At 70.5% G+C, this 50,744-nt stretch carries 55 protein-coding genes and 1 riboswitch; of the genes, 35 read left to right on the forward strand and 20 right to left on the reverse strand.

The features are described 5' to 3' along the window. The 6 genes from MZTS_RS20025 to MZTS_RS20050 form a co-directional block, all read left to right on the forward strand. A partial coding sequence (locus tag MZTS_RS20025; RefSeq protein ID WP_192285154.1) for a glycosyltransferase family 2 protein occupies positions 1–964 on the forward strand: 964 nt, incomplete at its 5' end. Between the two features lie 31 nt (positions 965–995). Beyond that, positions 996–1,763 (forward strand): glucose-1-phosphate cytidylyltransferase, encoded by a 768-nt coding sequence (gene rfbF / locus MZTS_RS20030; protein ID WP_192285155.1) that lies wholly within the window; start codon positions 996–998, stop codon positions 1,761–1,763. Further along, positions 1,763–2,872 (forward strand): CDP-glucose 4,6-dehydratase, encoded by a 1,110-nt coding sequence (gene rfbG, locus MZTS_RS20035; RefSeq protein WP_192285156.1) that lies wholly within the window; start codon positions 1,763–1,765, stop codon positions 2,870–2,872. The genes rfbF and rfbG overlap by 1 nt, the downstream gene beginning before the upstream one ends. Next, positions 2,869–4,098, forward strand: a complete 1,230-nt coding sequence (locus tag MZTS_RS20040; protein ID WP_192285157.1) for a methyltransferase domain-containing protein — start codon at positions 2,869–2,871, stop codon at positions 4,096–4,098. Before rfbG ends, MZTS_RS20040 begins: the two co-directional genes overlap by 4 nt. A 148-nt stretch (positions 4,099–4,246) precedes the next feature. Next, positions 4,247–4,780 carry a dTDP-4-dehydrorhamnose 3,5-epimerase family protein gene (locus MZTS_RS20045; protein WP_192285158.1) on the forward strand — a complete coding sequence of 178 codons (534 nt, stop codon included), beginning with the start codon at positions 4,247–4,249 and terminating at the stop codon, positions 4,778–4,780. Next, a complete protein-coding gene (locus tag MZTS_RS20050; RefSeq protein ID WP_192285159.1) occupies positions 4,777–5,721 on the forward strand; it encodes an NAD-dependent epimerase/dehydratase family protein in 945 nt (314 codons plus the stop codon). Before MZTS_RS20045 ends, MZTS_RS20050 begins: the two co-directional genes overlap by 4 nt. On the opposite strand, the gene MZTS_RS20055 is transcribed toward MZTS_RS20050, so the two are convergent. The 6 genes from MZTS_RS20055 to MZTS_RS20080 all read right to left on the reverse strand — a co-directional run bounded on the left by MZTS_RS20055 (position 5,696) and on the right by MZTS_RS20080 (position 12,684). After that, entirely contained in the window at positions 5,696–6,094 is a 399-nt protein-coding gene (locus tag MZTS_RS20055) for a response regulator (RefSeq protein WP_192285160.1), read from the reverse strand. The genes MZTS_RS20050 and MZTS_RS20055 overlap by 26 nt on opposite strands. A 139-nt stretch (positions 6,095–6,233) precedes the next feature. After that, positions 6,234–7,490 carry an adenosylmethionine--8-amino-7-oxononanoate transaminase gene (locus MZTS_RS20060; RefSeq protein ID WP_192285161.1) on the reverse strand — a complete coding sequence of 419 codons (1,257 nt, stop codon included), beginning with the start codon at positions 7,488–7,490 and terminating at the stop codon, positions 6,234–6,236. A 55-nt stretch (positions 7,491–7,545) separates the two neighbouring features. Next, positions 7,546–10,392 (reverse strand): aminomethyl-transferring glycine dehydrogenase, encoded by a 2,847-nt coding sequence (gcvP, locus tag MZTS_RS20065; protein ID WP_192285162.1) that lies wholly within the window; start codon positions 10,390–10,392, stop codon positions 7,546–7,548. Between the two features lie 188 nt (positions 10,393–10,580). After that, a complete protein-coding gene (gene gcvH, locus MZTS_RS20070; protein WP_192285163.1) occupies positions 10,581–10,943 on the reverse strand; it encodes a glycine cleavage system protein GcvH in 363 nt (120 codons plus the stop codon). A gap of 26 nt (positions 10,944–10,969) precedes the next feature. Then, positions 10,970–12,145 carry a glycine cleavage system aminomethyltransferase GcvT gene (gene gcvT / locus MZTS_RS20075; RefSeq protein ID WP_192285164.1) on the reverse strand — a complete coding sequence of 392 codons (1,176 nt, stop codon included), beginning with the start codon at positions 12,143–12,145 and terminating at the stop codon, positions 10,970–10,972. A gap of 47 nt (positions 12,146–12,192) precedes the next feature. Continuing rightward, a riboswitch (glycine riboswitch) is annotated at positions 12,193–12,298 on the reverse strand. Between the two features lie 155 nt (positions 12,299–12,453). After that, complete coding sequence (locus MZTS_RS20080) at positions 12,454–12,684, reverse strand: hypothetical protein (protein WP_192285165.1); 231 nt, start codon at positions 12,682–12,684, stop codon at positions 12,454–12,456. 103 nt (positions 12,685–12,787) lie between these two features. Here MZTS_RS20080 and MZTS_RS20085 point away from each other — a divergent pair, with 103 nt between their 5' ends. Beyond that, positions 12,788–13,957, forward strand: a complete 1,170-nt coding sequence (locus tag MZTS_RS20085; RefSeq protein WP_192285166.1) for an aminotransferase class I/II-fold pyridoxal phosphate-dependent enzyme — start codon at positions 12,788–12,790, stop codon at positions 13,955–13,957. On the opposite strand, the gene MZTS_RS20090 is transcribed toward MZTS_RS20085, so the two are convergent. Beyond that, the gene (locus MZTS_RS20090; RefSeq protein ID WP_192285167.1) at positions 13,923–14,780 is read right to left on the reverse strand and encodes a C40 family peptidase; all 858 of its coding nucleotides are present in this window, start codon (positions 14,778–14,780) and stop codon (positions 13,923–13,925) included. The genes MZTS_RS20085 and MZTS_RS20090 overlap by 35 nt on opposite strands. A 310-nt stretch (positions 14,781–15,090) precedes the next feature. On the opposite strand from MZTS_RS20090, the gene MZTS_RS20095 reads away from it, so the two are divergent. Beyond that, positions 15,091–15,462, forward strand: coding sequence for a hypothetical protein (locus tag MZTS_RS20095; RefSeq protein WP_192285168.1), 372 nt, complete (start codon positions 15,091–15,093; stop codon positions 15,460–15,462). A 7-nt stretch (positions 15,463–15,469) separates the two neighbouring features. Here MZTS_RS20095 and MZTS_RS20100 read toward each other — a convergent pair whose 3' ends face one another. Together MZTS_RS20100 and MZTS_RS20105 are read right to left on the reverse strand one after the other, a co-directional pair. Beyond that, complete coding sequence (locus MZTS_RS20100) at positions 15,470–16,156, reverse strand: SDR family oxidoreductase (protein WP_009866586.1); 687 nt, start codon at positions 16,154–16,156, stop codon at positions 15,470–15,472. Positions 16,157–16,226: 70 nt separating this feature from the next. Next, positions 16,227–16,943: an MgtC/SapB family protein gene (locus MZTS_RS20105; RefSeq protein WP_009866587.1), complete on the reverse strand. Its 717-nt coding sequence runs from the start codon at positions 16,941–16,943 to the stop codon at positions 16,227–16,229. Positions 16,944–17,225: 282 nt separating this feature from the next. On the opposite strand from MZTS_RS20105, the gene MZTS_RS20110 reads away from it, so the two are divergent. The 12 genes from MZTS_RS20110 to MZTS_RS20165 all read left to right on the forward strand — a co-directional run bounded on the left by MZTS_RS20110 (position 17,226) and on the right by MZTS_RS20165 (position 28,916). After that, the gene (locus MZTS_RS20110) at positions 17,226–18,227 is read left to right on the forward strand and encodes an AAA family ATPase (protein ID WP_192285169.1); all 1,002 of its coding nucleotides are present in this window, start codon (positions 17,226–17,228) and stop codon (positions 18,225–18,227) included. A gap of 4 nt (positions 18,228–18,231) precedes the next feature. After that, positions 18,232–19,164, forward strand: a complete 933-nt coding sequence (locus tag MZTS_RS20115) for a DUF58 domain-containing protein (protein ID WP_192285170.1) — start codon at positions 18,232–18,234, stop codon at positions 19,162–19,164. Positions 19,165–19,170: 6 nt separating this feature from the next. Beyond that, on the forward strand, positions 19,171–19,626 hold the full coding sequence (locus MZTS_RS20120; protein WP_192285171.1) for a DUF4381 family protein: 456 nt from the start codon (positions 19,171–19,173) through the stop codon (positions 19,624–19,626). Positions 19,627–19,635: 9 nt separating this feature from the next. Further along, a complete protein-coding gene (locus MZTS_RS20125; protein ID WP_192285172.1) occupies positions 19,636–20,655 on the forward strand; it encodes a VWA domain-containing protein in 1,020 nt (339 codons plus the stop codon). Continuing rightward, positions 20,652–21,575, forward strand: a complete 924-nt coding sequence (locus tag MZTS_RS20130) for a VWA domain-containing protein (protein WP_192285173.1) — start codon at positions 20,652–20,654, stop codon at positions 21,573–21,575. The genes MZTS_RS20125 and MZTS_RS20130 overlap by 4 nt, the downstream gene beginning before the upstream one ends. Continuing rightward, complete coding sequence (locus MZTS_RS20135) at positions 21,575–22,513, forward strand: tetratricopeptide repeat protein (RefSeq protein ID WP_192285174.1); 939 nt, start codon at positions 21,575–21,577, stop codon at positions 22,511–22,513. The genes MZTS_RS20130 and MZTS_RS20135 overlap by 1 nt, the downstream gene beginning before the upstream one ends. 59 nt (positions 22,514–22,572) lie before the next feature. Then, positions 22,573–23,829, forward strand: a complete 1,257-nt coding sequence (locus MZTS_RS20140; protein ID WP_192285175.1) for a BatD family protein — start codon at positions 22,573–22,575, stop codon at positions 23,827–23,829. 91 nt (positions 23,830–23,920) lie between these two features. After that, positions 23,921–25,012, forward strand: a complete 1,092-nt coding sequence (locus MZTS_RS20145; RefSeq protein WP_192285176.1) for a catalase family protein — start codon at positions 23,921–23,923, stop codon at positions 25,010–25,012. 376 nt (positions 25,013–25,388) lie between these two features. Beyond that, on the forward strand, positions 25,389–26,549 hold the full coding sequence (locus MZTS_RS20150) for a YihY/virulence factor BrkB family protein (RefSeq protein WP_192285177.1): 1,161 nt from the start codon (positions 25,389–25,391) through the stop codon (positions 26,547–26,549). 180 nt (positions 26,550–26,729) lie between these two features. Beyond that, positions 26,730–27,146 (forward strand): peptide-methionine (R)-S-oxide reductase MsrB, encoded by a 417-nt coding sequence (gene msrB, locus MZTS_RS20155; RefSeq protein WP_192285178.1) that lies wholly within the window; start codon positions 26,730–26,732, stop codon positions 27,144–27,146. Positions 27,147–27,392: 246 nt separating this feature from the next. Further along, entirely contained in the window at positions 27,393–28,433 is a 1,041-nt protein-coding gene (locus MZTS_RS20160) for a CYTH domain-containing protein (RefSeq protein WP_192285179.1), read from the forward strand. Positions 28,434–28,643: 210 nt separating this feature from the next. Further along, positions 28,644–28,916 (forward strand): hypothetical protein, encoded by a 273-nt coding sequence (locus MZTS_RS20165; RefSeq protein ID WP_009865864.1) that lies wholly within the window; start codon positions 28,644–28,646, stop codon positions 28,914–28,916. A gap of 105 nt (positions 28,917–29,021) precedes the next feature. Here the strand turns inward: MZTS_RS20165 and MZTS_RS20170 are convergent, their stop codons facing one another. The 4 genes from MZTS_RS20170 to MZTS_RS20185 form a co-directional block, all read right to left on the reverse strand. Then, positions 29,022–29,909 carry a DMT family transporter gene (locus MZTS_RS20170; protein ID WP_009865863.1) on the reverse strand — a complete coding sequence of 296 codons (888 nt, stop codon included), beginning with the start codon at positions 29,907–29,909 and terminating at the stop codon, positions 29,022–29,024. Between the two features lie 606 nt (positions 29,910–30,515). Beyond that, complete coding sequence (locus MZTS_RS20175) at positions 30,516–31,982, reverse strand: HWE histidine kinase domain-containing protein (protein ID WP_192285181.1); 1,467 nt, start codon at positions 31,980–31,982, stop codon at positions 30,516–30,518. Between the two features lie 276 nt (positions 31,983–32,258). Continuing rightward, on the reverse strand, positions 32,259–33,791 hold the full coding sequence (locus MZTS_RS20180; protein WP_192285182.1) for a malonate--CoA ligase: 1,533 nt from the start codon (positions 33,789–33,791) through the stop codon (positions 32,259–32,261). Between the two features lie 118 nt (positions 33,792–33,909). Next, positions 33,910–34,350 (reverse strand): hypothetical protein, encoded by a 441-nt coding sequence (locus MZTS_RS20185; RefSeq protein WP_009865303.1) that lies wholly within the window; start codon positions 34,348–34,350, stop codon positions 33,910–33,912. Positions 34,351–34,684: 334 nt separating this feature from the next. On the opposite strand from MZTS_RS20185, the gene MZTS_RS20190 reads away from it, so the two are divergent. Next, positions 34,685–35,497 carry a collagen-like protein gene (locus MZTS_RS20190; protein WP_246482206.1) on the forward strand — a complete coding sequence of 271 codons (813 nt, stop codon included), beginning with the start codon at positions 34,685–34,687 and terminating at the stop codon, positions 35,495–35,497. A 24-nt stretch (positions 35,498–35,521) separates the two neighbouring features. Here MZTS_RS20190 and MZTS_RS20195 read toward each other — a convergent pair whose 3' ends face one another. Then, positions 35,522–36,745, reverse strand: a complete 1,224-nt coding sequence (locus MZTS_RS20195; RefSeq protein WP_192285184.1) for a TIGR03862 family flavoprotein — start codon at positions 36,743–36,745, stop codon at positions 35,522–35,524. Between the two features lie 348 nt (positions 36,746–37,093). Between MZTS_RS20195 and MZTS_RS20200 the strand changes: the two genes are divergently transcribed. Together MZTS_RS20200 and MZTS_RS20205 are read left to right on the forward strand one after the other, a co-directional pair. Further along, the gene (locus MZTS_RS20200) at positions 37,094–38,140 is read left to right on the forward strand and encodes a TerC family protein (protein ID WP_192285197.1); all 1,047 of its coding nucleotides are present in this window, start codon (positions 37,094–37,096) and stop codon (positions 38,138–38,140) included. 143 nt (positions 38,141–38,283) lie between these two features. After that, entirely contained in the window at positions 38,284–38,601 is a 318-nt protein-coding gene (locus tag MZTS_RS20205; RefSeq protein WP_009866423.1) for a hypothetical protein, read from the forward strand. A 64-nt stretch (positions 38,602–38,665) separates the two neighbouring features. On the opposite strand, the gene MZTS_RS20210 is transcribed toward MZTS_RS20205, so the two are convergent. Next, positions 38,666–39,244 carry a type 1 glutamine amidotransferase domain-containing protein gene (locus tag MZTS_RS20210; protein WP_009866424.1) on the reverse strand — a complete coding sequence of 193 codons (579 nt, stop codon included), beginning with the start codon at positions 39,242–39,244 and terminating at the stop codon, positions 38,666–38,668. A gap of 175 nt (positions 39,245–39,419) precedes the next feature. Between MZTS_RS20210 and MZTS_RS20215 the strand changes: the two genes are divergently transcribed. Beyond that, positions 39,420–39,641 (forward strand): hypothetical protein, encoded by a 222-nt coding sequence (locus tag MZTS_RS20215; protein WP_192285185.1) that lies wholly within the window; start codon positions 39,420–39,422, stop codon positions 39,639–39,641. Between the two features lie 292 nt (positions 39,642–39,933). Then, positions 39,934–40,368, forward strand: a complete 435-nt coding sequence (locus MZTS_RS20220) for a translation initiation factor 2 (RefSeq protein WP_192285186.1) — start codon at positions 39,934–39,936, stop codon at positions 40,366–40,368. Positions 40,369–40,449: 81 nt separating this feature from the next. On the opposite strand, the gene MZTS_RS20225 is transcribed toward MZTS_RS20220, so the two are convergent. Then, positions 40,450–40,839, reverse strand: a complete 390-nt coding sequence (locus tag MZTS_RS20225) for a hypothetical protein (protein ID WP_192285187.1) — start codon at positions 40,837–40,839, stop codon at positions 40,450–40,452. A gap of 333 nt (positions 40,840–41,172) precedes the next feature. On the opposite strand from MZTS_RS20225, the gene MZTS_RS20230 reads away from it, so the two are divergent. Together MZTS_RS20230 and MZTS_RS20235 are read left to right on the forward strand one after the other, a co-directional pair. Beyond that, complete coding sequence (locus MZTS_RS20230; protein ID WP_009866236.1) at positions 41,173–41,382, forward strand: cold-shock protein; 210 nt, start codon at positions 41,173–41,175, stop codon at positions 41,380–41,382. 179 nt (positions 41,383–41,561) lie between these two features. Further along, positions 41,562–41,789: a hypothetical protein gene (locus tag MZTS_RS20235; RefSeq protein ID WP_009866235.1), complete on the forward strand. Its 228-nt coding sequence runs from the start codon at positions 41,562–41,564 to the stop codon at positions 41,787–41,789. Positions 41,790–41,823: 34 nt separating this feature from the next. Here the strand turns inward: MZTS_RS20235 and MZTS_RS20240 are convergent, their stop codons facing one another. After that, on the reverse strand, positions 41,824–42,642 hold the full coding sequence (locus MZTS_RS20240) for an inositol monophosphatase family protein (RefSeq protein ID WP_192285188.1): 819 nt from the start codon (positions 42,640–42,642) through the stop codon (positions 41,824–41,826). A 363-nt stretch (positions 42,643–43,005) separates the two neighbouring features. Here MZTS_RS20240 and MZTS_RS20245 point away from each other — a divergent pair, with 363 nt between their 5' ends. Beyond that, entirely contained in the window at positions 43,006–43,506 is a 501-nt protein-coding gene (locus MZTS_RS20245; protein ID WP_192285189.1) for a DUF6101 family protein, read from the forward strand. A gap of 19 nt (positions 43,507–43,525) precedes the next feature. On the opposite strand, the gene MZTS_RS25360 is transcribed toward MZTS_RS20245, so the two are convergent. The 3 genes from MZTS_RS25360 to MZTS_RS20255 are packed head-to-tail and all read right to left on the reverse strand — an operon-like array spanning position 43,526 to position 45,329. Then, on the reverse strand, positions 43,526–43,726 hold the full coding sequence (locus MZTS_RS25360; RefSeq protein ID WP_246482201.1) for a ribosome modulation factor: 201 nt from the start codon (positions 43,724–43,726) through the stop codon (positions 43,526–43,528). A gap of 43 nt (positions 43,727–43,769) precedes the next feature. Next, entirely contained in the window at positions 43,770–44,717 is a 948-nt protein-coding gene (gene ubiA, locus MZTS_RS20250; protein ID WP_192285190.1) for a 4-hydroxybenzoate octaprenyltransferase, read from the reverse strand. Positions 44,718–44,729: 12 nt separating this feature from the next. After that, positions 44,730–45,329 (reverse strand): hypothetical protein, encoded by a 600-nt coding sequence (locus MZTS_RS20255; RefSeq protein WP_192285191.1) that lies wholly within the window; start codon positions 45,327–45,329, stop codon positions 44,730–44,732. A gap of 309 nt (positions 45,330–45,638) precedes the next feature. Between MZTS_RS20255 and MZTS_RS20260 the strand changes: the two genes are divergently transcribed. The 7 genes from MZTS_RS20260 to MZTS_RS20290 all read left to right on the forward strand — a co-directional run bounded on the left by MZTS_RS20260 (position 45,639) and on the right by MZTS_RS20290 (position 50,707). Beyond that, positions 45,639–46,391 (forward strand): 16S rRNA (uracil(1498)-N(3))-methyltransferase, encoded by a 753-nt coding sequence (locus MZTS_RS20260; protein WP_009865716.1) that lies wholly within the window; start codon positions 45,639–45,641, stop codon positions 46,389–46,391. A gap of 32 nt (positions 46,392–46,423) precedes the next feature. Further along, positions 46,424–47,407: an asparaginase gene (locus tag MZTS_RS20265; protein ID WP_192285192.1), complete on the forward strand. Its 984-nt coding sequence runs from the start codon at positions 46,424–46,426 to the stop codon at positions 47,405–47,407. 182 nt (positions 47,408–47,589) lie between these two features. Further along, a complete protein-coding gene (locus tag MZTS_RS20270) occupies positions 47,590–48,957 on the forward strand; it encodes a glutamate--cysteine ligase (protein WP_192285193.1) in 1,368 nt (455 codons plus the stop codon). Between the two features lie 142 nt (positions 48,958–49,099). After that, positions 49,100–49,501, forward strand: a complete 402-nt coding sequence (locus tag MZTS_RS20275; RefSeq protein WP_192285194.1) for a hypothetical protein — start codon at positions 49,100–49,102, stop codon at positions 49,499–49,501. Between the two features lie 78 nt (positions 49,502–49,579). Then, positions 49,580–49,840 (forward strand): sulfurtransferase TusA family protein, encoded by a 261-nt coding sequence (locus MZTS_RS20280; protein WP_192285195.1) that lies wholly within the window; start codon positions 49,580–49,582, stop codon positions 49,838–49,840. 31 nt (positions 49,841–49,871) lie between these two features. Further along, positions 49,872–50,438, forward strand: coding sequence for an NUDIX domain-containing protein (locus MZTS_RS20285; protein WP_009865636.1), 567 nt, complete (start codon positions 49,872–49,874; stop codon positions 50,436–50,438). A gap of 131 nt (positions 50,439–50,569) precedes the next feature. Continuing rightward, a complete protein-coding gene (locus tag MZTS_RS20290) occupies positions 50,570–50,707 on the forward strand; it encodes a hypothetical protein (protein ID WP_192285196.1) in 138 nt (45 codons plus the stop codon). The last annotated feature ends 37 nt before the right edge of the window (positions 50,708–50,744 follow it).

Below are 50,744 nucleotides of genomic sequence, written 5' to 3' on the forward strand. Positions count from 1 at the left end.
CGCCACCCGCGCCCTCGCCGGCCGCGCCCGTCGCACCGGCGGTCTCGGCTCGATCCGCGTCCTGGCTCCCGGTCACTTCGCCCTGAGACGCGAACCGAGGCAGCGCCCCCTCGTCTCGATCGTGATCCCGACCGCCGGGCGCGACACTGTGATCGGCGGCCGCACCATCGACCTGCTGGCCGCCTGCCTCGCCAGCCTGCGCGAGACGAGCACCTACGCGTCCATCGAGATCGTGGCGGTCGATAACGGCGACCTGCGCCCACAGACCCGCGCCGCCATCGAGCGCCACTCCATCCGCTCCGTCACCTGGGACAAGCCCGTCTTCAACGTCGCCGCCAAGATGAATCTCGGCGCCCGCGCGGCGCGGGGCGAGGTCATCGTCTTCCTCAACGACGACATCGCCGTCGTCACGCCGGATTGGATCGAGGCGATGCTGGCTCTCATCGCCATCCCCGGGGTCGGGGCGGTGGGCCCCAGGCTGCTGTTCGAGGATGGCAGCCTTCAGCATGCCGGCGTGGTGTTCGGCGAGGGGCTGCCGGACCATGTCTGCCGGGGGCGTCCCGGCGACGATCCCGGCTATCACGGCTCGTCGCTGGCCAATCGCAACACCCTCGCCGTGACCGGCGCCTGCGTGATGGTGCGGCGGGCCGATTTCGAGGCCATCGGCGGCTTCGACGAGGGATACGCGATCAATTACAACGACATCGACCTCTGCCTGCGCTTGGGCGAGCGTGGCCTGCGCACGGTCTTCTGCGCCGAGGCCAGCCTGTATCATTACGAGAGCCGCAACCGCGTCCCCACGGTGGACCCGGCCGAGCAGGCGCGCTTCCGCAGGCGCTGGGGCGCGCGCCTCGCCCGCGATCCGTACTATCCCGAGCCCTTCGGCATCCGCCCGCCCGCCTACGAACTCGATGCGGAGCGGTTTCCCGCGGCGGCGCAGCGCATGATAGAGGCGTGGCGATGATGGCGACGACGCAAAAATCCGGAGTCCGGCCGTGAAGGCGGTGATCCTCGCCGGCGGCCTCGGCACGCGGCTCTCAGAAGAGACCGTGGTGCGCCCCAAGCCGATGCTGGAGATCGGCGGACGGCCGATCCTCTGGCACATCATGCAGATCTACGCCGCCCACGGCGTGACCGAGTTCGTGATTTGCCTCGGCTACAAGGGCTACGTCATCAAAGAGTTTTTTCTGAACTACCGGCTCCACTTAAGCGACGTGACGCTCGATCTCGGCCGGGGCGACGTCCAGTTCCACCGCTCGGCGGCCGAGGATTGGAAGGTGTCGCTGATCGAGACCGGCGACGCCACCATGACCGGCGGGCGCCTGAAGCGGGTGCGCGACTATCTCGGCGACGACGATTTCTTCATGACCTACGGCGACGGCGTCGCCGATATCGACCTGACCGCGCTTCGACACTTCCATCAGGCGCATGGGCGGCTGGCCACCCTCACGGCGGTGGTGCCACCGGGCCGCTTCGGCGCGCTCGATCTCGACGGCAGCGCCGTGCGCAGCTTCCGCGAGAAGCCGGCGGGCGATGGGGCGACCATCAATGGCGGCTTCTTCGTGCTGTCGCCGCGTGTGCTCGACTATATCGAGGACGACGCCACCGTGTGGGAGAACGCGCCGCTGGAGCGGCTCGCCCGCGAGGGGCAGCTCCACGCCTATCATCATGCCGGCTTCTGGCAGGCGATGGACACCCTGCGCGACAAGAAGCACCTCGAAGAGCTCTGGGCCAAGGGCAACGCGCCCTGGAAGGTGTGGTGATGGGCGCGCTCAACCCCGATCCCGCTTTCTGGGCGGGCAAACGTGTCCTGCTCACCGGCCATACCGGCTTCAAGGGCGCGTGGCTGAGCCTGTGGCTCGCCCGGCTCGGCGCCCGCGTCACCGGCTTCGCCCTGCCGCCCGAGACCCGGCCGAACCTGTTCGAGGCCATCGGCTTCCCCGCCGAGGCGCACCGGATCGGCGACATCCGCGACCTGGACGCCCTCGCCCGCGCCGTCGCGGCGGCCGAACCGGAGGTCGTGATCCACATGGCGGCCCAGGCCCTGGTGCGGCCCTCCTACGCCGATCCGGTCGGCACCTTCGCCGTCAACACCATGGGCAGTGTCCACCTGCTCGAAGCGGTGCGGGCGGTGCGGAGCGTGCGCGCCGTCGTCGTGGTGACGAGCGACAAGGCCTACGAGAACCGGGAATGGCCCTATGCCTACCGGGAGAACGAGGCGATGGGCGGGCATGACCCCTACAGCGCTTCGAAGGGCTGCGCCGAACTCGTCACCAGCGCCTATCGCGCCTCGTTCTTCGGCGCGGGCGGCCATCCGGCGCGGATCGCCAGCGCGCGGGCGGGCAACGTCATCGGCGGCGGCGATTATTCCCGCGACCGGCTGATCCCCGACATCGTCCGCGCCTTCCAGGCCGGGGAATCGGTGGAGATCCGTGCGCCGCACGCGATCCGTCCCTGGCAGCATGTCTTAGAGCCGCTGGCCGGCTATCTTCGCCTCGCCGAGTGTCTCGCGGGCGAGGACGGCACCGCTTTCGCGGAGGGCTGGAATTTCGGGCCTGCGGACGAGGATTGCCGGCCGGTCTCCCATCTCGTCGAGCGGCTCGCCCGAGGCTGGGGCGGGCAAGCCGGCTGGCACCTGTCGCAGAAGACCCATCCGCACGAGGCGACCTATCTCAAGGTCGATGCCTCCAAGGCTCGCGCCCGGCTCGGCTGGGACCGGCGCCTCACCCTCGACACCGCCCTGGACTGGACCGCCGCATGGTATCGCGCGGCCGGCGGCGGCGCCGATCCCCGCGCTCTGGCCGAGGCCGAGATCGCGCGCTACGAGGCGCTTGGCGAGGTGAATGTCCTGCCGCCAGGAGCACGCGCGTGACCGCACCGACCTGCCGCGCCTGCGGCGCCGCCCTCACCCGGACCTTCTGCGATCTCGGGCTGTCGCCGCTCGCCAATTCCTATGTGACGCCGGAGCGGCGCCATCGCGGCGAGGTCTTCCACCCGCTCCACGCCTATGTCTGCGACGCCTGCTGGCTGGTGCAGCTCGAAGCCTTCGAGAGCCCGGAGGCGATCTTTTCCGATTACGCCTATTTCTCCGGCTTCTCCGCCGGCTGGCTGCGGCACGCGGAACGCTATGTCGACGCGATGATGGCCCGCTTCGGTCTCGGGCCGGACAGCAAGGTCGTGGAGGTCGCGAGCAACGACGGCTACCTGCTGCAATATTTCGTCGCCCGCGGCGTGCCGGTGCTCGGCGTCGAGCCGGCGGCCAATGTCGCCCGCGCGGCCGTGGAGCGCGGCGTACCGACGGACGTCGCCTTCTTCGGCCGCGACACCGCCCGGCGCCTCGCCGCCGAGGGCCACAAGGCGGACCTCACCGCCGCCAACAACGTGCTGGCCCACGTGCCCGATATCCTCGATTTCGTGGCGGGCTTCGCCGAGATCCTGAAGCCGGAGGGCGTGGCGACCTTCGAATTCCCTCACCTGCTGCGGATGATCGAGAGCCGGCAGTTCGACACGATCTACCACGAGCACTTTTCCTACCTCTCCCTCGGGGTGGTGATCGGGATCCTACGCCGGCAGGGCCTGCGGGTGTTCGATGTCGAGGAATGGCCGACCCATGGCGGCTCGCTGCGGGTCTTCGCCTGCCACGACGGCGCCTCCCACGCCCCGACGCCGAACCTGGAACGGGTGGTGCTGAGCGAGTGGGCCGCCAACCTGTTCGACCCGTCGGGCTACGAAGATTTCGGCCGGGCGGTGGCCGACATCAAATGCGCCGCCCTGCGCTTCCTGATCGAGGAGCGTGCGGCGGGCCGCACGGTCTGTGCCTACGGCGCGGCGGCCAAGGGCAACACCTTCCTCAATTATTGCGGCATCGACCCCGAACTGATCCAGGCGGTCGCCGACCGTTCGCCGCACAAGCAGGGCACGTGGCTGCCCGGCAGCCGCATCCCCGTGGTCTCGCCCGACGACCTCCTGGCGATGCGGCCCGACACGGTGCTGATCCTGCCCTGGAACCTCAAGGACGAGATCGCCGGAGAGATGGCGGCGATCCGCGATGGGGGCGGGCGCTTCGCCGTGGCGATCCCTGCGTTGACGGTGTTCTAGCGGTGCCGCCCCACCGAGATCCTTATCCTGAGGTGCCCGCGCCAGCGGGCCTCGAAGGATGTTCCGGGGATCGCGCGGGATCTGGAGGATCCTTCGAGGCCGCTGCGCGGCACCTCAGGATGAGGGGCAGGGTGGGAGCGCGGCCCGCATGATCGTCGAGGAACTCGCACTCCCCGGCCTGTTCCTCGTGCGGCCGGAACCGCATGCGGACGAGCGGGGCTTCTTCGCCCGCACCCATTGCGAGGAGGAATTCGCTGGGCACGGGCTGATCGGGCGGTTCGCGCAATCGAGCGTGTCGTTCAACCACCGCCGCGGCACGGTGCGCGGGATGCACTTTTCCCGCGAGCCCCATGCCGAGACCAAGCTCGTGCGCTGCACCTCCGGCGCGATCCATGACGCCGTGGTGGATCTGCGGCCCGGCTCGCCGACCTATCTGCGGACGGAGCAGGTGACGCTGTCGGCGCGTAACCGCCACGCCCTCTACATCCCGGCCGGCCTCGCCCACGGCTTCCAGACGCTCATGGACGAGACCGAGATCCTCTACATGATCGACCGGCCCTTCGTGGCCGCCGCCGCCGACGGCCTGCGCTGGAACGATCCGGCCTTCGCCCTCTCCTGGCCCGAGCCGGTCACGGTGATCGCGCCCCGCGACCTCGCCTTTCCCGATTGGGCGGGGCGGTGAGGCGGGTTCTCGTCACCGGCGGCGCTGGTTTCGTCGGCCGCCACGCGGTGGCGGCGCTGATCGCCCGCGGCTTCGAGGTCCATGCCGTGGGGCGAACGGCGCCGCCGGGCGTGCACGCCTTCCATCCCGCCGACCTGCTCGATGCGAGCCAACGCCGGGCGGCCGTGCGGGCGGCCGGAGCCAGCCACCTCCTCCACCTCGCCTGGGTGACCGAGCCCGGCCGTTACTGGCACGCACCGGACAATCTCGACTGGACCGCGGCAAGCCTCGAACTCGTGCGGACCTTCCGCGAGACGGGCGGCCGGCGCGCCGTCGTCGCCGGCACCTGCGCGGAATACGATTGGACAGCGCTCGCACCGGTTTCGCAACGGGCCGCCACCTCCGAGCGCCTCGACGAAACCGCTCCCTGCCGTCCGGCAACTCTCTACGGCGCCGCCAAGGATGGCTTGCGCCGCATCCTGGCCTCCTACGCGGTGACCGCCGGTCTTTCCCTGTCCTGGGGGCGCCTGTTCTATCTCTACGGTCCCGGCGAGACACCGGGCCGGCTCGTCGGCGACGCGGTGCGGGCGCTGCTCACGGGCCAGCGCCTCGCCACCAGCGAGGGCCGCCAGCGCCGCGACTTCCTCCACGTCGCCGACGCGGGTGCGGCCTTCGCGGCCCTGCTCACCTCCGGGGTCGAGGGCCCGGTCAATATCGGCTCCGGCCACGCGGTGTCGGTCCGGCAGATCCTCAAGGGAATCGGAGACCTGACCGGCCGCCCGGACCTGATCGATTTCGGCGCCCGCCCGCTCTCTGCGGCGGAACCGGCCTGCATCGAGGCCGATATCCGCCGCCTCACCGACGCGGTCGGCTTCTCGCCGCGCTACGGCCTGGAAACGGGGCTGGCCGAGACCGTCACGGCATGGCGCGCCGCGCTCAGCAATGCAGCATCAGGCCCTTGAGCCGGGCCAGGATGTCCGCGCCGGCACAGGGGCGGGAGATGAACTCGGCCCCGGGCGGCATCCGCTCGGAATCGGGCGCCGCACGGCCGGACACGATCAGGATCGGCAGCTCCGGCCGCGCCTGGGCAACGGAGGTGGCGAGTTCGAACCCGTTGACCCGTCCCGACAATTCCACGTCGGTGACGAGTCCGCAGATGTCCGGGCGCGCCTGAAGGATCGAAAGAGCCCGCTCGGCGGAGGCGCATTGCAGGGTGTCGTAGCCGCCCTCTTCCAGCACGTCGCCGAGATCCATGATGGTCAGCGCCTCGTCCTCGACGATGAGGATGACGGGACGGTCGGCTTCCGGTTTCGTCGTCTCGGTCTCGCTCGCCACCTTGAAGCTCCCGATTGCCACAGCGACCCAAGTCATTCGAGGGCTGAGCCGTTTCCTCTTCTCGGGAAAAGCCGCGCCGCCGATGATGCAACGGGAAACCCCGCTGCGGGTTGCAGGGTTCTTCGGGTCCTCCGTCGGGTCAACCCCCGGCGGTCTCGGTGACGACGGCGGCGACCGCTTCGATGAGACGGTCGAGATCGCCGGAGGCGATGGTGAGCGCGGGCGTGAGGTAGACGATGTCGCCGAACGGGCGCACCCAGACCCCGCGCGCGACGAAGCGGCGCTTGAGATCGGCAAGATCCGGGGTGACCGTAAACTGCACCGCGCCGATGGCCCCGAGCACCCGGACCTCTCTCACGCCGGCCAAGCGCGCGAGCGGCGCCAGACCGTCGCGCAGCCGGGCAGCGATGGCGGCGGCCTGATCGAGCCGGGGCTCGGTCTCGAACAGATCGAGGCTGGCATTGGCCGCCGCGCAGGCGAGCGGGTTGGCCATGAAGGTCGGGCCGTGCATCAGCGCAGCGGAGGGATCGTCGGACCAGAAAGCCGAGAAGATCTCCGTCGTGGCAACCGTGGCGGCGAGCGACATCGTGCCGCCGGTGAGCGCCTTCGACAGGCAGAGGATGTCGGGCACCACGCCGGCCTGCTCGCAGGCGAACAGCGAGCCGGTGCGGGCGAATCCCGTGAAGATCTCGTCGGCGATCAGCGGCAGACCGTGCCTGCGGGCGAGGCGGGCGACCGTCGCCAGCACCTCCGGCGGATGGGTCAGCATCCCGCCCGCGCCCTGCACCAGGGTCTCGACGATCACCGCCGCGAGCTCGTGGCGGTGGCGGGCGAGCAGAGCATCGAGGGCGGCTTCCTGTTCGGGGCCGCGCGGCAGATCCGCGAAGAGCTGGGTCGGCAGATAGGCGCCGAAGCGGCGATGCATCCCCTCCTCGGGATCGCAGGCCGACATCGCCCCCATCGTGTCGCCGTGATAACCGCCGCGGAAGGCGAGCACGCGGGTGCGGCCGGTCTCGCCGCGATTGAGCCAGAGCTGCACCGCCATCTTCAGGGCGACCTCGACGGCGACCGAGCCGGAATCGGTGAAGAAGACGTGGTTCAACTCTCCCGGCAGCAGGGCTGCGAGCCGTTGTCCCAGCCGCTCGGCCGGGGCGTGGGTGAGCCCGCCGAACATCACGTGCGGCATCCGCGCCAGCTGATCGGCCATCGCGGCGGCAATGTGCGGATGATTGTAGCCGTGAACGGCGGTCCACCACGAGGCGATGCCGTCGATCAGCTCACGGCCATCGGCCAGGGTGATGCGCGAGCCCCGCGTCGCCACCGCTTCCAGCGGCGGCGCGGCGGTCTTCATCTGGGTGTAGGGGCGCCAGAGGTTGTGGGTGCCGAGCGCGGTCATCCGCGCGGGATGCGGGGTGGCGGCGGCGGAGTCAAACGCCGGCCGCCCCCTTCCCCTATTCCGCCGCCTCGCCGTAGGCCTCCGGCGGCGGGCAGGAGCAGACGAGATTGCGGTCGCCATAGGCGTTGTCGACGCGGTTCACCGGCGGCCAGTACTTGTCCATCCGGAAGGATCCGGTCGGGAAGCAGGCCGCCTCCCGCGAATAGGGCCGCTCCCAGGCGCCGATCAGGTCCTGCACCGTGTGCGGCGCGTTTTTGAGCGGGTTGTCGGCCTTGTCGATCCGCCCCTCCTCGATGGCGCGGATCTCCTCGCGGATCGCCAGCATGGCGTCGCAGAAGCGGTCGATCTCGGCCTTGGTCTCGGATTCGGTCGGCTCGATCATCAGCGTGCCCGCCACCGGCCAGCTCATGGTCGGCGGATGGAAGCCGCAATCGATCAGGCGCTTGGCGATGTCCTCGACGGTGACGCCCGCGCTCTTCTGGAAGGGGCGGACATCGACGATGCATTCATGCGCCACCCGCCCGTTCCGGCCGGCATAGAGGATGGGATAGGCGCCCTCCAGCCGCTTGGCGATGTAGTTGGCGTTGAGGATCGCCACCCGCGTCGCCTGGGTCAGGCCGCGCCCGCCCATCATCAGGCAGTAGCTCCACGAGATCGGCAGGATCGAGGCCGAACCGAAGGGCGCCGCCGAGACCGCCCCCTCCTCGCCCGTGCGCGGGTCGGAGGGCAGGAACGGGATCAGATGCGCCTTGACGCCGATGGGGCCCATGCCCGGCCCCCCGCCGCCATGCGGGATGCAGAAGGTCTTGTGCAGGTTGAGGTGGCTGACATCGGCGCCGATATCGCCGGGCCGGGCCAGCCCGACCATCGCGTTGAGGTTCGCCCCGTCGAGATAGACCTGCCCGCCATGGGCGTGGACGATGGCGCAGAGTTCGCGCACCCGCGCCTCGAACACGCCGTGGGTCGAGGGATAGGTGATCATGCAGGCGGCGAGCTTGTCCGCATGCAGCGCGGCCTTCTTCGAGAAATCCTCGACGTCGATGTTGCCCTGGGCATCCGCCCCGACGACGACCACGCTCATGCCGCACATCTGCGCCGAGGCCGGGTTGGTGCCGTGGGCCGAGGACGGGATCAGGCAGACATTGCGATGCCCCTCCCCCCGCGACAGGTGATAGGCGCGGATCGCCAGCAGCCCCGCATATTCCCCCTGGGCGCCCGAATTCGGCTGCATCGAGATCGCGTCGTAGCCGGTGATGGCGCAGAGCTTCCGGCTGAGATCGTCGATCAGCTCCCGGTAGCCCGCCGCCTGATCCTCCGGCACGAAGGGATGCAGTTCCGCGAATTCCGGCCAGGAGATCGGCAGCATCTCGGCGGTGGCGTTGAGCTTCATGGTGCAGGAGCCGAGCGGGATCATCGCCCGGTCGAGCGCCAGATCCCGGTCGCTGAGCCGGCGCATGTAGCGCGTCATCTCACTCTCGGCCCGATTCATGTGGAAGATCGGGTGGGTCAGGTACTCGGAGGTCCGCTCCAGCGCCGCCGGCAGGCGTGTCTCGGGATAGGCCTCGTCATAGGCCAGATCGCCCCCGCCGAAGGCGCGCCAGACCGCCTGAAGGATATCGGGCCGCGTGCGCTGGTCGACGCTGATGCCGATGCGGGTCGCGCCGATCCTGCGCAGGTTCACCCCGTTCTCGACGGCACTCTTCAGGATCACCCCCTGGAACGGGCCGACCTCGACGGTGATCGTGTCGAAGAAGCTTTTCGGTTCGACCGCGAAGCCGAGCTTTTCCAGGCCGGCGGCGAGGCGCACCGCGTCGCGGTGGACCCGCAGCGCGATGGCCTTGAGGCCGGCGGGTCCGTGATAGACCGCGAACATCGAGGCGATGACCGCGAGCAACACCTGGCTGGTGCAGATGTTCGAGGTCGCCTTCTCCCGGCGGATATGCTGCTCGCGGGTCTGGAGCGCGAGCCGGTAGGAGCGGTTGCCGCGGGCATCGACCGAGACGCCGACGATCCGTCCCGGCAGCGCCCGTTTATGGGCGTCGCGGGTGGCCATGTAGGCGGCATGCGGGCCGCCATAGCCCATCGGCACGCCGTAGCGCTGCATCGATCCGACGGCGATGTCGGCCCCCATCTCGCCCGGCGGCTTCAGCAGCGTCAGTGCCAGCGGGTCGGCGGCCACCACGGCGAGGGCGCCCGCCCGATGCAACGCGGCGATGGGGCCGGAAAAGTCGTGCACCGCCCCGTTCACGCCCGGATACTGGAACAGGGCGCCGAACACGGCGTCGGGATCGAGATCCGCGAAGGGATCGCCGACCACGATCTCCCACCCGAGGGGCGCGGCGCGGGTCTTCATCACGGCGATGGTCTGGGGCAGGCAGTCGCGGTCGACGAAGAAGGCGGTGCGGTCCGACTTCGCGACCCGCTTGGCCATGCCCATGGCTTCCGCCGCGGCGGTGGCCTCGTCGAGGAGCGAGGCGTTGGCGACGTCGAGCGCCGTCAGGTCGCAGACCAGGGTCTGGAAGTTGAGCAATGCCTCCAACCGGCCCTGGCTGATCTCCGGCTGATAGGGCGAGTAGGCGGTGTACCAGGCCGGGTTCTCGAAGATGTTGCGCTGGATCGCCGGCGGCATGGTCGTGCCGTGGTAGCCCTGGCCGATCAGCGAGACGAGCAGGCGGTTCTTGTTGGCCGTGGCCCGCAGCTTTTCCAGGGAGCGGCGCTCGGTGAGCGAGGTGCCGAAATCGATGTACTCGGCCTGCCGGATATCGGGCGGCAGCGTCTCGTCGATCAGCGCATGGAGCGATTTCGCGCCGACCGTCTCCAGCATCTGGTCGATCTCGGAGAGCTTCGGGCCGATATGGCGGCGGGCGGCGAAATCGAAGGGATCGTGGCGATCGTATTTCATGGGGTGCCTCTCGGGCGCATGGGGTGCCGCCGGGACCACCCTCCCCCTCTGCGGGGAGGGTGCCCTGCGGATGCCGGGCGGGAGAGGGGCCGGCCCCGCCTTGTCCGGAACCGTCGCTCCCCTCACCCGACCCGCTTCGCGGGCCAACCCTCTCCCGCGGGGGGGAGAGGGGGTGTCACCCGCGCGGGCTACTTCGCGAATTCCGCGTAGGCCGCCTCGTCCATGAGGCTGTCCATGGCGGCCACGTCGTCGAGCTTGAGCCGGTAGAGCCAGCCCGCCCCCTGCGGGTCGGCGCCGACCGAGGCCGGATCGGCAACCGCCGCCTCGTTGACCTCTGTGACCTGGCCGGAGAGCGGCGCGTAGACATCGGAGGCCGCCTTGACGGACTCGACCACGGCGGCCGCCTCGCCCTTGGTCAACGTGGCGCCGACCTTCGGCAGCTCGACGAAGACGAGGTCGCCGAGTTGCTCGGCGGCGTGGGTGGTGATGCCGATGGTGGCCACGTCGCCATCGAGGCGCAGCCATTCGTGTTCGTCGGTGAATCGCAGCATGGTTCGGACTCCTGAGACGAAGGGGATCAGCCGCGCTTGAAGCCGGCGGGAACGAAGGGAAGCGGGGTGACGGTGGCGGCGAGGCGCTGGCCGCGAACCTCGGCGAAGACGCGGGTGCCGGGCGGGGTCAGCCCCGTGGGCAGGAACCCCATGGCGACCGGCGCGCCGAGGCTCGGGCCGAAGCCGCCGGAGGTGACGCGGCCGACGACCGCGCCGCCCACCTCTTCGGCGAAGAGCGGTGCCTCTGCCCGCACCGGGGCGCGGCCCTCCGGACGCAGGCCGACGCGCCGCCGCGCCGGCCCCTCCGCCATCTCCGCCAGGATCCTGTCGGCACCGGGAAATCCGCCGGGACGGGCGCCGCCGCGACGGCGGGCCGGCGAGATCGCCCAGGCGAGACCGGCCTCGACCGGGCTGGTGCCGGGGTCGATATCGGCGCCGTGCAGGGGCAGCCCGGCTTCGAGCCGCAGGGAATCCCGGGCGCCGAGACCGACGGGAAGCACCTCGGGCGCGGCGAGGATCGCCTCGGCGACGGCCTCCGCGCGATCCTCCGGCACGGCGATCTCGAAGCCGTCCTCGCCGGTATAGCCGGAGCGGCTGACGAGGCAGGGCGCACCGAGGATCGCCACCTCGCGCACATCCATGAAGCGCATCGCCTCCACCTCCGGGGCGAGGCGCGCCAGCACCTCCGCCGCCTTCGGCCCCTGCAGGGCGATCAGGGCCTGCGGCAGCGGCGTGATCTCGACGGTGTCGGGCAGTTGCGCGCGCAGATGCGCGAGGTCGGCGGCTTTGTTGGCGGCGTTGACGACGACGTGCAGCCGGTCCGCCAGACGCGCGACCATCAGGTCGTCGAGGATGCCGCCGGAGGCATCGGTCAGGAAGCCGTAGCGCTGACGGTCGATACCGAGGCCGAGAATGTCGATCGGGATCGAGGCTTCGAGGGCGCGGGCCGCGTCCTCCACCGTGCCGGAGCGCGGAGCGAGCGCGATCTGGCCCATATGCGACACGTCGAAGAAGCCGGCCGCCGCCCGGGTGTGCAGATGCTCCTTCAGCAGCCCCGCCGGATAGTGGAGCGGCATCGCGTAGCCGGCGAACGGCACCATCCTGGCGCCACGCCGCAGGTGCAGCGCGTGCAGCGGCGTGTGGCTGGGCGAATCGGAGGACGGGGCGGCAGGGCTAAAAGCCCCGGCAGCTTGCGAACTCATCGGGCACTCCACGACAGACGGATCTTGCCCGCCGGCCGGCTGGCAAGTTGCCCCCATCTGTCGCGGTTACCTGAGAGCTTCCCTCACTCAGAGGCTGAGCGAGGTTTCTCCTTCGGTGGGCGCCGGAAGGCGCCTCTCTCCAGATTGTCCAACGATACGGTGATTGTGCCTGAGAGTTTCCGGGGGTGGTTGCTCCGTCGGCGCCATAGCTGACCTTACGCTCAGCTTGGGCTCTCCCGTATCGTCTGTATCGGACCCACAAATGTTCGCACGCGGCGGCGTCTCAGGCAAGACAGGTCCGGTGACGATCAACGCATCATGTTGCGCAGGCGGCAAAACCGACCGAGGCTCTCGTAGCCCGCCGGGCAGCGGCGCACACAGGCACCGGCGGCGTATTTGAGCGGCGGTCGGCAAGCGTTGCGGAAGCGCTTCTCGCCGAACAGGTAGGATTGCGCCGGGCCGGCCGAGGCTGGCAGCGGACTGACGAGCGAACCGGCGGCGGCGAGCAGCAGGAGGACGACGAGGAAACGGCGCGGCATGGGGGGATCCTGACGGGTTTGAGCAACGCACCGCCCGGCGCCGGGTTCGCCGGTCCTCGTTCCCCCGCTTGACATCCCTCGGGGAGCGTCGCCTTGAGGCGCCATGTCCGACGATCCGTCTCGCAGCCTCGATGCCTTCGCCAGCGGGAAGCTGGCCAGCCTGGAGGCCTCCGCCCTGCGCCGCCGGCTGGTCGAGACCGCCCGCGGCCCGCAAGCGTCGGCGGAGCGGGGCGGACGCGGGCTCGTCTCGTTCTCCTGCAACGATTACCTCGGCCTCTCCCACGATCCGCGCGTGGTCGCGGCGGCCTCCGAGGCGCTGGCCCGCTACGGGGCCGGCGCGGGCGCTTCGCGGCTGGTGACGGGCAACGCCCCGCCCCTCGTGGCCCTGGAGGAGCGGCTTGCCCGCCACAAGGGCAAGGAGGCGGCCCTCGTCTTCGGCTCGGGCTATCTCGCCAATCTCGGCATCAGCCCGGCCCTGGTCGGCGCGGACGACCTGATCCTGATCGACGACCTCGGCCATTCCTGCCTGTTCGCCGGGGCGAGGATGTCGGGGGCGCGGACGCTCCGCTTCGCCCATAACGATCTCGACCAGTTGCGCTCTCTGCTCGCTGAGCATCGCGGCGCGGCGCGGCGGGCGCTGATCCTCACCGAGCGGGTGTTCAGCATGGATGGGGACCGAGCGCCGCTCCCCGAAATCCTGGCCCTCGCGGCCGAATACGATGCCTGGACGCTGGTGGACGACGCCCATGGCCTCGGCGTGGTCGAAGCGGGCGCGCGGGCGCCGCTCGAAATGGGCACCCTGTCGAAGACGCTCGGCTCCTATGGCGGCTATCTCTGCGCCTCGCAGGCCGTGATCGACCTGCTGACCAGCCGGGCCCGCAGCTTCGTCTACACCACCGGCCTGCCGCCGGCCTCCGCCGCCGCCGCGCTCGCCGCCCTCGCCATCGTCGAGGCGGAGCCGGAGCGCGCCGCCCGGCCGCTCGCGCTCGCCCGCCGCTTCACCGCGCGGCTCGGCCTGCCCGACGCCGAGAGCCCGATCGTGCCGGTCCTGGTCGGCGAAGCGGAAGCGGCCCTCGCCCTCTCGGCGGCCCTCGAAGCGCGGGGCTTCCTCGTCGTCGCGATCCGGCCGCCGACCGTCGCCCCCGGCACCGCCCGGCTGCGGGTCGCCTTCTCGGCGGCCCACGACGAGACGCAGGTCGATGCTCTCGCCGAGGCCTTGGCCGAATCCCTCGCGGAACTCAGGCCTTCAGGGTCAGCCGGCGGGTCGAGGTGACCGCGCCGTAGCTTTTGGCGGCGATGCGCTCGACCGCTTGACTGAGGGGCTCGACCGCGACCGCCATGTGGTAGCCGTTGGCATGGATGAGCCGCTCGGCGTCGAGCATCAGCCCGACATGGCCCTTCCAGAACACGAGGTCGCCGCGCCTCAGGCCGTCGAGGCCCGGCAAGGCCTCGCCGAGGCCCCGTTCCTGCTGATCGGCATCGCGGGGGCAGGCAAGCCCCGCCGTTTCCAGGCAGAGTTGGACGAGGCCCGAACAATCGAGGCCGAGGCTGGTGCGGCCGCCCCACAGATAGGGCGTGCCGACGAGGCGCTCGGCGGTTCCCGCGAAATCCGGCTCGCGCGCGTCGAGGGGCACCGCATGGCCGGCGAAGACGTAGCCGCCCCCGGCGAGCCGCCAATACTCGCCCTCCCGCGCCTCGGCCGCAAAGGCCGCACCGAGGCTCAGATGGGCGAGATGCGGCCGTTTCAGGTCCGGCGCCGGGTAGACGAAGGTGCGCAAAGCCGCGACCCTGTGGGTCGGGGCCGGGTCGGCAGGCCCGAGCGCGGTTTCCGGCAGGTAGCCGACATAGCCGTCGCGGCCGATCTGGACCCAGGCGAAGCCGTCGCGGATCTCGTAGACCGTGACCGCGTCACCCCTCACCGCTTCCGTATCGAGCCCGGCCTCCGGGCGCGGCGCGCGCCGCAGGGGAGCGGAGGGAGCCATGACCCGCGCCGGCTCGCCGGCAACGTAGCGCTCCGCCGCGACGACGCCTGCGAGGCGGCTATCGGCGAGGTCGGGCCGGGCGGGAGTGAGGCGGGGATCGCGTGTCTCGGACATCGGGGGTTGGATGGCGCAGGATCGAGGCGGCATTCGGGACGATCCGCATACCCCCGGACAAGGGCCGGAGAAGGCAAGAGAGGAATTGGCGCGAAGCGTCTTCGCTGCAGCGCCGCGTCACTATGACCGAGTCTCCCTGCATCGATCGACAGCCCCATTCAACGAATGTGCTGGCGTTTTGGGGCAAACGGCGCGCATCCTGCATGCGAGACGAGCGGGAGTGTCCGTCGGGCAGCCATGCGACCGACGGTCTGTCACGTCCGATTTGGGTGCAGTGCACAAAGCGGACGGACCGTCCTAAGATCGGTGCATGAAGACCGCGAGTCGTGCCGTGAAGAAGACCCCCAAGAGCTTTCAGGATCTGCCGCCGATCCGGGTGCGGCGCGAGCCGCCCACGGTGGCCGAGGCGGTGGCCGCCGCCCAGGATCTCGCCGACGATGTCGAGCAGCAGGTTGAAATCGCTGCCGGCCTGATCGGTCTCAGCCTGGACGAGGTGCGCCCGCACGTGGTCGCCGCCGCCAAGGCCGCGGCCGCGCGCCCGGCCTTCCGCCCGCAGGAGCAGCGCATCCTGGCGCCCGCCAGCCCCAACCGCGCCCCGCCCCGGGCGGTGATCGTCGAGCGGCGCAGCCGGCCGGCCGTGGTGGTCGAGCGGCGCAGCCGTCCCCTCGACCCGCGCCGCTGAGGCCGCCTCACCAGGGCAGGGTTTCGCCCCGGTAATCGAGATAGGCGAGACCCGTGTCGCCGGCACGGGCCTCGATCACGTCCGCAAGTCCGGCCGCGCTCGTCGCCACGTCGAGATCGGCCCCCTCGCCGCCCATATCGGTGCCGACCCAACCGGGATGCAGCAGAAGCAGGCCGAAGGTGCGGTCGGCATGGCGCGCGGCGAAGCTGCGGGCATTGGTGTTGAGCGCCGCCTTGCTCGCCCGGTAGTTCTCCCAGCCGCCCTCCTCGTTGAGGGAGACGCTGCCGAGGACGGAGGACATGAAGGCGAGGATGCCGCCGGGGGCCAGGGTTCCGGCGAAGGTTTCGGCGAACAGGATCGGGCTCACCGCATTGGTGAGGTAGACCTGCGCGGTGACCGCCCGCGATGCCGCATGGAGCGGCCGCTGCGCGTCGATCAGCACCCCGGCGACCACGAAGACGAGATCGAACCTCTCCTGCCCCACCCGCCCGAGCAGGGCGGCGACGGAGGCGTCGTCGTCGATATCCGCCGTCTCGACCCGGACACCCTCCGCCGCGAGCCGCTCGAGCGCGGGGGCAGGCCCCCGCCGTGTCGCCGTGACCCGCCAGCCGCGCCGCAGGAAGGTCTCGGCGAGCCCGAGCCCGAGGCCGCGGGAGGCGCCGACGATGAGGGCGTGCTTGGCTGCGTGGGGCATGACGATCCTTCGAACGGCCGGGGCTTCTTGCCCGTTGTATCGTCAACGCGGTCGGATGATTGCGGCTGCCTCAATCCCCCGTCTGCACCGTCCAGGTCGCGTGCCGGACCTCGGGCCGCTTCTCCAGATCGGCCACCACGGCGTCGAGGTCCTTGGACTGCACCGCCGTCGCGGTGAGGGTGGCGACCACGTCCACCACCTCCTCGCCCCGCTCCTCCACTTCCGTGCCGGCAACCGGATAATCCGCCTCCTCCAGGCGCTCGACCAGCAGATCGCGGGCGAGGCCGGCCACGTCGGCGGAGACGGTGACCTGCACCTCGTAAGTCGCCTCGGTGGCGGCTTCGTCGATCGGGATCCGGTCGATCAGGTTGACGAGGGGGCGCAGCAGCGTGTTGCCGGCGAGCACGGCCACCGTGACGAAGCAGGCTTCCAGGGGCAGGTCGGCGCCGGCGAAGGCCCCCACCGCCGCCGAGCACCAGAGGGTCGCGGCGGTGTTGAGGCCGCGCACATTCATCCCCTCCTTCATGATGACGCCCGCGCCGAGAAAGCCGATACCCGAGATCACGTAGGCCACGGTGCGGGTCGCCCCCTCTCCGCCGGTCAGCCGCATGCCGAGATCGACGAAGGCCGAGGCTCCCACCGCCACCAGCACGGCGGTGCGCAGGCCGGCGGTGCGCTGCCGGTATTGCCGCTCCGCCCCGATCAGGGTGCCGAGGCCGAAGGCGACCAACAGGCTGATGCCGGAATTCAGGGCTTCGGGCGTGGGGATGGAGAACGGGCCGGGCATGGAATCCTGGATCTCGCGGGGAGCTTTCCCCGCTCTCGCACAAGCGTGACAGTTACGTGACCAAGCGTCGCGCGGACAGGCCGTGGGGACGAAGTGCGGTCAATTTGCCCGAGGAAGTGACCGTGGCTCGGGATTGACGGGGCGACCGGGCAACGGGCACACCGGCAAGATTGTGGGAGCGATAAGAAAAACCCACGGCGAGGAGACGCGAATGCGGCAGGATCTTTCCCCTGCGACGATGGCGGCGGCCTGCGCGGTCGGCCCTTCGCGCGGGGCCCTCGCATGAGCGGCGAAGTCCTCGCCCGGCCGGTCGCCAAGGCCGTCGATGCCCCGGTCCGCGACCGCATCCTCCGGCTTCGTGACGGGCTGGCGCACGGCCTGATCGGCGCCGAGGCCCTGGTCGAGCGCCTGCTGATCGGCCTCCTGACCGGCGGCCACCTCCTCATTGAGGGCGCGCCGGGGCTCGCCAAGACCCGCGCGGTCAAGCGCCTGTCGGACGGGCTCGACGGCTCCTTCGCCCGGGTGCAATGCACCCCGGACCTGATGCCCGCCGACCTCACCGGCACCACCGTCTGGCGCCAGGATGCGGGCACCTTCGAGTTCCTGCCCGGTCCGCTGTTCCACTCGCTGATCCTCGTCGACGAGGTGAACCGCGCTCCCCCCAAGGTGCAGTCGGCACTGCTCGAGGCCATGGCCGAGGGGCAGATCACGGTGTCCGGGCACACCCACCGCCTGCCCGACCCGTTCATGGTGGTGGCGACGCAGAACCCGATCGAGCATGCCGGCACCTTCCCGCTGCCGGAGGCGCAGCTCGACCGCTTCCTGCTGCACGTGGTCGTCGAGATGCCCGACGAGGCCGCCGAGCGCCGCATCCTCGACCTCGTCGAGGGCGAATTGAACCACCATGCCGAGGCGATGCCGGTGAAGCTCTCGGTCGCCGAGGTGATCGCCGCCCGCGAGGCCGCGCTCGCCACCTATGTCTCGCCGGCCCTCAAGGATTATCTCGTGCGGCTCGTGGCGGGCACCCGCACCGATGCCGTGGCGCCGGACCTGCGCGCGTCCATCGAGCATCCCGCCTCGCCCCGCGGCACCCTCGCCCTGATGATGGCCGGAAAGGCGCGGGCCTATCTGCACGGCCGCGACCATGTGGTGCCGGAGGACATCTCCGACCTCGCCGCCGACGCGCTGTCGCACCGGATCGGCCTGACCTGGCGCGCGGCCGCCGAGGGACGCACCGCTCGCGGCATCGTCCGCGGGCTGGTCGAGCGGACGCGGGCGCTGTAGCCGCATGACCGCGAGCGCGGCCCCCGCGAGCGATCCGTACGAGGCCCCCGGCATCCATCTCTCCGGTGCCGGCCTGATGAGCCTGCGCCACCTCGCCCGGCGCGGGGTGTCGCCCTCGACCCGCACCATCGCCGGGTTGCCGGGCGGCATCGTCACGCGCAAGCGCGGGCGCGGCTCGGAGCCGGACGACGTGCGCCCCTGGGTGGAGGGCGACGACCGGCGCTTCATCGACCGCAACGCCACCGCCCGCACCGGCGAGCTGCACGTGCGCACGCATCATGACGAGCGCGACCGCGCCGTGGTGCTCCTGGCCGATTTCCGGCCCTCCATGCTGTTCGGCACCCGTCGCGCCCTGCGCTCCGTCGCGGCGGCGGAGGCCCTGACGCTGCTCGGCTGGCGAATCGTCGGCGATGGCGGCCGCGTCGGCCTGATCGTCGCGGGGGCCGGCGAACCCGCCGTGGTGCGCCCGGCCGGCGGCGAGCGGGCGATGACCGCCGTGACCGGCGCGCTGGCCCATGCCCACGCCGCGGCCCTGCGCGACCCGAGCCCGGCGGACCCGCCGCTCACCGAAACCCTGTCCCTGGCCCGCTCCCTGCTGCCCTCGGGCGGACATCTCGTCATGGCGAGCGCCCTCGATACGCCCGGTCCCGATTGGGACAGCCTGCTGACCGCCCTGGCCGAGCGGCTCTCGATCCGCCTGTTGCTGGTCAGCGACGCCTTCGAGCGGGGCCGGCCGGCGGGGTTCTTCCCCTATGCCCTGGCGGATGGGAGCCGCGGCACGGTCCAGGCCCGCCGCGCCACCCAGCCCGACGCGGCGGAGATCGACCCCCGCCTCGCCCGCCTCCATGCCTGTGGCGTCGAGGGCTTGCGCATCGCCGTCGAGGACGGGCCGGAAAGCTACGCCCCGCTGATGGAGCGGCTCGATGCGGTGCTGTGAGCAGCCATGACGCCCCCTGACCTCTCCGCCTTGCGCGGCCTGCATCTTCCCACCGGGGGCGGCGGCGCGGTGCAGCCCGAGATGGTGGCCGCCATCGCCCTCGGCTTCGGCCTCGCCCTGCTCGTCGGTTTGGTCCGCCTCGTCCGGGCGCGGCGCGGCCTGTCCCTGCGCCGGACGCTCCTGCGGGAACTGACCCGCGCCGAGGCCCTGGAGCCGGAGGCTCGGCGCGTCGCCCAGGCCCGGCTGCTGCGGCGGGTGGTGCGGACCCTGAAGGGCGAGGAGGCGGCGGGCGCGCGCGGCTCGGCCTGGGCCGCGACCCTGGACGACACCTTCGCCACGGATTTCTTCCGCAACGGCCCCGGCCGAGTCTTCGCCGACGACCTCTACCGGCGCCCCACGGCGACGGATCCGGGCGCCGTCGATGCCGGCCTCGGCCGCCTGTTCTCGCAGATCCGGGCCTGACACCCGCCGATGCCCGCTTGGATCACCGCCTTCGCCTCGGCCTTCGACTTCGCGGCGCCGCTGGCCCTGCTGCTCCTGCCCCTGCCGTTCGCGGCGCGGCTGCTTCCGCCGGAGCGGGAGGGGCGCAGCGGCGCCTTGCGGGTGCCGTCCTCCCTCGTCGGCGGCGCCGAGCCGGCGGCCGGGCTCGCCGCCCGCGGCCGGCGGCTTTCCTGGCTGATCGGGATCCTCTGGACGGCCCTCGTCGTCGCCCTCGCCGGCCCGCGCCTCGTCCTGCCCGCCACCGCCCTGCCCGCCTCGGGCCGCGAGATCATCCTCGCCCTCGATCTCTCTGGCAGCATGGAGCGCAAGGATTTCTCCCTCGACGGGCAGACGGTGAGCCGGCTCGACGCGGTGAAGCGCGTCGGAGCCGATTTCATCCGGCGCCGGGCCGGTGACCGCATCGGCCTCGTCGAATTCGCCGACCAAGCCTACGTTGCCGCCGCCCCCACCTTCGACACGGCCACCGTCGCCCGCACCCTGGAGGAGGCCACCATCGGCCTGGTCGGGCGCTCCACCGGCATCGGCGACGGGCTCGGTCTCGCGCTCAAGCGCCTCGCACCGGCCCAGATCGCCAACGCCGAGGGCGGCGGCCCGCCGCCCGCGCGCGACAAGGTGGTGGTGCTGCTCTCGGACGGCGCCAACAATGCCGGCCAGACCGCGCCGAAGGACGTCGCGCAGCTCGCCCGCGAACTCGGCGTGCGCCTCTACACCATCGCGCTCGGGCCGATCGACATGGCCGACAACCCGGATAACGAGCAGGATGTGGTCGATGTCGAGACCCTGCGGGCCATGGCCGAGGTGAGCGGCGGAAAGGCCTTCCGCGTGAAGACCACCGACGACCTGGAGAACGTGGCGAACGCCATCGACGAGTTGGAGGGCGGCCGCGCCAAGGCTCCGCCGCTGCCGCTGCGGCGCGACCTCTGGCCCTGGCCGGCGGCGCTCGCCTTCCTCTGCGCCTGCGGATTGCTGGTGACGAGGCGCCGGGCATGATCGAGTCCTTCGCCCTGCTGCGCCCGCTCTGGTTCCTGGCCCTCCCCGTCGTGGCCGTGCTGGCGCTGCGCGCCGCGTGGCGCTCGGCACCGCTCGGCGATTGGGCCAAGGCGGTCGATCCGCATCTGATGGCGCTGCTCGCCCGCCGCGGCGCGGTGCTCGGCGGGCGGCGGCAGGCCAACCTCGCCGCAGCCCTGACCGCCGGCCTCCTGGCGCTGGCGCTCACCGGCCCGGCCGTCGAGCGCCCGGAGGCCTCGACCTTCCGCAACCTCGACGCCACGGTGATCGTGCTCGACCTCTCCCGCTCGGTGACCGAGGGCGGCCACTTCAAGGAGGCGCGGCAGGCGGCGCAGGCCGTGGCGGAGGCGGCCGGCACCCGCTCCGTGGCGCTGATCGTCTATGCCGGCGACGCCTATACCGCCCTCTCGCCGACCGGCGACCGGGAGAGCCTCGGCACCACCCTGTTCGCCCTCGATGCCGACACGGTGCCCGACCGGGGCAGCCACCCCGAGCGCGGGCTGGCGCTCGCCCGCCGCACCCTGGCGGAGGCCAATGTCGTCTCCGGCGACGTGGTGCTGATCTCCGACGGCGACGGCATCGGGCAGGCCGCCGAGCGGGAGGCCGCCGCGATCCGCGACAAGGGCTGGCAGCTCCACACCCTGTTCGTCCCCGCCGCGAAGACCCTGCCGCCCGGAGCGCCGCGCCCCGACCGCGCCGCCCTCGACCGGCTCGCCGCCGCCGGAAATGGCCGAGCCGCCGATATCGACGGCCCGCAGGCGGTGCTCGACCGAGTCGGTGCCTCGACCGCCCAGCACCTCGCCGCCGGCGGCTACGGCGTCCTCGCCTTCGCCGATCTCGGCCGCTGGCTCCTGCTTCTGGCGCTGCTGCCCGCCCTCCTCCTGTTCCGCCGGAGCGCGTGATGACGGCGCCTGTCCCGCTCCGCGCCTTCGCCGGTGCCCGGCCGCTCCGGCACAGCCTGCCGCAGGCCTTCCCGCGCCACTGGCGGCGGCTTGCCCGCATCGCCGGCCTCACGCTTGCCGGCGCCGGCATCCTCGGCCTGCTGCTCGTCTCGGAGCCGCGCACGACCCTCGGTCGCCTGCTGATGGCGGCCGGCTTGCCCGGCGCGGCCCTGACCGTGTTCGACCAGCCCGCCTGGCGCGCCGTCGCCCTCTACGAGGCCGGGCGCCCTGCCGAGGCGATCCCGCTGTTCCGGGCGCAGGGCAAGCGCGGGGCCTATAATCTCGGCAACGCGCTGGCCCGCTCCGGCGATCTCAAGGGCGCCCTCGAGGCTTACGACGAGGCCCTGCTCTACAACCCCCGCGACGCCGACGCGCAGGCCAACCGCTCACTGATCGCCAAGGCGCTGGAGGAGGAGATCGACCGGGGCAAGGGCGGCGGCATCGCCAACGCCTCGGCCCAGTACGGCGCTCGCTACAACAACACCGCCAACCAGGATCAGAACGACGACATCCGCGCCACCTCCAGCGGCGAGGGGCTGGCCGGCAACAAGGAATCGAGCAGCTCCGCCTCCCTGCCCGGATCGAGCCCGGTGGCGCGGCGCGGCAAGGCCGAGCAGCAGGCGGTCGATTCCGGCAAGGGGCAGGCGCGTGGCTCGGCCAGCGACGCGGCGGGACGCGGCCGCCAGGGCAACGGCTCGGCCATGGTCGCCGCGGCGCCGGAACGCGAGGCGCGGCGCGTCACCAAGAGCTTCGAGGCGCACGAGATCCATCCCGACCGGCTCTGGCTCCAAACCCTGCCGGACGAGCCCGGCCGCTATCTCAAGCTGCGCCTCAAGGCCGAGCAGACCCGCCGGGTCGAGGCCGGCACCGCCATCCCGGGAGGCAGCAACCCGTGGTAGTTTTTTCCGGACTCTTTCGATGGGCTGCGCAGGCGCTCCTTCCCGGACGGGAAAAGAGCGTGGCGGCTCTGCTCCTGCTTCTCCTCGCCGCCCCCGCCCACGCCATCGAGCCCGGCGACCTCACCCTCACGGTCACGCCCGATCTCTCCGGCGGCGCGCCGCCCTATGCCCGCGAGATGGTGCTGCTGCGCCTGCGCGGGGTCTACCGCACCCAGGTCCTGCTGGAGGAGGTGCGCCAGCCCGCCCTCGTCAACTTCTCCTGGACCCAGCTCGGCCGCGACCATTGGGGCCGCACCCGTCTGCCGGACGGGCAGATGGCGCTGGAATTCGAGCGCACCATCGCGATCTTCCCGCAGCACACCGGCACCTTCACCATCGACCCGTTCATCCACCGGCTGACCATCAACGACAACGGCGAGCGCAAACAGGTCGACGTGCGTTCCGAGCCGATCCCGTTCCCCGTCGCCGCCTGGACCGGCGAGACCGGCGGCCCCGATGCGCCGGAGCCGTGGTGGCTGCCGGCGCGGGACGTCTCGATCACCGATTCCTGGGATCCCGACCCGGAGACCATCAACCAGGGCGAGACCGCCCGCCGGATCGTGACGCTGGAAGCGCAGGGCATGCTTGCCGAGGGGCTGCCGCCGCGCCCGGTCATGCGCACCCGCGGCATCATCACCTTCGCCGGCCCGGTCAAGCGCGAGACGATCATCACGCCCTCCGGCCCGGTGGCGCGGGCGACCTACCAATGGGACATCAAGAAGGGCGTGGCCGAGGTCATTCCCCTCGATGCGATCAAGATCCCCTGGTTCGACACTCTCTCGCGTACCCTGCGGGAGGCCGAGATCCCCGCCCGCCAGATCGGCGGCGGCCTCGTCGACCGGGAGGAGGATCTGAAGCCCGCCGCCCCGGCCTCCTGGGCAGCCCTCGCCGCGGCCGGCTCGGCCGCCTTCGGCCTCGGGCTCGCCCTGATCAGGTTCCGCACCGGACCGGCGCGCCTGCGCCTCGGGCGCGCACATGCCCGCGCCCTGCGCCGGGCCGCCGCCTCGGGCGATGCGGCGGCGTTCCGCGCGGCCCTCGCCCGGGCCGCCCAGCAGCAGCCGGATCTGGCCGCGCTCTGGCGGGCAGAGCCGGATCTGGCGGCCGACCTAACCAGCCTCGACCGGCAGGTCTTCGGCCAGGGCGCCGCGCTCGGGCAGCCGCTCGATCTCTCCGGCCTCGCGGCGAAGCTCGGCCGGCCCCGGAGAGCCCTCGCGGCAGGCTCGCTTGCACCGGCGCCGGGCCTCGCCCCCCTCGACGGCCCGCTCGCGCAAGCGTGACCGCGCTGCCGTGAACGGCCACGACGCACCTCGTGTTGGAATCCAAGTCGGCCCTCCCCCGGAGGACCGGCCGTTCCGAGAGAGGTTGGACGTGAGCGCCGCGAGCCCGATCCCCTATCACCCTTCGGTCGAGCAGCCGCGCACCGACGAAGACGACATTCACGCGCAGATGCTGGTGACCTTCGCCAAGATCCAGAACACCACCTTCGAGGATTACGGACGGGCGGTCCGGGGCGTCCACGCCAAGGCACATGGCCTGCTCGTCGGCCGCCTTGAGGTTCTGGACGATCTTCCGCCGACCCTGGCCCAAGGCCTGTTCGCGACACCCGGCTCCTACGAGGCCGTGCTGCGCCTCTCCACCAATCCCGGCGACATCCTCGACGACAGCGTCTCGACCCCGCGCGGCCTCGCCCTCAAGATCATCGGCGTCGAGGGCGAGCGGCTGGAGGGCGTGGAGGGGACGACGCAGGATTTCGTGATGGCCAACGCGCCGGCCTTCACGGCGCCGGATGACGCGGCCTTCCTCAAGAGCCTCAAGCTGCTCGCGGCCACCACCGACACGCCGCAGGTGTTCAAGAAGGCCTTCTCGGCGGTGCTGCGCGGCGTCGAGACGGTGCTGGAAAGCCTCGGCACCAAGAGCCCGACGCTGATCTCCCTCGGCGGTCACCCCGAGACCCATATCCTCGGCGAGACCTTCTACAGCCAGGTGCCCCTGCGCTGGGGCGATTACGTCGCCAAGGTCGCCGTGGCGCCGGTCTCGCCGGAGCTGACGGCGCTCACCGGAGCGAGCCTCACCGTCAACGGCAAGCCCGACGGCCTGCGCGAGGCGGTGACCGGCTTCTTCGCCGAGCACGAGGGCGTGTGGGAGTTGCGGGCACAGCTGCGCACCGACGAGGAAACCATGCCGGTCGAGGACGCCTCGAAACCCTGGCCGGAGAAGCAGAGCCCCTACGTCGCCGTGGCCCGCCTGACCGTGCCGCGTCAGGACGCCTGGAGCGAGGACAAGGTGCGCCGGATCGACGACGGCTTCGCCTTCAATCCCTGGCACGCGCTCGCCGCACACCGGCCGCTGGGCTCGATCATGCGGGCGCGCCGGGCCGCCTACCCCGCCTCCGCCGGCTTCCGGGCCGAGCATAGCGGCTGCCCGATCCACGAACCGGGCGGATCGCGGCTTTCGAACTGATCGCCTCGATTGCGGTCGAGCGAGCGCTTTGCACGCAACCGATCTTTTCGAGCATGCCCCCTGCTGCCTTGTGGGAGAGATTCGGCCCGTCGCGCCCTTAAGAACTCTCAGCACGATCTGTCACGTCCTCCCTGACACTCCTGATGTTCAGTGCCCCGGTCAGCGGGTCTCGAAGGATCCTCCAGCTCCCGCGCGGCTTCTGGAAGATCCTTCGACGCCTTCCGCTTTCTCCGGCACGTCAGGATAGGGAATCGGAGCGGAATGACGTTGTTGACGGCCGCGAGGCGTTCTCCTGTGGCGATGTCAGGGAACGGCCAAGCCTGGACGACGTTTCATCGCCGTCTTCCCCGGCGCTCGCGCCCGACCTCGTTCGACGATGCCGTCCTCCCCGCGCTCCCCCTCTCGCTCTCCTGCAGAGGGTACGGCCTCCGTGATCTGGACCCTGATGATGGGTGCGGCCCTGATCGCGCTCGCCGCCGCCCCCCGGCGCCGGCCCGACGACGAGCCGGAACCGCTCGAGCCGTCCGAGACCAAGGAGCGCAACGGCGGGGCCCATTCCCATGAGGGCCGTGCCGCCCGTTGGGTGGCAGCGACCCAGGCCGATCGCGGGCGCGATGCCGACCACCCCGGCGAGATCCCGGCCCCCGGCTGGTGGGACATCGCCATGCGGGTCTACCAGGAGTTCAACAAGGATCGGGTGCTGTCGGTGGCGGCGGGCGTCACCTTCTACACCCTGCTCTCTCTTTTCCCCGCCATCGCCGCGCTGGTGACCTGCTATGGGCTGGTGGCCGATGTGAACACCATCAACGTCCACCTCGCCTCGCTGCACGGCGTCCTGCCCGAGAGCGCCATCGACATCATCGGCGAGCAGGTGAAGCGCATCGCCACCAAGGGCAGCGGCACGCTGGGGCTCACCTTCTTCACCAGCCTCACGCTGTCGCTGTGGAGCGCCAACGCCGCCATGAAGGCGATGTTCGATGCGCTCAACGTCGTCTACGAGGAGGAGGAAAAGCGCAATTTCTTCTGGCTCAACGTCCGCTCGCTGACCTTCACCGCGGGCGCGCTGCTGTTCATCATCCTCGCCCTGACGTCGATCGTCGTGTTGCCGGTGGTGTTCAACTTCCTCGGCCTCGGCGACGGGGCGCGCCTCATCGCCATGGCACGCTGGCCGGTGCTGCTGCTGGTCCTGCTCGGCGGCCTCGCCGTGCTCTACCGCTACGGCCCGAGCCGCGAGCGGGCACGCTGGCGCTGGGTCGGCGCGGGCAGCGTCGTCGCCGGCCTGCTCTGGCTCGTCGCCTCGATCCTGTTCTCTTGGTACGTCGCGAATTTCGGCAATTACAACGAGACCTACGGCTCCCTCGGCGCCGTGATCGGCTTCATGACCTGGATCTGGATCTCGGCGACGATCGTCCTGCTCGGGGGCGAGATCAATGCCGAGATCGAGCACCAGACCGCCCGCGACTCGACCACGAGGCCGCAGGAGCCGATGGGCCGGCGCGGCGCGCGCATGGCCGACACCGTGGGCGCGGCGGCCTGACACGCCGCGCTGCCCGCCTCGGGCCATCATCCCGCCGCTCCGTGCTGAGCCGGGGCGGCGCAACGCCACGGCCACAGCTGCGCCGATGATGTCATCCGTGCTTGCGTGGGCGGGTCGCACTCGCGACAAGCGGAACCGGCACCATTTTTCATACAGAGAAAGAGACCGGAGGAACGCGACATGGCCGGATCCGACGTGGCCGACACGAACCCGGAGATCCGCAGCGATGCCGAGTGGCGCGCGGCGCTGACGCCGGAGCAGTACAGCGTGCTGCGCGAGCACGGCACCGAACGGGCGGGCACGAGTTGCCTCAACGCCGAGAAGCGGGCCGGCACCTTCTTCTGTGCCGGCTGCGGTGCGCCGCTGTTCGAGAGCGGCACCAAGTACGAATCCGGGAGCGGGTGGCCGAGCTTCTTCGCCCCCCTCGAAGGCGCCGTGGAAACGCAAGTCGACCGTAGCCACTGGATGACCCGCACCGAGGTGCATTGCGCCCGCTGCAAGGGGCATCTCGGCCACGTCTTCGAGGACGGCCCGGCGCCGACGGGCCTGCGCTACTGCATGAACGGCGTCGCCCTCGACTTCGAGCCCGAGGGCTGAATTCACACCTTGAACCCGTAATTCCCACGCCTTTTCGGCCTCCAGGCTTGCCGCGTGGTTGTTTCGGGCTCATCACTTCGCCATGAAGGTCCGCGTGAAGAAGAGGTTAACGCCCCGGTCTTCGCGGACCGCCCGCCTCAAGCGGTGGGCAGTCGCCGGTCTCACACGGGGCCGGCCTCGCGTCTCGAAGGCCGTCGCGCCCGGAGCGATTCCGGGCCGGGCATGCCGACCCGCGGAGGGAAGTGAATGAGTGTCGTTCGCCGGTTTCTCGTGGCGCCCTCGCTGGTCCGTCTCCTGCGCAAGGAGCGGGGCGGCGCCCGCGTCACCGAAGGGTATTTCGCGCCTCAGGCCGGGCGGACCTCGTTCGTGCGGGTGCAGGGCTCCAATTGCTACCTCGTGCTGATGACCGGCGCCGAGGGCGCCATGGCCGAGGAGCGCACGGAAGTGCCGCGCGCCCATGGCGAGGCCCTCCTCGATGTCTGCGCCGGCCGGGCGGTCTATGAGCGCACGACCGTGTCCCTCGGCGGCTCCGGCGAGGCGCTGATCGACCGCTACGTGCGCCCATCGGGCCTCGACATTGCCAGCTTGGTCTTTCCCGACGCCGAAGCCGCCCAGGGCTTCACGCCGCCGGTCTGGTTCGGCGCCGAGGTGACGGCGGATAAGGCCTATGACGGCCAGGCCATCGCCCTGACCGGCCTCCCGACTCCCGGCGACATCCCCCTGAGCAATGCCGCCCTGGACGCCGTGCTCGACCTGATCGAGCCGCGCTTCGGCTCCGGCCGCCCGCCGCTCTCCTCGCCGCCGAAGCCGACACCCTCGCGGGAGATCTCGGCTCCGCCGCGTCCGCCCGAGTCGCCGAAGCCGGCCCCGGTCCCGGAGGCGCTCCTGGCCGCCGCCGTGACCGAGCCGACGAGCCCGCCCGAAGCGAAGTCCGAGGAGCAACCTCAGCCGAGCGAAGAGCCTCCCCCGGCCGAGAGCGCACCGGAGCCGGTTGCGGAGGCGAAGCCGGAGGAGTCCGCACCAGCGGAAGCTTCCGCCCCCGAACCGGCTGCTCCGCCGGCCGAGGAGCCGCAGAACCCGGCCGCAGCCGCCGAGGCGCCGCCTCCGGCCGCAGCCGAGTCGTCGGAGAAGCTGCCGCCGGATGCGCGCATCGACGACGTGATCGAGAGCCTGTCCAAAGCCCTCGGCGCGGCGATCCGCAACCCGCAGGAGCCGAGCCGCGACGAGGAGGTGACCGAGGCGTTCGAGCGCTGGCAGGTCCGGCCGCGGCGCACGCAGCAGACCTGACACGGCGTCACCGCCGACCGTTTCGACAGGATGTTTTCAGGCGCCGGTTCTCGCGAGAGGCCGGCGCCTTCGCATGTCCACATCTCTCCGGAGACAGCGAGCCGGCTCACCGGAACCGGAAAGGGCCAAGCTCCGTTGGGACGCATCCGGCCGCGACTCCTGAAGAGGGTTCCGCCGGCAAGTCTCGCTTCCCGAAGAGGAAATGCCGCCATGAAACGTCTCGCTGTCGTCGCCGGCCTGATGCTCTGCCTCCTGCCGTTGGCCGGTGAAGCCCAGGCCCAGGGCGTTCCCGGCGGCATGCGCCGCGGTGCGGCCGAAGGCGACCGCGTCGCCGGCCCGGTCGGCGCGGTGGTGGGCGGTGCCGTCGGCGGCGCGGTCGGCGGCGTCAACGGCGTGCTCGGCATCGATCCGGGTCGGCGCGCCTACCGCACCAACATGCGCTCGCACCGGCATCACCATCACCGCCGCCGCCACTCTCGCTGAGCTTGTACCGGGCGCGGCAGAGTTCAGAGCGCCTCACAAAACTCCCGGATTCGCGCCGCTTGACCTTCGGGCAGGACGGAGCAGCGGGAATTTTGCAAGGGACCCTCAGTCTCGCCGCGTCCGTCTGCGGGCCAGGGCATCCTCGCTGAGCAGGACGAGGCCCGAAGCGACGATCACCCCGGCGCCGAAAAGCGTCCAGACGCTCGGCACGTCGCCGAAGACGAGGTAGCCGAGCAGAACCGACCACAGGATCTGCGTGTAGATGAGGGGCGCCAGCAGGTTGGCCGGCGCCCGGGCATGGGCCAGCACCAGAAGCCAGTGCCCGACCGTGCCGAACAGCCCCACCGCCAGCAGCAGGGCCCAGACCGTGCCGGAGCCCGGCGTCGTCCAGACCCAGGGCAGGAGCGGGCTCATCACGACGAGGCCGCCGAGGCCGGTATAGAACACCGTCGTCGCCGTCGAATCGTAGGCCGCGAGCTTGCGCGTCACCAGCACGTAGAACGCGTAGCAGAGCATGTTGCCGAGGCTGAACAGCATCGCCGGCTTGGCCACGACGGCGTCCGGTCGCACGATGATGAGCACCCCGAGGAAGCCGGCCGCCACCGCCGCCAGCCGCGTGCGCGACGACCATTCCCCCAGCAGCGGCCCCGCCAGCAGCGCCACGGTGAGAGGCGCGGCGAACTGGATCGAGACCGTCTCGGCGAGCTGGAGCGAGCGCAGGGCCAGGAAGTTGCAGGCGGTGGAGCCGAACAGCAGCAGCGAGCGCAGGATCTGCAGGGGCAGGCGGCGGGAATGCGCCACACCGGGCCGCGTCACCGGGTTGAGAAAGGCGGTGACCAGCGCGACGTTGACCGCGTAGCGCATGAAGGTGGTGAGCAGCGGATCGACGCCCGCCCCCGCCAGGACCTTGCCGGTGGTATCGAGGCCGGCGAAGAACACCGGGGCCGCGCACATCAGGGCGATGCCAGCGAGCCGCCGCGGATCGCGGGCCATGCTCCGCCCCGCCTCGGCGGGCTGTTTCGCGGACACGTCGATTCTCCGGGGCTTCGCGGATCGGTTTCGGGCCGAGGCCGTAAACCAAGCCGCAACGGCGCGCATCCGCCGGGATCAAGACGGCTGCCGCACCGCCAGATCATGCCTTGTAGAGCAGGGTCATACCAAATCCGTTTGATCGCTTCGGGAAGGCGGATCTGGGCTTCGCTCAGGCGCCGCGCGGGCTTGCCGACATTTGGAACCGCCTTGATCGAGCGGTTCCCGTATCAGAGCCTGTTTCGAGCCTGCTCTCCTGGGATTTCTCGACACCCTCGTGCCGAGGCGCCGAGCGAAGCTTGAATGTCTCTCACAACACGCCCGCTGCGCCGTCGCCGCCAGAGAGGACACGATGCGGAATCGGGAGTTTTGTGGGGCACGCCAAGCCGCGCCCCCCCGGAACGGTCGATCCTGCGAGATCGGGCGACCGGGACAGGCGGTGCGGTGTGCTTCGAGGTCCCCTGATGCGAGAGGGACTTGCCAGCAGGAGGGACTTGGCGGAAGCCTCGCGACCGCAAGGATCCCGAGCCCCGATGCGGGCTCGCCGATCACGCTTCCTCTGCGAGCGCCTCAGCCGCCCTCGGGCTCCGGCAGGGGCGCTTCCACGGTCAGGACGAGGCCGTAGGGGCGGTAATCGATCTTCGCCTCGCCGCCGAACTCGGCGGCCAGCACCCGCTCGATCATGCGGGTGCCGAAGCCGACGCGCGAGGGCTTCTCGACCGGTGGGCCGTCGACTTCCTCCCAGCGCATCACGAGGCGCTGGGAGGCCGTGCCCTCGACGTCCCAGTTCAGGATCACCCGGCCCGACTCGTTCGAGAGACCGCCATACTTCACGGCATTGGTAGCGAGTTCGTGCAGCGCCATCACCACGGCCAGCGTCAGGCGCGAGGTCAGGCGCACCTCCGGCCCGCCGACGCGGATGCGGTTGCGCGGGGTGACTCGGAACGGCTGCAGCGCGCTCTCCACCGCCTCGGCGAGGGTGGCGCCGGCGGTCGTCTCCGAGGTGAGGATGTCGTGGGCGCAGGCCAGGGAGTTGAGTCGCGCGTCCAGGGTCTTGCGCGCATCCTCCAGCGAGGCGGCGTTGCGTAGGGTCTGGTGGGCGATGGACTGAACGGTGGCGATGGAGTTCTTGACCCGGTGCTTCATCTCGGCGGCGAGCAAGGCACTCTGCTCATCGGCCCGCTTGCGGTCCGTCACGTCGAGGGAGATGCCGGCCATGGAGAGGGGCGACCCGTCCGCCCGGTAAGAGGCCCGGCCGCGCAGCTGAACCCAGCGGACCTCGCCGCCCGGCGCCGCGACGCGGTGCTCCACGTCGTAATCGGTCCGGCCCGCGATGGCCGCCTGCATCGCCGCCTGCATCCGCTCGCGGTCATCCGGCACCACCGCGGCGACGAGATCGTCATAAGTGAAGGGCTCGCCGAGCGGCCGGCCGAAATTGAGCTTGCACAGGTCCGAGGCGACGAGGCGGCGCTCGGTCAGATCGAGGCTCCAGGCCCCGAGCCGGCCGGCGGCGAGCATGAATTCGAGGCGGTGCTCGCTGCGGGTCAGGTCGTCGTTGCGGCGCTCGATCTCCTGCTCCAGGGCGTCGCGGTCGCGCTGGAGCCGCACCAGCCGGTCGCGCTCCAGCGTCACGTCGAACTGCGAGGCGAAGAAATAGGTGAGCTGCCCCTCCTCGTCGAAGACCGGCGAGATCAGGAGGCGGTTCCAGAACACCTCGCCGCACTTCTTGTGGTTGAGCAGATCGATCTCGATCGGCACCCGCCGCTCGATCGCGTCGCGAATCCTGGCGATGTCGGCCTGGTCGGTTTCCGGCCCCTGCAGGAAGCGGCAATTGCGCCCGAGGATCTCCTCGCGGCTGTAGCCGCTGAGCTTGATGAAGGCTTGGTTGACGAAGACGATGGGGTTGTCGGGCCGGTGCGGGTCGGTGATGAGCATCGGCATCCGCGTCGCCTTGACGGCGGCGGCGAACGGATCGGAGCTGTCAGAGACGCGGACCAGTTCGGCGACGATCCGGTCCTGCTCGGCACTGCTGGTCACGGTCGAACACATCTCCCCGGTTCGATGACGGTGTAAAGCCGTCGGCGTGAGCGCCCCCATTTCCGGGACGCATGCCCCGAAGGGCGGGCCCACCGCCTGATCCTCATGCAAAGTCCCGCCGCGCTGCCGCGACGGGGACGGGATTTCAGCGGATCGGGAGTGTCGCGCGGCACTCCTATCACCGCCCGCCGCGAAGCATCACATCACAGACGTGAGAGCAGGGCCCCTCGAAATGAGGCGACGGGTCGCGGTCAAGAACCGGCGCAAGATCATACGCTAGCAGCGGTAGAGCTCGGCATGGGCCTCGCGCAAAAGATTCTTTTGCACCTTGCCCATTGTGTTGCGTGGCAGATCCGGCGCGAACAGCACGCGCTTGGGGCATTTGTACTTGGCGAGCCGGCCTTCGAGGGCGGCGATGATCGAAGCCTCGTCCGGGGCATTGGCGCCCGGCACCACCACCGCCGTGACGCCCTCGCCGAAATCGGCGTGCGGCAGGCCGATCACCGCCGACTCGACCACGCCCGGAAGCGCATCGATCTCGGTCTCGATCTCCTTCGGATAGACATTGTAGCCGCCGGTGATGATGAGATCCTTGCCGCGGCCAACGATATGGACGTAGCCGTCGCGGTCGATCTTGCCGAGATCGCCGGTGATGAAGAAGCCATCGACCTTGAGTTCGGCGGCGGTCTTCTCCGGCATGCGCCAATAGCCCTTGAACACGTTCGGACCCTTGACCTCGATCATCCCGACCTCCTCGGGGCCGAGGGGCGCCCCGGTTTCGGGATCGACGACGCGCAGCGCGACCCCCGGCAGCGGGAAGCCGACCGTGCCGGCCCGCCGCGCGCCCTCATAGGGGTTGGAGGTGTTCATGTTGGTCTCGGTCATGCCGTAGCGTTCGAGGATCGCGTGGCCGGTGCGCTCCGACCATTCCCGATGGGTCTCGGCGAGCAGGGGCGCCGAGCCCGACACGAACAGGCGCATATGGGCCGTCGCCTCCCTCGTCAGGCCCGGCTCCTTGAGCAGGCGGGTGTAGAAGGTCGGCACCCCCATCATCGCGGTGGCCCGCGGCATCAGCTCCAGGATCTTGCCCGCATCGAGCCGGGGCAGGAACAGCATCGTGCCGCCTGTGGCCAGAACGATGTTGGTGGCCACGAACAGGCCGTGGGTGTGGAACACCGGAAGCGCGTGGATCAGCACGTCGTCAGGGCCGAAGTGCCAGTACTGCGCCAGGGTGAGGGCGTTGGAGGCGAGGTTGTCGTGGCTCAGCATGGCGCCCTTGGAGCGCCCGGTCGTGCCCGAGGTGTAGAGGATCGCCGCGAGGTCGTCGGGCCCACGGGGAATGTCGGCGAAGTCGGTGCTGGCCCCGTCCGCGGCCTCGGCCATGCTCCCGCTCCCGCCGGCATCCAGGGTGCGGATCTCAGGGACGCCGGCTCGGCCGGCGACCTCGGACAGCTCGGCCGCGCGGGCCGGATCGCAGACGAACAGGGCGGGCTCGGCATCGCCGAGGAAATAGGCGATCTCCGGCCCGGTATAGGCGGTGTTGAGCGGCAGGAAGACCGCGCCCGCCCGCACCGCGCCGAGATAGAGGAAGATCACCTCGGCGCTCTTCTCGACCTGCACCGCCACCCGGTCGCCGGGCCTCACCCCGAGGCCGGCGAGGGCCCCGGCATAGGCCCCCGAACGGGCGAGCAGGTCGGCATAGCTGAACCGCTTGCCGTCATGCGTCTCGATGAAGGTCTTGCCGCCCGGATCGGCCGGGAGATGGGTGCGCACGAGGTCGAACAGGTGGTTGACGGTCGGGTCGGCCATCTCGCGTTTCCTTCCAGGACCCTTTTCGAGGATCATTGGCCTCCGCATTGGCGCGGGCGCGCGCTTCGTTCAAGCGCGAACGCGTTCCAGGGGCCTCCGATGCCTGCCGGCTGAAGCCTCACTCCGTCGGGATACGCCCGACCGAACAGAGGGTGCGCAGGCTGCCGGCGCTGTCGGTGTAGCAGCTCGCCGACCAGCCGTTCTGCTGGATGAACGACTTGCGGCCCTCGCGCAGGGCCGTCTCGTAGGCTCGGCCCAGGATCGGCTGCACGGTCTGCGCCGGCTCGCCGACCACCAGCTCCGAGGCCTGGGTCAGCTCGCGGAAATACTCGGGCGATGGCGAGGCATCGGACGACGAGGCCTGGACGATGGGCTGGGCGCGGCAGGTCAGGTCGAGCCGCACCCCGCTCGCCGCGCGGATGTCGATGCTCGGGCCGACCCGGCGGCCGACCTTCTTCGCGCCGACGGCCTGGGCGATCCGGGCGGCGAGCCCGTCGCATTCGTCGGCCTGTGCGGCGGTGGAGACGAGGAGCAGGACGGCGAGGAGCGGGCGCAGCATGACGGCAATCGGTCTTCAGGGGCGCTCCCAATCGGCCGCACGGCCATCGCAACGGCCGGGCCCGGAAGCTCAAGCGGCCTTCTTACGGCATCGGCTCGGCGCTGGCTTGCGATTTTCCATATCCCTTCCCCCGAGCGCGCCGGGGACATCTGGGGACAGAGCTGTGGACAGCTATGAAAAAGGCGTCTCGCACGAAATGGATGGCCTGTGGACATCGCCTGTTGTCCGCTGTGGACATCACGGCGGGCTTGACCGTGGGGAGCCCGCGACGGAAACCTTCGCCCCGCCGCGCTTGAGAACGGCGCAGATCATGGGGAGAGCCGGGATGCCAGCGATGCGCGCCGTGAGACCTTTCGCGTGGCCGATCCTGATCGCGATGGGGTTCGCTCTCGCCGCTCCGGCCTCGGCGCAGCAGCCGGCGCAGAACGAGACCGCTCCGCCGCGTCCCGCCCGTAACCGGCCGAAGCCGCCGAGCCAGCCGATCCAGATCTGGGATGCCCGCATCGAGGGCGGCGATCTGCGCATCAGCGGCAGCGTGCGCAAGGCCGGCGCGACCGTGATCCTCGACGACGACATCTCGGTCCTGTCCGACCGGCGCGGACGCTTCGAGTTCCGGCTGCCTTACCGGCCCGCGACCTGCGTCGCGGTCGTCAAGGCCGGAGAGGACGAGCGGGAAGCGGTCATCGCCCATTGTGCTCCGGAGGGGCCGGCCGGCAAGGCGGGCGAAACCGGGCCGCAGGGCAGCGCCGGGCTTCAGGGGCCGCCCGGCGCGGCGGGCCCGAAGGGCGAGCCGGGGCCCAAAGGCGAGCAGGGACCGAAGGGAGACCAGGGACCGAAGGGCGAGGCAGGCCCCGCCGGCCCGCCCGGCCCCAAGGGAGACACCGGTCCCAAAGGAGACACCGGCCCCAAGGGCGATCAGGGAGCTCCCGGCCCGAAGGGCGAAGCCGCCACGGCGGGCGCGGCGCCGTTCCGGGTCGTGCGCGCCCTCTCCTGCCCGGAGACCGGCTGCTCGCTCTCCTGCGAGACCGGTGAGGTGCTGGCCTCTGCCACCTGTCAGAAGGGTGGCCCGGCCAACCTGGACTCGGACGCGCAGGGCACCTGCCCGGCGGGCAGCACCGGCATGATCGGTCTCTGCGCCCGGCCCTGATGTCGTGCCCCCTCCGGCCCTGGCTCAGTTCCTCGTCCTGAGCCAGTCGATCATCCCGTCGGCCGCAGCCCGGCCGACGGCGAAGGCCGCCTGCAACAGATAGCCGCCAGTGGGGGCCTCCCAGTCGAGCATCTCGCCGGCAACGAAGGTGCCGGGCCGGGCCCGCAGCATGAACCGGTCATCCAGACCGGCGAAGGCGACCCCGCCCGCCGTCGAGATCGCCCGCGCGATCGGCGCCGCCGCCCGCAACCGCAGGGGGGCCGCCTTGATCGCCGCCGACAGTGCTCCGGCCTCGGTGGGCAGGGCATTGGCATGGGCCTCCCGCAGCAGGCCGGCGGCAACCGGGCCGAGGCCGGCCGCCTTGCGCAGGCGCGTCGACAGGCTCTCGCCGGGCCGGGTCCGGGCGAGGCGGGCGGCGAGCGCCCCGGCCTCGAGATCCGGGCGCAGGTCGAGAATCAGTTCGGCGGCGCCGTCGCGCTCGATGGCCTCGCGGATCGGACGCGACAGGGCGTAGATCACGCCGCCTTCGAGGCCATCGGCCGTCGCCACGGCCTCGCCGCGGGCAGTCACGGCGCCGATCCGCGCGGCGATGCGCTTGAGCGGTTCCCCAGCGAAGCGCCCGGAGAAATGCGCCGACCACGCGACGGCGAAACCGACATTGGCAGGCTTGAGGGGCGCGACAGCGATGCCCTCCTCCGTCAGGAGCGGCACCCAAGCCCCGTCCGATCCGAGCCGAGGCCAGCTCGCGCCGCCGAGCGCCAGGAGGGCCGCCCGTGGCCGAACGACCAGCGGCCCGTCCGGCGACGCGAAGGACAAGGCCTCCGGCTCCAGCCCGACGAGGCGGTGCCGGGTCTGGATCCTGACGCCGGAGGCGTCGAGCCGGGCAAGCCACGCCCGCAGCAGCGGCGAAGCCTTGAAACTTTTCGGGAAGACCCGCCCGCTCGAGCCGACGAAGGTCGCTTGGCCGAGGCCCTCGCACCAGGCCCGCAGGGCCTGCGGCGGAAAGGCCTCGATGGCGGCGAGCAGGCTCGGATGCGCCGGGTGGTAGCGTGCGAGGAAGTCGGCCAGCGGCTCGGAATGGGTGAGGTTCAGCCCGCCCCGGCCGGCGATGAGCAGCTTGCGGCCGACCGAAGGCATCCGGTCATAGACCGTGACCGGCCATCCCGCCCCGGCCAACACCTCCGCCGCGGCAAGGCCCGCCGGCCCGCCGCCGACGATGGCGATATCCTTGTCCCGATCCGCATCCATGGCCTGCGGGAGGGCCCCGAGATGCCGCCGCTGTCAAGCCGGATGAGATCCGCAGCGTCGGATGCCGTCCCCGATTCTGCCCCGGGGAGCGAGCGGCGGTTCACTTTTCCGGGTGAGCCGCCGGATGAAAATCGCGCTGCCCTTGATTCGACGTGATCGGACCTCTAACTGCGCGGCATCGGCTGCGGGCCCCTCTGGCGGAACGCGAACCGGATCGCTCACGACACTCCCGCGACGCGGGAGCGTTTCTCCCGCCCAACGACGGGACGTTCGTGAGAGATACGGAAGACGCGTCCGCGATGTCGGAGCCGATGCTTTCCTCCACAGAAGCATCCGGTCCGCGCGATGATGATGGATATGTTGACCCAAGGGCTCAGCCAGGGGCTCGGCCACGAATGGCTCGGCAAGCCCGTTTGGATGTGGCTCGGCTTCCATGCCCTGGTGGCCGCCCTGCTCGCCTTCGATCTCGGCCTGCTCCACCGGGACAAGGATCACGAGATCGGCGTGAAGGAGAGCCTGCTCCTCACCGCCTTCTACTTCAGCCTCGGCCTCGTCTTCGGCGGCTGGATCTGGTGGATGCTCGGGCCCGACCCGGCCCAGGAATACGTCACCGGCCTCGTGATCGAGAAGTCGCTGTCGATGGACAACGTCTTCGTGATCGCGGTGATCCTCACCTCCCTCGGCGTGCCGCGGGCGGCCCAGCACCGGGTGCTGGTCTGGGGCATCCTGGCCGCCGTGCTGCTGCGCGGCCTGATGATCGGGCTCGGCTCCGCCCTGGTGAGCCAAGCTCATTGGGTCCTGTCGCTGTTCGCCGTCTTCCTGCTCTATGTCGGCATCAAGATGCTGGTCTCGAAGGACGAGGGCGAGCAGGACATCCAGAACAGCGCCTCCATGCGCCTGCTGAAGAAGTGGGTGCGCGTCACCGACAAGCCGGAGGGCCAACACTTCATCGTCCGCAAGCCCGACCCGAAGACCGGCAAGACGGTGCGCTGGTTGACGCCGTTGGCGGTGGCGCTGGTGCTGGTCAACATCGCGGACGTGATCTTCGCGGTCGATAGCGTGCCGGCGATCTTCGCCATCACCACCGACCCGTTCATCGTCTACACCTCGAACATCTTCGCGATCCTCGGCCTGCGCGCCCTCTATTTCGCGCTCGCCGCGATGGTGGACCGCTTCGCCTACCTGAAGACGGCGCTCGCCTTCATCCTGCTGTTCATCGGCGCCAAGATCGTGGTGGCCGATACGCTGGAACTGGTCCACCTGCCGCCGTGGGTCTCCCTCGTCGTCACGCTGGTGTTGCTGACCCTCGGCATCGTCTACAGCCTGTGGCGCACCCGCGGCGCCACGGAGACCGAGCACGAGAAGGCCCGCGCCGAGGTCGCGCATCGGGTCTGACCCCGGCGGGAACGAGGCAACCGTCCCGTTCCCGATCCGGCACGGCGCATCCGCACGATCGAGAGCGCTTCGTTCACGATCTTGCGCGATCCTGTCGGCAGACCGGGGAACCGGTCGCGTTCCCTGCGTTTTCCGAGCCCGACATGCGTCGTTTCCTGACCAGCGGCATCAAGGCGATCCTGGCCATCGCGGTGCTGTCGACCGCGGCCCATTGGGCGATGCGGGTGCAACGCGAGCCGGCGGCCCCCGCCCTGCCGGTCGCCGCGCTCGCCGAGCCGACCGTCACCGGTTCGCTTGCCCCCCGCAAGCCTGAGCGATCCACTGCGGAAGCGGCCATCGTGCCGGCCAGCCTCGGCGGGGGGCTCGACCAGCAGCATCTCGCCAAGCTGATGGCTGGCGCCTCGACCGAGCGACCGAAGCCGCAGAAGGCCGTCGCCAAGCGCGAAGCATCGGCCCGCTGAAGCCTGATCGCAAAAAGGCCGCCAGCCCTGGGCTGACGGCCTCTTTACGTTTCGCTCGAATGGATCAGGCGGCGAGCTGACGCGGCTCGTGGCGGCCTTCCTTCACCTCCTCGACGATCTTGGCGCAGAAGGCGTCGAGATCGCCGGGATTGCGGCTGGTGACGATGCCGCCATCGGTGACGACGTCCTTGTCCTGCCAGTTACCGCCGGCATTGATCACATCGGTCTTGATCGAGGAGAACGAGGTCAGCGTGCGGCCCTTGACCGCGCCGGCCTCGATCAGCAGCCAGGGCCCGTGGCAGATCGCGGCCACGACCTTGCCGGAGGTGAGGAAGCTGCGGATCACCTCGATCGCCTTGGCTTCGACCCGCAGCTTGTCCGGGTTGATCTGGCCGCCCGGCAGCACCAGGGCATCGTAATCGGCGGGGTTCACACTCTCCAGGTCGAGATCGACGGCGACGTCCTTGCCCCAATCGGTCTTGTCCCAGCCGCGGATCGTGCCCTTGGATTGACGCGATTGCGGGCTCGCGACCGTTACCGTCGCCCCGGCCTCCTTCAGCTTGGCCTGCGGCACGGTGAGTTCGCTCTCCTCGAAACCGTCGGTGGCGAGAATGAGGATCTTGGCTTCGCGAATATCAGGCATGCTGTCGCTCCGTTCCAAACGGGATTTGCCGGGCAACGGGCGGTCCCGGCGCCGGTTCCGCGCCTGGCCATCGGGCCGCACCCGGATCGGGCACCTGAGACGAATGGAGAACGGAACCGGACCGGCGGGGATGTGTTGGTCCGCCATCTCCCCGCAACCAGATTGGAGACGGTCCATGGCCAATCCTGGCGTCCCGACCCCTGAACCCATTCCCGGCGGCCAGATCCCCGGCGACCTCCCCCCGCCGCCGCAGCCGGACGATCAGCCGGATATCGGCCCGACCGGCCCACGCACGCCCTATCCCGTGAACGATCCGGATATCGACGAGCCTAGGGGGCCTGGCTCCGAGCCGGATTATCTCCCCGGCGGACCGACGGATCCCGGCATCCGCCTCTGATGCGGGATCCGCTCGATCAGCGGATCCCGTCTCGGCAAGCCCGCGCGGCGCCTGAGCGAAGCCCGAATCCGCCATCCCGAAAGGATCGGCCGGATTGGGTATGACAGGAGTCCCCATCCCGGCGCGGAAAGACCGGAGATGGGGCTCGACAGAATGTTACATTTGCGAGACACGCTGGCGGAGAGACGGGTTATCACCACAACTCCAGAGGGCGCACGCTTGCGTTGAGACGACAAGGTCTCGACAACCCTGCCCCGGCCGCACGCAGAGGCGGCAGGGGGACATCCCATCCATGTTCAAGCAAAGTCTGACCGCCGCGCTCGTCGCGGTGAGCGTTGCCGCCTGCGGAAGTGTCACGCGGGGCACCTCCGAACTGATCGCCTTCACTTCGGAGCCGCCCGGCGCCGCCGTCGCCACGACGACGCAGCGCTTCTGTGCGACGACCCCGTGCTCGCTCGACATTCCCCGCTCGGAAGAGTTCGACGTCACCTTCACCAAGCCCGGCTTCCGGCCGCAGACAGTGCCGGTGCGGACCAAGTTGGTCGGCAACGGCGCGGCGGGCTTCGCCGGCAACGTTCTGGTCGGCGGTGTCATCGGCATGGGCGTCGATGCCTATACCGGCGCGGCCATGGACCATACGCCGAACCCGGTCGCGGTCACGCTGGTGCCGGAGGCCCTGCCGAGCGCGGAACGCCATCGCCGTCGCCGTGGCAAGCCCGAGGTCTGAGCAGCGCGCGGCGTTCAGAGCCACGACATCCGCCCTCCCGGGGGAACGAGCGGATGTCGTGAGAGGCCGGCCTCAGGTCTTTCAATGTCCGCCGTGGGAGGCGCGCACATCCCGCGGCGCGGCCAGGATCTCGCTGAGGCTGGTGGCAACGTGACGCGCCTCCTCGTCGGTCAGGCGCAATTGGAAGGGCGGTAGGGCCCCGGCCTGAAGCGCCACCACCGCCTGACCCTGCTCGTCGGTGCCGACCTCGATGGCCGACGAGGTCACGTCGAGCATGGCGACCTCCTCGTCGCCGTTATCCTCCGGCAGATCGACCTCCCCGTCGTCATCGATCGCGGTCAGGAGTTGACCGACGGCGCGCACCAGGGCGCGGGCGGCGCGGGCATCCATCACCACCGCCGTCGATTGGTCGTCCTTCTGGAACGAGAGCTGGATGTTCGCGCCTTCGAGGGAAACCGAGATGCCCGCCATGAACTGCCTGACTGCACTGCCTGAGGGCGATGCGTAACCGCCTGGATTGACGTTCATATATGCACCGGCCTCGCGCTTTGTCACAGGGTGGCGAGGCGGCTCACCGCCGCCCCGGGCGGGGCCTGCGGCGGGACGCGCAGGCCCCGCCGCCTGTTCGTGCCTTGTTAAAGCCGCATCCGCGGCCTACATACAGATCTGACGAGCGCGCCAAAGCGATTGGCTGGACAGCCATCCCATATGTCGCTCGCCACCCCGCAACATCGGCGGACGATGCCACGTGCTCGCTTCGAGCAGATGCTTGCGCTTGGCTTTTAGAACGACAAGGAAGTTTTCGTGGATACTGGCACTGTTAAGTGGTTCAACGAGACCAAGGGCTACGGCTTCATCCAGCCCGATAACGGCGGCAAGGACGTGTTCGTCCATATCTCCGCTGTCGAGCGCGCCGGCCTGCGCAATCTCGTCGAGGGCCAGAAGGTTTCCTACGAGGTTCTGACGGACAAGCGCAGCGGCAAGGACGCGGCCGGCAACCTGCAGGCGGTCTAAAGACCGAGGCCGGATCCCGAGATCCGGCCCATCGCTTCACGCGACATCACGCGGTTCCCACCGATCGGGAATGACGGATCGTCATCCCGCGGCGGGCGCCGCTGCCGATACCAAACAACCAGAAACGACACCGGCCACGCCGATTCAAGGCGGGCATCCGGTGAGAAAGTAAAAAAACAATGACGTTCGAGTTCCGGCGCCACGCAAGCGCCATTTCGCCCGTGACCAACACGGCGACCTTTCAGGTGAACAGCTTGGTCGATACCGACACGCGCAGCCTGCGTGCCGACCTCAGCCACCTGATCGACCCTTCCTACGAGTATCATTCCCCCCGCGAACTGCGCTGGCATCTTGCCGAGCGCCTGGGGATCGCTCCCGCCGCCGTGCGGTTGCAGGAAGCGGCCTGACCGACCAGCCCCGCGCCCTCAGGAGCGGGGCTCATCATTTTTCGAGCGCCGTGAGCACAATATCCCGCAGGGCGAGCGGCGCGGCGATCAACTCTCCGTGGCGGGGCTCCGAGCGGTTGTAGAGCGCCGGCTCGCCATCGAGACCGCAGACCGCTCCTCCCGCCTCGCGCAAGATCAAATCCGCGGCGGCGATGTCCCAATCCCGCGAATCCCTGGAGACGAGGCCGAGATCGATCCGGCCTTCGGCGACCCGCGCCAGCCTCAGCGCCAGCGACGGCACGCGCTCGATGACCGTGACCGAAGGCCGCGGGCCCCGCCGCGCCGCACCCGTCAGCAATCGGTCCTGCATCGGCTTCGGGCCGGTAATGCGCGCGCCTTCCAACTGATTCTGAGCCGACACCGCGATGGCCGCGCCGTTGAGCCTGGCGCCCTCCCCCACGACCGCTTCGTAGAAATGCCCGGTGGCCGGCGCGAACACCGCTCCGAGCACCGGCTCGCCGCCACGGAGCAGCGCCACGGCGATCGACCAGTCGGGATGCCCCGACAGGAAGGCGCGGGTGCCGTCGATGGGATCGACGATCCAGACCAGGTCATGGCCGAGCCGAATGGGATCGTCGCTGGTCTCCTCCGAGAGCCAGGCGGCCTGCGGCTCGACCTGCGACAGGCGGATCTTGAGGAAGGTGTCCACGGCGACATCGGCCTCGGTCACCGGCGAGCCGCCGGCCTTCGACCAGACGCGGGCGCTCGTCTCCCCTCCCTCGCGGAAGAACGGCAGCGCGAGGGCGGCGGCCTCCTGCATCACCTCGTGCAAGACTGGCCGCAGCGCCGCCGGGGAAGGGGGTGTCTGAGTCATGAATCCGGTGAGAGCCGCTGCGCGAAGCCGGCCTCGTGCCGCTTGGGCGGCGCCGACACTCCCCTGTTTTAGGGCATCGATTCGAAAAGTGGCCACCGCTTTTCGGATCGCAGCAATGCACATCCTGTCGCTGCCATCGTGGAGGGCGGTTCTGGGGCCGCCAGCCAACTCCCTCCACCGGCGATGGTTACCCGCATTTGCACCAATCGCGGCAAGGATCCGTTGAGCAATCCGCAGACTTGGCCTCGATCTACCAACGCTTAACGCTCACTCTTAAGACGGATTGGGGGAGACGAACGGCACTGTGCTTGTCAGATCAGCGGGTCCGACAGAGACCGCGACCAGGGACAAGGCGTCGAACCGATGATGACCTTCCAGAACATGAATCAGAACTGCCGGCCCGGCCGCGAGAACGAGATCGTTTTGGGCCGGATCGAGACCGTCGCGACCCCGCTGCCGGTGTTCGGCGCGGCTCATGGCTCGACCCCGGTCGGCGTCGCCCTCGCCTTTGCCGACGATGCGGCCGATGCCTGTTGTGAGGAGCGTTTCTCGCTTCTGCTGGTCGATGCCGAGGGCGAGGTGACGATGCAGCTCGGGCCGTTCGCCGAGGAGGATATCGTGGCCCTCTGGCGCGATGTCAGCACCAAGGGCGGCCTCGCCCGGATGCTGATGCGCGAGGACGGCGCCATCGTGCCGGTGGCACAGCAGATCGGCCGGATCGTTCTCGGAAAGAGCCGCCAGCGCCGCCGCCACGCCGCGCTCAGCGGCCGCCGCCCCCGCTTCCTCGTGCGGCGCAAGACCGCCCGCCTCCCGGCCCGGCCCTGCATCCACCGGGGCGAAAGCGAGATCATCGCCCGCCACTGATCCGGCGGCGCGGCTGTCCTCAGCCGTTGGTTAGCGGCTGATCCGGCGCCCGGTCGGCGGGAGAGCCGTCATAGCCCTCGAGCCACGCCGTGCGCTCGGGTGAGTTCTGCGGATAGGGACAGGCGTCACGCGGACGCCCCCGAGCCCGGGCACGGGCCCCTTCCGTGATCGGATCGGCCGAGAGGCCCGCCGGGGGCCGGTGCGGATCTGTCTCTGTCATGGGACCGCATATGGCGCGGGGCCCGGCCCGTCGCCACGGCGCCTCAGCGCAGGCCCTGCCACAGAGCGTCGGCGGCGAGGCCCGCGAACAGGATCAGCCCGGCATTGCGGTTGGAGCGGAACAGCGCCAGGGCGCGCGGGCCGTCGCGCTCGGAAAGGGTCGCGACCTGCCGGGCGAGATGGGCGGCGAACAGCGCCAAACCGAGCCAGCCCAAGGGACCGGCACCGGCGCCGATCAGCGCGGGCACGAACAAGGTGACGGTGGCCGCGTAGCAGAGCCCGACCGCGAGGCGCAGCCGCGCCCCGAACAGCCGCGCCGAGGAATGGATGCCGACGATCTCGTCGTCCTCGATGTCCTGCACCGCGTAGATCGTGTCGTAGCCGACGACCCAGGCGACGGTGCCGGCATAGAGCCACAGGGCCGGCGCATCGACGCGGCCGAACACGGCAACCCAGCCCATCAGGGCGCCCCAGGAGAAGGCGAGGCCGAGCACCGCCTGAGGGATCGGCATCACCCGCTTCATGAACGGATAGACCGCCACCGGCACCAGCGAGAGCATGCCGACGAGGATCGCGGTCGCGTTGAATTGCAGCAGCACCGCAAGGCCGACCAGCGCCTGCACCACCAGGAACAAGGCGGCGGCCTTGGTGCTCACCTGCCCCGAGGGGAGCGGGCGCGAGCGGGTCCGCTCGACCTGGGCGTCGAGCTTGCGGTCGGCGATGTCGTTATAGGTCGATCCGGCGCCGCGCATCGCCACCGCGCCCACCAGGAACAGGGCGAGATGGCCGAGATGCGGGCCGGGCCGCCCGTCAGCCGTCGCCGCGAGCGCCGCCGACCACCAGCACGGCAACAGCAAGAGCCACCAGCCGATGGGACGCTCGATCCGTGCGAGCCGCAGATAGGGGCGTAGCCCGGCCGGCGCGAACCGGTCGGCCCAATGGCCGGCGACTGCGTCGGAGACGCGGCCGGAAGGCTCGGGACGGGGAGGCAAGATGGCGAGGGCTTAGAGCGCGCCCTGCGGCATCCGGAAGCTGCCGGAGAGGCCGGGCCCGCCGAGCAGACCGCCGCCGCCGCCGTTCTGCGCCTGAGAGCGGGCCTGGGCTTCCATCTTCGAGGCCTGGGCGGCGATGCCGCAGACCTTGGTGCGGATCGCCCCGACCTTGTTGTGGTCGGCCTTGAAGCCCTCGGCGAAGGAATCGGGGATCGAGCACCATTCCTTGTTGGCGGTGATCCACTTGATGCCGGTGGCGCCGTTGGCCTGGAGCTGGCCGAACAGGGAGCAGGCCTCCTGCGGCGTCATCTTCTTCTTGGAATTCGAGGCCGCGTTGGCCTTGGCCACGAGGTTCTTGCGCTCGATCAGCGTCTTCTGGATGCCGTTGCAATCGGTGCCCGCCTGCTGCGGCACGGATTGGGCCGGGGCCGCCGGCGCCATCGGAGCCGGGATGCTCATCGGCGCGGCGGCGGAGGGCGCCGGCGCGGGCGTCACGTCCATCGACGGCAGCGGAGCCCCGCTGAGGCCCTGAGCCAGCACCGGGCCGGACAGCAGGACAAGGCCGACGAGAGCGGCGGCGGTCTTCGCTGATGCAGACATCCTGGCAGTCATTCGGCCCGGTCCTTCTCCCCGCATGCCGCGACGGGTGTGCCCCCGATCCCGCAGCGCCCACCCGCCGTGAACCCCGGGCGCGGCGCGCTGCGGGTTTCGGCAAGGGGCTGGTCCCTGTTTCGATGCGGCAGCTTTTTGCGCATGGGATTGTGGCGCCAATGGTGCCACCGGGCCTCAGGCCGCCGCGATGGTGGGAAACAGTGCGAAACAGCGCCGACGTGATATTTCCGCATCACATTTGAGAGGGATGGACCCGATTGACAAAGCCGGAGCGGTCACGCGACGACACCGGCTTCGCTGCGAGAGACCATGGCCGCCTACGATTTCACCGCCCCGCGCCTGTTCGTCGAATCGGATCTGGCGGAGGGGCTGATCCTGCCGCTGGAGCGGGCCCAGGCCAATTACCTCCTCACCGTGCTGCGGCGGAGCGAGACCGATCCCGTCCTGCTGTTCAACGGCCGCGACGGCGAGTGGCGCGCCGAGATCGTGCCGCAGGGCCGCAAGAGCGCGGATCTGCGGGTCGTGACGCGAACCCGCCCGCAGCCGGCGCCGCCCGACCTGCACTACCTGTTCGCTCCGCTGAAGACCGGCCGCCTCGACTACATGGCGCAGAAGGCGGTGGAGATGGGCGCCGGGCTGATCCGGCCGGTCTTCACCCGCTTCACGCAAGGAGAGCGGATCAAGCTCGAGCGCCTGCGCGCCAACGCTGTGGAGGCCGCCGAGCAATGCGGCATCCTCTCGATTCCGGAGATCGCCGAACCGGCCCGCCTGCCCGCCTGCCTCGATGCCCTCGCCCCCGAGCGGCTGCTGGTGTTCTGCGACGAGGACGCCCCCGTTTCCGACCCGGTAGCGGCCCTGCGCGCCGCCGCCGATCCGGCCCATCCGCCGCCGCTGGCGGTGCTGGTCGGCCCCGAGGGTGGCTTTCACGAGGAGGAGCGCGCCCTCATCGCCGCCCGGCCCAACACCGTCGCCCTGTCGCTCGGGCCCCGCATTCTGCGGGCGGATACGGCAGCGGTGGCGGTGCTGACCCTGGTCCAGGCCGTGCTCGGCGACGCGCGCTGAGTTCATCCGGCGCTCAGAGGACATCTTAAGGAATGGCCCAGCCCCGCATCCTCCTCCTGTCCCTCGGCGGGACGATCACCATGACGCACAGCGCGGAAGGGGGGATCGTCCCGACGCTGACGGCGGCCGACCTCGCCGCGACGGTGCCGGGTCTCGACGCGGCGGCGGAGATCGAAACCCTCTCTCCCCTGCGCCGGCCGAGCGCCGGGCTGACCCTCGACGACCTGATCGGTGTCGCCGCCACGCTGAACCGACGCCTCGCGGGCGATCTCGATGGGGCGGTGGTGATCCAGGGCACGGATACCATCGAGGAGACGGCCTTCGTGCTCGACTGCCTCGTCACCGGGGACAAGCCGGTGGTCGTCACCGGCGCGATGCGCGGGCCTGAATCGGCCGGGGCCGACGGGCCGGGCAATCTGCTGGCCGCGACCATCGTCGCGGGCAGCGCGGGCGCGCACGGCCTCGGCGTGCTGACCGTCCTCAACGACGAGATCCATGCGGCACGCCTCGTCCAGAAGGCCCATACCGCCCTCACCTCGGCCTTCCGCTCACCGCTGGCCGGGCCGGTCGGCCTCGTCGCCGAGGGCGAGGCCCGCATCGTCCTGCGTCCGAATCGCGCGCCCGTCCTCACCGGACCGTTGGCACCGGAGGCCGCGCCCGTGGCGCTCCTGCGGATGGGCCTCGGCGACGACGGACGCCTGCTCGCCGCCCTGCCCGATCTCGGCTTCGCCGGATGCGTGATCGAGGGCATGGGTGCGGGCCACGTCCCGGAGCCCCTGGCCGAGATCGTTTCGGCCATCGCCGGGCGGATGCCGGTGGTGCTCGCGTCGCGGGCGCAGACCGGTCCGGTGTTCTGCCGCACATACGGATATCCCGGCGGCGAGATCGATCTGTTGCGGCGGGGCGCCCTCTCGGCCGGTCTTCTGTCGGGGCTGAAGGCACGGCTGCTGCTGCAATTGCTCCTCAGGGCGGGGATCGCGCGGCCGGATTACGCGGCCTTCTTCGCGGATCCGTGATCGTCGCTTCCCATCGACAGAAGCGTGAATCATGCCCGTCATGCGGTAGGCGGGCGCGTTGTTCACCCTTGCAGTGTCCTCTAAGGACACGACATCCGGTGAGGCTGCCACTGGCCCCGTCCCGTGGCGGACGACCGGCGCGCCGCTGACCCCTTCGATCGACGTCACCTCCGAGGCAGCGCATGGCGCGCGACACGTCCGACACAACCCCGCTCACCACGCGGGAGGAGCTGATCGCGTGGTTCTCCGCGGGCGAGAAGCCGCGCGAGCGCTTCGCCATCGGCACCGAGCACGAGAAGATCCCGTTCTACACGGAGGATCACGCGCCCGTTCCCTACGAGGGCGAGTGCGGCATCCGCGCGCTGTTGGAGAATCTCGGCCGCGAGACCGGCTGGGAGCCGATTCTGGATGCCGGCAACATCATCGGGCTGGCGGGGCAGGAGGGCGGCGCGATCTCGATCGAGCCGGGCGGACAGTTCGAACTGTCCGGCGCGCCCCTGCCCGACGTCCACGCGACCGTGGCCGAACTCGACGCGCACTTGGCGGCGGTGAAGCGCGCGGCTGAGCCCCTCGGCATCGGCTTCCTCGATCTCGGCATGAGTCCGAAATGGACTCGTGAAGCCACGCCGCTGATGCCGAAGAGCCGCTACCGCATCATGCGCAACTACATGCCGAAGGTCGGCAAGCTCGGCCTCGACATGATGCTGCGCACCGCCACGGTGCAGGTGAACGTCGATTTCGCCTCGGAAGCCGACATGGTGCGCAAGATGCGCGTCAGCCTCGCCCTCCAACCCGTCGCCACCGCGCTGTTCGCCAACTCCCCCTTCACCGACGGGCGGCCCAACGGCTTCCTGTCGCGGCGTTCCGAGATCTGGCGCGACACCGATGCCGACCGCACCGGCATGCTCGCCTTCGCCTTCGACGAGGGCTTCGGCTACGAAGCTTACGTCGATTGGCTGCTCGACGTGCCGATGTACTTCGTCAAGCGCGGCGAGACCTACCACGATGTGGCCGGCGCCTCGTTCCGCGACCTGATGGAGGGCCGCCTCGCGGCTTTGCCGGGCGAGCGGGCGACGGTCTCGGACTGGGCCAACCACGCCTCCACCGTGTTCCCCGAAGTGCGTCTCAAGCGCTTCCTCGAGATGCGCGGCGCCGATGTCGGCGGCCCGGCGATGATCGCGGCGCAATCGGCCTTCTGGGTCGGGCTGCTCTACGACGACGACGCCCTCGGCGCCGCCTGGGATCTGGTGCGCGGCTGGAGCGCCTGCGAACGGGAATCGATCCGGGCCGCCGTGCCGCGGATCGGGCTCAACGCCAGCATCGGCGGGCGCAGCCTCGGCGCCGTCGCCGCCGAGGCCCTGGCGATCGCCCGCTCCGGCCTTCAGGCGCGGGCGCGCCGGGACGGGGCCGGGCGCGACGAGGCAGTCTATCTCCAACCGCTGGAGACCATCGTCGCCGCCGGCCGCAGCCGGGCGGAAGAGCGCCTCGCCGATTACGAAGGGCCTTGGGAGAAATCCGTGGAGCCCGCCTTCACCGCTTGCATCTTCTGACGGACCGGCCGCCCCGCGCGCAGGCGAGGCGGACACACGATGCCGGCGTGGGATTTCGCACACGCCATGCCCGGACGACGGAACGGGACCGGCGCGAAATTGTTCCTGTGCGTGTTCCTTATCGCTTAAGGAGTCCGCATCCATGTCACGCATCACGACCCTGACGCTCGCCGGCCTCGCCGCGACAGGCCTGGCCCTGGCGGCCGTTCCCGCCGCAGAGGCGGCGCCGCTGCCGGCCCTGAGCGCTGCCCAGGTCGGCGGAGGTGGCACGACCGTCGATCAAGTCGGCTGGCGCCGCGGCTATTACGGGGGATATTACGGTCCCCGCTACGGCTATTATCGCCGCCGCAATGTCGGCGGGGCCCTCGCCGCCGGCGCGGCGCTCGGCCTGATCGGCGGTGCCATCGCTGCCAGCGCGGCTCCGCGCTACTACGGCGGCTACGGTTATTACGATTACGGCTACGGTCGTCCCGTGGGCTATTACGGCTACGGGTATCCGGCCTATGGCGGCTATTACGGCGGCTACGACCCCTACGCTTGGTAATCGCCCACTTCGGCGAAAACAGCCCCGCCGGCTGCGCTTCAGCCAGCGGGGCTTTTTCGTGTTATGGGCTCGGCCGCGATGCCCGAACTCTCCGCGGCCGACACGGTCGAACTCGACCTCAGCGGCCTCAAATGCCCCCTGCCGGCCCTGCGTACCCGCAAGGCCCTGCGCGCCCTGCCGGCCGGGGGACGCCTCGTCGTGACTTCCACGGACCCCCTCGCGGGGATCGACATTCCCAATGTCGTCCGCGAGGAAGGGGCCGCGCTGGAGGCGCAGGAGCGTTCGGGAACGGCCGCGCGCTTTCTGATCCGCCGCGTCGGCGGCGATCCTCCCGCCTGATCCCGCTCGAGACCTTCGACCCGGAGACGCCATGCCCCCCGAGATCCGCGGCACCCGCACCGTTCACGATGGCTGGGCGAGCTTCCTCGTCGCCGACGTGACCACCCCCGAGGGCGCCGACGTCACCCGGGAGATCGAGGATCACGGCGAGGCGGTCTGCGTGCTGCCCTACGATCCCGCGCGCAAGGTCGCCCTGCTGATCCGTCAGTTCCGGGCGGCGCCCTTCTTCACCGCCGGGGTGACCGACCTGCTCGAAGTGCCGGCCGGCCTGCTCGACGAGGCCGACCCGGAGGCCGGCGTGCGCCGGGAAGCCTTCGAGGAGACGGGCCTGCGCCTGTCCCGTCTGGAGCCGGTCTCCACGGTCTGGAGCCTGCCCGGTATCTCCACCGAGCGGATGCACCTGTTCCTCGCTCCCTATGCGGAGGCGGACCGGGAGGGACCGGGCGGCGGCCTGGCGGAAGAGCACGAGGCGATCACCGTGGTCGAGCTGCCGCTCGCCACCCTCGCCGCGATGGGGGACGCGGGCGAGATCGCCGACATGAAGACCCTGGTGCTGCTCCTCAGCCTCCGCCTGCGCCGGCCGGACCTGTTCGCCTGAGCCGGCCCTTCCGGATGGATAATCGGAGCGCAGCGGACGTCCCGCTTGCGGGCGGCCCGCCACGATCTATCATCGCACCCGACGCGGAATGGATTCCCTCCGAGAGTCTCCGCTGCGCGGGAGATGCGCTCATGTCGTTCTTCATCGGGATCGCCGGTCCCTGGCTCGTGGTCTCCGCTCTGCTCCTGATGTGGCACCGGCGCGAACAGGAGCGCCCGGTGCGGGTCACCAGCGCCGCCGAGTCGGGCGGGTATCCGCCGCGGGCCTGACGGAGCGCACGGCCGGGGCGTCCTTCCCGCCCCACCC

Source organism: Methylorubrum zatmanii, from assembly GCF_014845115.1.
GTDB lineage: Bacteria > Pseudomonadota > Alphaproteobacteria > Rhizobiales > Beijerinckiaceae > Methylobacterium > Methylobacterium zatmanii.

What these genes read in the sequence shown, in the direction of transcription:
- rfbG (WP_192285156.1), top strand. Translation starts at nt 1,763, where the DNA reads ATGGGCGCGCTCAACCCCGATCCCGCTTTCTGGGCGGGCAAACGTGTC.
- MZTS_RS20045 (WP_192285158.1), top strand. Translation starts at nt 4,247, where the DNA reads ATGATCGTCGAGGAACTCGCACTCCCCGGCCTGTTCCTCGTGCGGCCG.
- MZTS_RS20060 (WP_192285161.1), bottom strand. Translation starts at nt 7,490, where the DNA reads ATGACCGCGCTCGGCACCCACAACCTCTGGCGCCCCTACACCCAGATG.
- gcvP (WP_192285162.1), bottom strand. Translation starts at nt 10,392, where the DNA reads ATGAAATACGATCGCCACGATCCCTTCGATTTCGCCGCCCGCCGCCAT.
- gcvH (WP_192285163.1), bottom strand. Translation starts at nt 10,943, where the DNA reads ATGCTGCGATTCACCGACGAACACGAATGGCTGCGCCTCGATGGCGAC.
- gcvT (WP_192285164.1), bottom strand. Translation starts at nt 12,145, where the DNA reads ATGAGTTCGCAAGCTGCCGGGGCTTTTAGCCCTGCCGCCCCGTCCTCC.
- MZTS_RS20080 (WP_192285165.1), bottom strand. Translation starts at nt 12,684, where the DNA reads ATGCCGCGCCGTTTCCTCGTCGTCCTCCTGCTGCTCGCCGCCGCCGGT.
- MZTS_RS20085 (WP_192285166.1), top strand. Translation starts at nt 12,788, where the DNA reads ATGTCCGACGATCCGTCTCGCAGCCTCGATGCCTTCGCCAGCGGGAAG.
- MZTS_RS20090 (WP_192285167.1), bottom strand. Translation starts at nt 14,780, where the DNA reads ATGTCCGAGACACGCGATCCCCGCCTCACTCCCGCCCGGCCCGACCTC.
- MZTS_RS20095 (WP_192285168.1), top strand. Translation starts at nt 15,091, where the DNA reads ATGAAGACCGCGAGTCGTGCCGTGAAGAAGACCCCCAAGAGCTTTCAG.
- MZTS_RS20100 (WP_009866586.1), bottom strand. Translation starts at nt 16,156, where the DNA reads ATGCCCCACGCAGCCAAGCACGCCCTCATCGTCGGCGCCTCCCGCGGC.
- MZTS_RS20105 (WP_009866587.1), bottom strand. Translation starts at nt 16,943, where the DNA reads ATGCCCGGCCCGTTCTCCATCCCCACGCCCGAAGCCCTGAATTCCGGC.
- MZTS_RS20110 (WP_192285169.1), top strand. Translation starts at nt 17,226, where the DNA reads ATGAGCGGCGAAGTCCTCGCCCGGCCGGTCGCCAAGGCCGTCGATGCC.
- MZTS_RS20115 (WP_192285170.1), top strand. Translation starts at nt 18,232, where the DNA reads ATGACCGCGAGCGCGGCCCCCGCGAGCGATCCGTACGAGGCCCCCGGC.
- MZTS_RS20120 (WP_192285171.1), top strand. Translation starts at nt 19,171, where the DNA reads ATGACGCCCCCTGACCTCTCCGCCTTGCGCGGCCTGCATCTTCCCACC.
- MZTS_RS20125 (WP_192285172.1), top strand. Translation starts at nt 19,636, where the DNA reads ATGCCCGCTTGGATCACCGCCTTCGCCTCGGCCTTCGACTTCGCGGCG.
- MZTS_RS20130 (WP_192285173.1), top strand. Translation starts at nt 20,652, where the DNA reads ATGATCGAGTCCTTCGCCCTGCTGCGCCCGCTCTGGTTCCTGGCCCTC.
- MZTS_RS20135 (WP_192285174.1), top strand. Translation starts at nt 21,575, where the DNA reads ATGACGGCGCCTGTCCCGCTCCGCGCCTTCGCCGGTGCCCGGCCGCTC.
- MZTS_RS20150 (WP_192285177.1), top strand. Translation starts at nt 25,389, where the DNA reads ATGCCGTCCTCCCCGCGCTCCCCCTCTCGCTCTCCTGCAGAGGGTACG.
- msrB (WP_192285178.1), top strand. Translation starts at nt 26,730, where the DNA reads ATGGCCGGATCCGACGTGGCCGACACGAACCCGGAGATCCGCAGCGAT.
- MZTS_RS20160 (WP_192285179.1), top strand. Translation starts at nt 27,393, where the DNA reads ATGAGTGTCGTTCGCCGGTTTCTCGTGGCGCCCTCGCTGGTCCGTCTC.
- MZTS_RS20165 (WP_009865864.1), top strand. Translation starts at nt 28,644, where the DNA reads ATGAAACGTCTCGCTGTCGTCGCCGGCCTGATGCTCTGCCTCCTGCCG.
- MZTS_RS20170 (WP_009865863.1), bottom strand. Translation starts at nt 29,909, where the DNA reads ATGGCCCGCGATCCGCGGCGGCTCGCTGGCATCGCCCTGATGTGCGCG.
- MZTS_RS20180 (WP_192285182.1), bottom strand. Translation starts at nt 33,791, where the DNA reads ATGGCCGACCCGACCGTCAACCACCTGTTCGACCTCGTGCGCACCCAT.
- MZTS_RS20185 (WP_009865303.1), bottom strand. Translation starts at nt 34,350, where the DNA reads ATGCTGCGCCCGCTCCTCGCCGTCCTGCTCCTCGTCTCCACCGCCGCA.
- MZTS_RS20190 (WP_246482206.1), top strand. Translation starts at nt 34,685, where the DNA reads ATGCGCGCCGTGAGACCTTTCGCGTGGCCGATCCTGATCGCGATGGGG.
- MZTS_RS20195 (WP_192285184.1), bottom strand. Translation starts at nt 36,745, where the DNA reads ATGGATGCGGATCGGGACAAGGATATCGCCATCGTCGGCGGCGGGCCG.
- MZTS_RS20200 (WP_192285197.1), top strand. Translation starts at nt 37,094, where the DNA reads ATGATGGATATGTTGACCCAAGGGCTCAGCCAGGGGCTCGGCCACGAA.
- MZTS_RS20205 (WP_009866423.1), top strand. Translation starts at nt 38,284, where the DNA reads ATGCGTCGTTTCCTGACCAGCGGCATCAAGGCGATCCTGGCCATCGCG.
- MZTS_RS20210 (WP_009866424.1), bottom strand. Translation starts at nt 39,244, where the DNA reads ATGCCTGATATTCGCGAAGCCAAGATCCTCATTCTCGCCACCGACGGT.
- MZTS_RS20215 (WP_192285185.1), top strand. Translation starts at nt 39,420, where the DNA reads ATGGCCAATCCTGGCGTCCCGACCCCTGAACCCATTCCCGGCGGCCAG.
- MZTS_RS20220 (WP_192285186.1), top strand. Translation starts at nt 39,934, where the DNA reads ATGTTCAAGCAAAGTCTGACCGCCGCGCTCGTCGCGGTGAGCGTTGCC.
- MZTS_RS20225 (WP_192285187.1), bottom strand. Translation starts at nt 40,839, where the DNA reads ATGGCGGGCATCTCGGTTTCCCTCGAAGGCGCGAACATCCAGCTCTCG.
- MZTS_RS20235 (WP_009866235.1), top strand. Translation starts at nt 41,562, where the DNA reads ATGACGTTCGAGTTCCGGCGCCACGCAAGCGCCATTTCGCCCGTGACC.
- MZTS_RS20240 (WP_192285188.1), bottom strand. Translation starts at nt 42,642, where the DNA reads ATGACTCAGACACCCCCTTCCCCGGCGGCGCTGCGGCCAGTCTTGCAC.
- MZTS_RS20245 (WP_192285189.1), top strand. Translation starts at nt 43,006, where the DNA reads ATGATGACCTTCCAGAACATGAATCAGAACTGCCGGCCCGGCCGCGAG.
- MZTS_RS25360 (WP_246482201.1), bottom strand. Translation starts at nt 43,726, where the DNA reads ATGACAGAGACAGATCCGCACCGGCCCCCGGCGGGCCTCTCGGCCGAT.
- MZTS_RS20255 (WP_192285191.1), bottom strand. Translation starts at nt 45,329, where the DNA reads ATGACTGCCAGGATGTCTGCATCAGCGAAGACCGCCGCCGCTCTCGTC.
- MZTS_RS20260 (WP_009865716.1), top strand. Translation starts at nt 45,639, where the DNA reads ATGGCCGCCTACGATTTCACCGCCCCGCGCCTGTTCGTCGAATCGGAT.
- MZTS_RS20265 (WP_192285192.1), top strand. Translation starts at nt 46,424, where the DNA reads ATGGCCCAGCCCCGCATCCTCCTCCTGTCCCTCGGCGGGACGATCACC.
- MZTS_RS20270 (WP_192285193.1), top strand. Translation starts at nt 47,590, where the DNA reads ATGGCGCGCGACACGTCCGACACAACCCCGCTCACCACGCGGGAGGAG.
- MZTS_RS20275 (WP_192285194.1), top strand. Translation starts at nt 49,100, where the DNA reads ATGTCACGCATCACGACCCTGACGCTCGCCGGCCTCGCCGCGACAGGC.
- MZTS_RS20280 (WP_192285195.1), top strand. Translation starts at nt 49,580, where the DNA reads ATGCCCGAACTCTCCGCGGCCGACACGGTCGAACTCGACCTCAGCGGC.
- MZTS_RS20285 (WP_009865636.1), top strand. Translation starts at nt 49,872, where the DNA reads ATGCCCCCCGAGATCCGCGGCACCCGCACCGTTCACGATGGCTGGGCG.
- MZTS_RS20290 (WP_192285196.1), top strand. Translation starts at nt 50,570, where the DNA reads ATGTCGTTCTTCATCGGGATCGCCGGTCCCTGGCTCGTGGTCTCCGCT.